This is a genomic window from Citrobacter sp. T1.2D-1 (assembly GCF_950098555.1).
GTDB lineage: Bacteria > Pseudomonadota > Gammaproteobacteria > Enterobacterales > Enterobacteriaceae > Citrobacter_A > Citrobacter_A telavivensis.
Genome location: NZ_CATNHH010000045.1, coordinates 229,716 through 287,128, shown reverse-complemented (window position 1 = coordinate 287,128; position 57,413 = coordinate 229,716). Strand labels below are relative to the sequence as shown.

55 protein-coding genes, 1 other RNA gene, 1 pseudogene and 1 other annotated feature (2 of these 58 cut by a window edge) are annotated in these 57,413 nt (G+C 54.5%); of the genes and pseudogenes, 28 read left to right on the top strand and 29 right to left on the bottom strand.

The genetic code is table 11. The annotated features are described in order from the left end of the window. Positions 1-477, top strand: the 3' end of a protein-coding gene (locus QQZ17_RS21075; protein WP_152406380.1) for a hypothetical protein. The gene continues 1,668 nt to the left of window position 1, outside the view; only the last 477 of its 2,145 coding nucleotides appear in the window; its start codon lies off the left edge, out of view; it ends in the stop codon at positions 475-477. Beyond that, entirely contained in the window at positions 447-1,163 is a 717-nt protein-coding gene (locus tag QQZ17_RS21070; protein ID WP_152405604.1) for a DUF3142 domain-containing protein, read from the top strand. The genes QQZ17_RS21075 and QQZ17_RS21070 overlap by 31 nt, the downstream gene beginning before the upstream one ends. Here the strand turns inward: QQZ17_RS21070 and cueR are convergent. Beyond that, complete coding sequence (gene cueR / locus QQZ17_RS21065) at positions 1,160-1,570, bottom strand: Cu(I)-responsive transcriptional regulator (protein WP_046477086.1); 411 nt, start codon at positions 1,568-1,570, stop codon at positions 1,160-1,162. The genes QQZ17_RS21070 and cueR overlap by 4 nt on opposite strands. Before the next feature lie 377 nt (positions 1,571-1,947). Here cueR and QQZ17_RS21060 point away from each other — a divergent pair, with 377 nt between their 5' ends. The 7 genes from QQZ17_RS21060 (at position 1,948) to ybaK (ending at position 10,501) form a co-directional block, all read left to right on the top strand. Further along, positions 1,948-3,342 (top strand): MFS transporter, encoded by a 1,395-nt coding sequence (locus QQZ17_RS21060; RefSeq protein ID WP_152405605.1) that lies wholly within the window; start codon positions 1,948-1,950, stop codon positions 3,340-3,342. Positions 3,343-3,446: 104 nt separating this feature from the next. After that, positions 3,447-4,478 (top strand): LacI family DNA-binding transcriptional regulator, encoded by a 1,032-nt coding sequence (locus QQZ17_RS21055; RefSeq protein ID WP_152405606.1) that lies wholly within the window; start codon positions 3,447-3,449, stop codon positions 4,476-4,478. A gap of 10 nt (positions 4,479-4,488) precedes the next feature. Then, positions 4,489-5,472, top strand: a complete 984-nt coding sequence (locus QQZ17_RS21050) for a nucleoside hydrolase (RefSeq protein ID WP_235922396.1) — start codon at positions 4,489-4,491, stop codon at positions 5,470-5,472. 63 nt (positions 5,473-5,535) lie between these two features. Next, positions 5,536-6,249 carry an MgtC/SapB family protein gene (locus tag QQZ17_RS21045; RefSeq protein WP_152405607.1) on the top strand — a complete coding sequence of 238 codons (714 nt, stop codon included), beginning with the start codon at positions 5,536-5,538 and terminating at the stop codon, positions 6,247-6,249. A 121-nt stretch (positions 6,250-6,370) separates the two neighbouring features. Then, positions 6,371-8,872, top strand: a complete 2,502-nt coding sequence (gene copA / locus QQZ17_RS21040) for a copper-exporting P-type ATPase CopA (protein ID WP_152405608.1) — start codon at positions 6,371-6,373, stop codon at positions 8,870-8,872. Between the two features lie 153 nt (positions 8,873-9,025). Beyond that, the gene (locus tag QQZ17_RS21035; RefSeq protein WP_152405609.1) at positions 9,026-9,820 is read left to right on the top strand and encodes a TraB/GumN family protein; all 795 of its coding nucleotides are present in this window, start codon (positions 9,026-9,028) and stop codon (positions 9,818-9,820) included. Between the two features lie 201 nt (positions 9,821-10,021). Further along, entirely contained in the window at positions 10,022-10,501 is a 480-nt protein-coding gene (ybaK, locus tag QQZ17_RS21030) for a Cys-tRNA(Pro)/Cys-tRNA(Cys) deacylase YbaK (RefSeq protein WP_152405610.1), read from the top strand. A 108-nt stretch (positions 10,502-10,609) separates the two neighbouring features. Here the strand turns inward: ybaK and ushA are convergent, their stop codons facing one another. Beyond that, complete coding sequence (ushA, locus tag QQZ17_RS21025) at positions 10,610-12,262, bottom strand: bifunctional UDP-sugar hydrolase/5'-nucleotidase UshA (RefSeq protein ID WP_152405611.1); 1,653 nt, start codon at positions 12,260-12,262, stop codon at positions 10,610-10,612. 174 nt (positions 12,263-12,436) lie between these two features. Here ushA and fsr point away from each other — a divergent pair, with 174 nt between their 5' ends. Both fsr and ybaL read left to right on the top strand, forming a co-directional pair. Then, complete coding sequence (gene fsr / locus QQZ17_RS21020) at positions 12,437-13,657, top strand: fosmidomycin MFS transporter (protein ID WP_152405612.1); 1,221 nt, start codon at positions 12,437-12,439, stop codon at positions 13,655-13,657. Between the two features lie 214 nt (positions 13,658-13,871). After that, a complete protein-coding gene (gene ybaL / locus QQZ17_RS21015; protein ID WP_284554161.1) occupies positions 13,872-15,548 on the top strand; it encodes a YbaL family putative K(+) efflux transporter in 1,677 nt (558 codons plus the stop codon). Positions 15,549-15,667: 119 nt separating this feature from the next. Here the strand turns inward: ybaL and gsk are convergent, their stop codons facing one another. Then, positions 15,668-16,972 carry an inosine/guanosine kinase gene (gene gsk, locus QQZ17_RS21010; RefSeq protein ID WP_152405614.1) on the bottom strand — a complete coding sequence of 435 codons (1,305 nt, stop codon included), beginning with the start codon at positions 16,970-16,972 and terminating at the stop codon, positions 15,668-15,670. A gap of 141 nt (positions 16,973-17,113) precedes the next feature. Between gsk and aes the strand changes: the two genes are divergently transcribed. Then, positions 17,114-18,085, top strand: coding sequence for an acetyl esterase (gene aes / locus QQZ17_RS21005; protein ID WP_152405615.1), 972 nt, complete (start codon positions 17,114-17,116; stop codon positions 18,083-18,085). On the opposite strand, the gene hemH is transcribed toward aes, so the two are convergent. Next, positions 18,082-19,044, bottom strand: a complete 963-nt coding sequence (gene hemH, locus QQZ17_RS21000; protein WP_152405616.1) for a ferrochelatase — start codon at positions 19,042-19,044, stop codon at positions 18,082-18,084. The two genes, aes and hemH, sit on opposite strands and share 4 nt — an antisense overlap. Before the next feature lie 335 nt (positions 19,045-19,379). After that, positions 19,380-20,024: an adenylate kinase gene (gene adk / locus QQZ17_RS20995; protein WP_152405617.1), complete on the bottom strand. Its 645-nt coding sequence runs from the start codon at positions 20,022-20,024 to the stop codon at positions 19,380-19,382. Between the two features lie 139 nt (positions 20,025-20,163). Between adk and QQZ17_RS20990 the strand changes: the two genes are divergently transcribed. Beyond that, a complete protein-coding gene (locus QQZ17_RS20990; RefSeq protein WP_284554160.1) occupies positions 20,164-20,355 on the top strand; it encodes a hypothetical protein in 192 nt (63 codons plus the stop codon). A 47-nt stretch (positions 20,356-20,402) separates the two neighbouring features. Here the strand turns inward: QQZ17_RS20990 and htpG are convergent, their stop codons facing one another. From htpG to QQZ17_RS20960, 6 genes are all read right to left on the bottom strand, one after another. Further along, positions 20,403-22,277 (bottom strand): molecular chaperone HtpG, encoded by a 1,875-nt coding sequence (gene htpG, locus QQZ17_RS20985; RefSeq protein ID WP_152405619.1) that lies wholly within the window; start codon positions 22,275-22,277, stop codon positions 20,403-20,405. 111 nt (positions 22,278-22,388) lie between these two features. Beyond that, positions 22,389-22,994 carry a recombination mediator RecR gene (recR, locus tag QQZ17_RS20980; RefSeq protein WP_152405620.1) on the bottom strand — a complete coding sequence of 202 codons (606 nt, stop codon included), beginning with the start codon at positions 22,992-22,994 and terminating at the stop codon, positions 22,389-22,391. After that, positions 22,994-23,323: a YbaB/EbfC family nucleoid-associated protein gene (locus tag QQZ17_RS20975; protein ID WP_040460340.1), complete on the bottom strand. Its 330-nt coding sequence runs from the start codon at positions 23,321-23,323 to the stop codon at positions 22,994-22,996. Before QQZ17_RS20975 ends, recR begins: the two co-directional genes overlap by 1 nt. Before the next feature lie 53 nt (positions 23,324-23,376). Then, positions 23,377-25,305: a DNA polymerase III subunit gamma/tau gene (gene dnaX, locus QQZ17_RS20970; protein WP_152405621.1), complete on the bottom strand. Its 1,929-nt coding sequence runs from the start codon at positions 25,303-25,305 to the stop codon at positions 23,377-23,379. Then, positions 23,980-24,044: a sequence feature (DnaX frameshifting element), on the bottom strand. Its footprint overlaps the gene before it by 65 nt. A gap of 113 nt (positions 25,306-25,418) precedes the next feature. Then, complete coding sequence (gene apt / locus QQZ17_RS20965) at positions 25,419-25,970, bottom strand: adenine phosphoribosyltransferase (RefSeq protein WP_046477047.1); 552 nt, start codon at positions 25,968-25,970, stop codon at positions 25,419-25,421. A 267-nt stretch (positions 25,971-26,237) separates the two neighbouring features. Continuing rightward, positions 26,238-26,615 (bottom strand): DUF454 family protein, encoded by a 378-nt coding sequence (locus tag QQZ17_RS20960; RefSeq protein WP_152405622.1) that lies wholly within the window; start codon positions 26,613-26,615, stop codon positions 26,238-26,240. Between the two features lie 69 nt (positions 26,616-26,684). Between QQZ17_RS20960 and priC the strand changes: the two genes are divergently transcribed. Continuing rightward, positions 26,685-27,212, top strand: a complete 528-nt coding sequence (gene priC / locus QQZ17_RS20955; RefSeq protein ID WP_187696638.1) for a primosomal replication protein N'' — start codon at positions 26,685-26,687, stop codon at positions 27,210-27,212. A 14-nt stretch (positions 27,213-27,226) separates the two neighbouring features. Beyond that, positions 27,227-27,388 carry a pleiotropic regulatory protein RsmS gene (rsmS, locus tag QQZ17_RS20950; RefSeq protein ID WP_152405623.1) on the top strand — a complete coding sequence of 54 codons (162 nt, stop codon included), beginning with the start codon at positions 27,227-27,229 and terminating at the stop codon, positions 27,386-27,388. A gap of 24 nt (positions 27,389-27,412) precedes the next feature. Here rsmS and mscK read toward each other — a convergent pair whose 3' ends face one another. Continuing rightward, complete coding sequence (gene mscK, locus QQZ17_RS20945; protein WP_152405624.1) at positions 27,413-30,775, bottom strand: mechanosensitive channel MscK; 3,363 nt, start codon at positions 30,773-30,775, stop codon at positions 27,413-27,415. A 119-nt stretch (positions 30,776-30,894) separates the two neighbouring features. Beyond that, positions 30,895-31,548, bottom strand: coding sequence for a multidrug efflux transporter transcriptional repressor AcrR (gene acrR, locus QQZ17_RS20940; protein ID WP_178824267.1), 654 nt, complete (start codon positions 31,546-31,548; stop codon positions 30,895-30,897). Positions 31,549-31,689: 141 nt separating this feature from the next. Between acrR and acrA the strand changes: the two genes are divergently transcribed. The 6 genes from acrA (at position 31,690) to QQZ17_RS20910 (ending at position 38,502) form a co-directional block, all read left to right on the top strand. Then, the gene (gene acrA, locus QQZ17_RS20935) at positions 31,690-32,883 is read left to right on the top strand and encodes a multidrug efflux RND transporter periplasmic adaptor subunit AcrA (protein ID WP_152405625.1); all 1,194 of its coding nucleotides are present in this window, start codon (positions 31,690-31,692) and stop codon (positions 32,881-32,883) included. A gap of 22 nt (positions 32,884-32,905) precedes the next feature. Further along, positions 32,906-36,055 carry a multidrug efflux RND transporter permease subunit AcrB gene (gene acrB / locus QQZ17_RS20930; protein ID WP_046477031.1) on the top strand — a complete coding sequence of 1,050 codons (3,150 nt, stop codon included), beginning with the start codon at positions 32,906-32,908 and terminating at the stop codon, positions 36,053-36,055. Between the two features lie 512 nt (positions 36,056-36,567). Beyond that, positions 36,568-36,942: an Hha toxicity modulator TomB gene (tomB, locus tag QQZ17_RS20925; RefSeq protein ID WP_042324455.1), complete on the top strand. Its 375-nt coding sequence runs from the start codon at positions 36,568-36,570 to the stop codon at positions 36,940-36,942. A gap of 27 nt (positions 36,943-36,969) precedes the next feature. After that, positions 36,970-37,188, top strand: a complete 219-nt coding sequence (locus QQZ17_RS20920) for an HHA domain-containing protein (protein ID WP_001280991.1) — start codon at positions 36,970-36,972, stop codon at positions 37,186-37,188. A gap of 177 nt (positions 37,189-37,365) precedes the next feature. After that, complete coding sequence (gene maa / locus QQZ17_RS20915; RefSeq protein WP_152405627.1) at positions 37,366-37,917, top strand: maltose O-acetyltransferase; 552 nt, start codon at positions 37,366-37,368, stop codon at positions 37,915-37,917. Between the two features lie 114 nt (positions 37,918-38,031). Then, a complete protein-coding gene (locus tag QQZ17_RS20910; protein ID WP_152405628.1) occupies positions 38,032-38,502 on the top strand; it encodes a YlaC family protein in 471 nt (156 codons plus the stop codon). A 51-nt stretch (positions 38,503-38,553) separates the two neighbouring features. Here the strand turns inward: QQZ17_RS20910 and ykgO are convergent, their stop codons facing one another. Then, complete coding sequence (ykgO, locus tag QQZ17_RS20905) at positions 38,554-38,694, bottom strand: type B 50S ribosomal protein L36 (protein ID WP_003859006.1); 141 nt, start codon at positions 38,692-38,694, stop codon at positions 38,554-38,556. Between the two features lie 222 nt (positions 38,695-38,916). Here ykgO and QQZ17_RS20900 point away from each other — a divergent pair, with 222 nt between their 5' ends. Further along, positions 38,917-40,467, top strand: coding sequence for an EAL domain-containing protein (locus QQZ17_RS20900; protein ID WP_152405629.1), 1,551 nt, complete (start codon positions 38,917-38,919; stop codon positions 40,465-40,467). Positions 40,468-40,506: 39 nt separating this feature from the next. On the opposite strand, the gene QQZ17_RS20895 is transcribed toward QQZ17_RS20900, so the two are convergent. After that, positions 40,507-40,860 (bottom strand): DUF1428 domain-containing protein, encoded by a 354-nt coding sequence (locus tag QQZ17_RS20895; protein ID WP_152405630.1) that lies wholly within the window; start codon positions 40,858-40,860, stop codon positions 40,507-40,509. Between the two features lie 82 nt (positions 40,861-40,942). Continuing rightward, positions 40,943-41,539: a membrane protein YczE gene (gene yczE / locus QQZ17_RS20890; protein ID WP_152405631.1), complete on the bottom strand. Its 597-nt coding sequence runs from the start codon at positions 41,537-41,539 to the stop codon at positions 40,943-40,945. Positions 41,540-41,623: 84 nt separating this feature from the next. On the opposite strand from yczE, the gene yczR reads away from it, so the two are divergent. Beyond that, on the top strand, positions 41,624-43,051 hold the full coding sequence (gene yczR, locus QQZ17_RS20885; RefSeq protein ID WP_152405632.1) for a MocR-like transcription factor YczR: 1,428 nt from the start codon (positions 41,624-41,626) through the stop codon (positions 43,049-43,051). Here the strand turns inward: yczR and QQZ17_RS20880 are convergent. From QQZ17_RS20880 to ffs, 3 genes are all read right to left on the bottom strand, one after another. Further along, positions 43,048-43,266: a hypothetical protein gene (locus QQZ17_RS20880; RefSeq protein ID WP_042324470.1), complete on the bottom strand. Its 219-nt coding sequence runs from the start codon at positions 43,264-43,266 to the stop codon at positions 43,048-43,050. The two genes, yczR and QQZ17_RS20880, sit on opposite strands and share 4 nt — an antisense overlap. Further along, entirely contained in the window at positions 43,263-43,514 is a 252-nt protein-coding gene (locus QQZ17_RS20875; protein ID WP_152405633.1) for a hypothetical protein, read from the bottom strand. Before QQZ17_RS20875 ends, QQZ17_RS20880 begins: the two co-directional genes overlap by 4 nt. A 198-nt stretch (positions 43,515-43,712) precedes the next feature. Next, positions 43,713-43,809: signal recognition particle sRNA small type (ffs, locus tag QQZ17_RS20870), an RNA gene on the bottom strand. 162 nt (positions 43,810-43,971) lie between these two features. Here ffs and QQZ17_RS20865 point away from each other — a divergent pair. After that, positions 43,972-44,283: an MGMT family protein gene (locus QQZ17_RS20865; RefSeq protein WP_199800596.1), complete on the top strand. Its 312-nt coding sequence runs from the start codon at positions 43,972-43,974 to the stop codon at positions 44,281-44,283. A 31-nt stretch (positions 44,284-44,314) separates the two neighbouring features. Here QQZ17_RS20865 and QQZ17_RS20860 read toward each other — a convergent pair whose 3' ends face one another. Further along, entirely contained in the window at positions 44,315-44,884 is a 570-nt protein-coding gene (locus QQZ17_RS20860) for a YbaY family lipoprotein (protein WP_152405635.1), read from the bottom strand. 212 nt (positions 44,885-45,096) lie between these two features. On the opposite strand from QQZ17_RS20860, the gene tesB reads away from it, so the two are divergent. Further along, a complete protein-coding gene (gene tesB, locus QQZ17_RS20855; RefSeq protein WP_152405636.1) occupies positions 45,097-45,957 on the top strand; it encodes an acyl-CoA thioesterase II in 861 nt (286 codons plus the stop codon). A gap of 78 nt (positions 45,958-46,035) precedes the next feature. Here tesB and amtB read toward each other — a convergent pair whose 3' ends face one another. From amtB to decR, 5 genes are all read right to left on the bottom strand, one after another. After that, complete coding sequence (gene amtB / locus QQZ17_RS20850) at positions 46,036-47,322, bottom strand: ammonium transporter AmtB (RefSeq protein ID WP_042324477.1); 1,287 nt, start codon at positions 47,320-47,322, stop codon at positions 46,036-46,038. 31 nt (positions 47,323-47,353) lie between these two features. Then, positions 47,354-47,692, bottom strand: coding sequence for a P-II family nitrogen regulator (gene glnK / locus QQZ17_RS20845; protein WP_002891893.1), 339 nt, complete (start codon positions 47,690-47,692; stop codon positions 47,354-47,356). 223 nt (positions 47,693-47,915) lie between these two features. After that, entirely contained in the window at positions 47,916-49,694 is a 1,779-nt protein-coding gene (locus QQZ17_RS20840; protein WP_152405637.1) for a SmdB family multidrug efflux ABC transporter permease/ATP-binding protein, read from the bottom strand. Beyond that, positions 49,687-51,459: a SmdA family multidrug ABC transporter permease/ATP-binding protein gene (locus tag QQZ17_RS20835; RefSeq protein WP_152405638.1), complete on the bottom strand. Its 1,773-nt coding sequence runs from the start codon at positions 51,457-51,459 to the stop codon at positions 49,687-49,689. The genes QQZ17_RS20840 and QQZ17_RS20835 overlap by 8 nt, the downstream gene beginning before the upstream one ends. 45 nt (positions 51,460-51,504) lie before the next feature. Then, positions 51,505-51,963, bottom strand: a complete 459-nt coding sequence (decR, locus tag QQZ17_RS20830) for a DNA-binding transcriptional regulator DecR (RefSeq protein ID WP_046476416.1) — start codon at positions 51,961-51,963, stop codon at positions 51,505-51,507. Positions 51,964-52,075: 112 nt separating this feature from the next. On the opposite strand from decR, the gene QQZ17_RS20825 reads away from it, so the two are divergent. Then, on the top strand, positions 52,076-53,131 hold the full coding sequence (locus QQZ17_RS20825; RefSeq protein WP_152405639.1) for a PLP-dependent cysteine synthase family protein: 1,056 nt from the start codon (positions 52,076-52,078) through the stop codon (positions 53,129-53,131). Between the two features lie 46 nt (positions 53,132-53,177). On the opposite strand, the gene cof is transcribed toward QQZ17_RS20825, so the two are convergent. Next, positions 53,178-53,996 (bottom strand): HMP-PP phosphatase, encoded by an 819-nt coding sequence (gene cof, locus QQZ17_RS20820; RefSeq protein WP_152405640.1) that lies wholly within the window; start codon positions 53,994-53,996, stop codon positions 53,178-53,180. A 99-nt stretch (positions 53,997-54,095) separates the two neighbouring features. Here cof and QQZ17_RS20815 point away from each other — a divergent pair, with 99 nt between their 5' ends. Then, a complete protein-coding gene (locus tag QQZ17_RS20815; RefSeq protein ID WP_152405641.1) occupies positions 54,096-55,796 on the top strand; it encodes an SgrR family transcriptional regulator in 1,701 nt (566 codons plus the stop codon). A 64-nt stretch (positions 55,797-55,860) separates the two neighbouring features. Then, a complete protein-coding gene (gene queC / locus QQZ17_RS20810; RefSeq protein ID WP_152405642.1) occupies positions 55,861-56,556 on the top strand; it encodes a 7-cyano-7-deazaguanine synthase QueC in 696 nt (231 codons plus the stop codon). On the opposite strand, the pseudogene QQZ17_RS26505 reads toward queC, so the two are convergent. From QQZ17_RS26505 to QQZ17_RS20800, 3 genes and pseudogenes are all read right to left on the bottom strand, one after another. After that, positions 56,496-56,657, bottom strand: a pseudogene (locus QQZ17_RS26505) (hypothetical protein); the annotation flags it as partial. The gene queC and the pseudogene QQZ17_RS26505 sit on opposite strands and share 61 nt — an antisense overlap. A 4-nt stretch (positions 56,658-56,661) precedes the next feature. Further along, entirely contained in the window at positions 56,662-57,060 is a 399-nt protein-coding gene (gene fadM, locus QQZ17_RS20805) for a long-chain acyl-CoA thioesterase FadM (RefSeq protein WP_043001576.1), read from the bottom strand. 213 nt (positions 57,061-57,273) lie between these two features. Then, on the bottom strand, positions 57,274-57,413 hold the final stretch of the coding sequence (locus QQZ17_RS20800; protein ID WP_152405643.1) for a helix-hairpin-helix domain-containing protein. Its footprint extends 241 nt past the window's final position; the window shows 140 of its 381 coding nt (coding positions 242-381); the start codon falls outside the window, past its right edge — the gene reads right to left on this strand; it ends in the stop codon at positions 57,274-57,276.

The window sequence follows — 57,413 nt, the reverse complement described above, 5'->3', positions numbered from 1 at the left end:
ATCGGTGAGGCATTCGACGATGTCAATCTGAGTACGTTTGACTGGAACGGCGACGCCGCTGAAGCCGGTTACGTGTGCCGCAGCCTCAATGACACCGTCGGCACGCTGAGCAAGACGCCCGACGACGCCCATGCGCTGAACTGTCTGGGCGAGTTTTTCCGTACCTCGCAAACGCATGTCGACTTGTGGAAAGACAACGCAGGCAACGGCGAGCTGGAAACCGCTATCCAGCAGAAAGACCCTGTCGGACAGTTTAACCGCCAGCGTTATTATCAGCAGGTCATCGCCTCGCCGAAGGCCGAGCACGAAGACAGAAGCTATGCGCTGTATCGGGCTATCATGTGTTACGCCCCGTCCGGATCGAATGAGTGTGGCGGAGAAGAGGTGGACAAACAGCAGCGTAAAGGCTGGTTCACACAATTGAAAACGCAGTATCCGGGCAGTCCGTGGGCGCAAAAACTCAAATACTACTGGTAATTGCGCTACTGGCGGGACAGGCGCAGGCGGCTGAGACGGTTATCGCCCGCGAACACCCGGCCTTCTGGCTCTGGTCAGGCGTGAAAGCCAGCGATGAACTGAGCGCTGCTCAGACGGTCTATCTGCATCAGGGTGAAGTGTTAGTGCGGGCAAAGGGCGTGGCCTTTCAGCGTCTGGGACTTCCCGTCAGCCGTCTGACGTTTCCGTCCATCTGGCTTACCGTGCGTTTCACCACGCTCGACGTACCGGACGCGATTCCGGCACGCATCGTGCGACTGATGCAGCGCTGGCAGGCGGCGGGAAATCAGGTTGTGGGACTGCAGGTCGATTTTGATGCTGCGACGCATCAACTGGCCGACTATGCCCGCTTTCTGCGGGCATTGCGCCAACAGTTGCCCCCCGACTTTGCCCTTGGCGTGACCGGACTGCTGGACTGGGCGAAAACGGGCGACGTCGCGACGCTGAACGCGCTGCCGATCGATGAACTGGTGGTACAGAGCTATCAGGGACGACGCACGGTGGCGAATTATCAGGACTACCTGCCCGCTCTCGCCCGATTGCGTATTCCGTTTAAGCTCGGGCTGGTACAGCACGGCAAGCGGGACAGCCAGGCGGAAGCACAGCTACGCGCATCCCCCTGGTATCGCGGCACGGTCGTCTTTATGCTCAACCCCGACGCGCGTTAAGCCTGCGCCTTGTGGTGGCAGCAGCCAGAAAGGTTTTCGATAATCGGGCATTCCGCGCTGTCATCACCCGGGCACGACTCCGCCAGGGCCAGTAACTGCACGCGCATTGACTGTAATTCGCTGATATGGCGCTCAATTTCCGCCACTTTCTCCAGCGTCCGCTTTTTGACGTCCGCGCTGTGACGACCCGGATCGTTGAACAGGTTCACCAGCTCGCCACACTCTTCAAGGTTGAATCCGACCTGGCGTGCCTGGCGCAGCAGCGTCAGCTCATTCAGATGCTGTTGCCCGTACGTGCGATAGCCGTTTTCACCCCGTAATGGCGGCGTGACCAGCCCTTTTTCTTCATAAAAGCGGATCGCTTTACTGGTTAAGCCGGTTTTTTTTGCTACATCGCTGATATTCACAAATCCTCCGCACCTTACGCTGTGGCATGGCGTCATTATAACGTACTTGTTGCTGACACCACACACCCATCCCTGTTGATGCCAATAACCTCTTCTCATTTCATTGCTTATGGGCAATACCACTGCCACTTTCACGTGTTGTCCGTAGCCGCCGCTCGTTCGCAGTTGATAGACAGTGAAGAACATCCTGGCTGGTGACCTTTTTCTGTAACAATTGCCTGTCATAAGTGATCGCTTTCTCAATTTTCACTCTTTCATCTTTCAATTCTACGCGGGTAGATTTATTAATCTGCGGTAAAAATATAATATCTACGCGAGTAGAACATGAAGAGTACAAACCTGCGACTCATGTCGACAGATAACTTCAAGGAGTTCTTATGAACACGCATTCATCCTCTGTTTCCCTGACGGATAACCCACAGGCAGCTCAGGAGCGGCTGGAAACCCCCGAAGGACGCCGCGAGTTTTGGCGAGCTACATTTTCCTGCTGGTTAGGCACCACAATGGAGTATGCCGATTTTGCCCTGTACGGCCTTGCCGCGGGCATTATCTTTGGCGATGTCTTTTTTCCGGAAGCAACACCTGTCATGGCGTTACTTTCCAGCTTTGCCGCCTATTCTGTTGGGTTTATTGCTCGCCCTATCGGTGCATTGCTGTTCGGCTGGATAGGCGATAAACATGGTCGGAAGATTGTCATGGTTATCACCATTGGATTGATGGGCATGTCGACCATGCTAATAGGGTTAATCCCCAGCTACGCCCAGATTGGCGTCTGGGCACCGGTATGTCTGGTTATCCTTCGATTTTCTCAGGGCCTGGGAGCCGGCGCGGAGCTTTCTGGCGGTACTGTAATGCTCGGTGAATATGCTCCCGTTAAACGCCGTGGGCTGGTTTCTTCGATTATCGCTCTGGGCTCGAACAGCGGAACATTACTGGCTTCTCTGGTTTGGCTCATCGTTCTGCAAATGGACAAAGATGACTTACTGAGCTGGGGATGGCGTATTCCTTTTCTTTGCAGCATTCTTATCGCCGCTACCGCATTATTAATTCGTCGCCATATGCGTGAAACGCCCGTCTTTGAACGTCAAAAAGCCCTCCTGCAGGCCGAGCGAGAAAAGGCGCTTCGCGAGGGAAAAGCACAGCAACAGCAAGATACACGCAGCTTCTGGAAACGGACCCGGGCGTTCTGGACCATGGTTGGATTACGCATTGGCGAGAATGGCCCCTCCTACCTGGCTCAGGGATTTATCATTGGCTATGTCGCTAAGGTGCTGATGGTGGATAAATCTGTGCCGACCGTGGCAGTGTTTATCGCATCGGTTCTGGGATTTGCCATTATTCCTCTGGCGGGTTGGCTGTCCGATCGATTCGGCAGACGTATCATCTATCGTTGGTTCTGCTTGCTACTGATCCTGTATGCCTTTCCGGCATTCATGCTGCTGGATTCTCGTGAGCCGTGGATTGTTATCCCGACGATCATTACCGGGATGGGGCTCGCTTCACTGGGTATTTTCGGCGTGCAGGCTGCATGGGGCGTTGAGCTTTTCGGCGTCACGAATCGTTATACCAAAATGGCATTTGCAAAAGAGCTCGGTTCCATTATGTCTGGCGGGACAGCGCCACTTGTCGCCTCTGCGCTACTCTCGTTTTACGGACACTGGTGGCCAATCGCTCTCTATTTCGCCCTTATGGCCGCAATTGGACTGGTGACCACGTTCTTTGCACCGGAGACCCGCGGGCGGGATCTCAACTTACCCGAGGATGCAATTTGAGGTCAAAGAACGTGATATGCGCGTTCTTTACCAAAGATTTTTGGGTCATAACGCCTTATGCTGTCTGGAAAAAATCACTCTGAACGCAATCAGGTAGGTGCCTCGTGACTCAATCACATTCGCAACGCGTAACACGTTCTGACGTGGCAAAAGAAGCGGGAACGTCCGTCGCTGTCGTTAGTTACGTTATTAATAATGGTCCGCGCCCCGTTGCCGAAGCGACCCGGCAACGTGTTCTACAGGCCATTAAGAAAACCGGTTATCGACCCAATGGCATCGCGCGTGCGCTGGCGTCAGGGAGTACACAAACTTATGGGCTTGTCGCGCCGGACATCTCGAACCCGTTCATCGCCTCTATGGCTCATGCTCTGCAACACGAAGCCTTTGCTGATGGCAAAGTACTCCTGCTGGGCGACGCAGGCGACAGTAGCTGCCGTGAACGTGAACTCATTAATAATATGCTGCACCGCCAGGTTGACGGGCTGATCTACACCAGTGTTGATCGTCATCCTTATATCAATTTGATTCAGGAGAGCGGTACCCCCTGCGTCATGCTCGATCGCGTGGATCCTGGACTTAACGTCAGCGTTATCCAGGTTGATGAACAAATGGCGGCGATGCAGGTAACACAACATCTGATTGATCACGGATACCGCGATATCGGCATCATCTGTGGTCCGCGTGAAATGTTGAATACTCAGGATCGTATCCGGGGCTGGCAGCAGGCGCTGGAAGCATCATCGTTAATGGTCAATCCCTCATGGATTATTTCGACCAACTATACCCGCGCCGGAGGTTACGAGGCGACAAAACGCATGCTTCAGCGCCAACTGCCGCGCGCGCTGTTCGCAACGAATGAACAGCAGGCTCTCGGTTGTTTACGCGCCCTGGCAGAACACGGGCTGCGCGTACCTCAGGATGTTGCTCTGGTCTGCTTTAACGCAACACAAGAATCGGCTTACAACGTCCCTTCCTTAACCGCCGTCCGGCAACCTGTCGATAAGATGGCCCGTGCGGCAATAGACATGCTGAAAAATTGGGATGGAGAAGTTCGCCGCGTTGAATTTGAGTTTTACTTACGAACAGGAGAGTCGTGTGGCTGCCAGGGACATGAAGTACACCCCGAGACAAAGTGAAAATGAATCGATGCGTATAATTATTGACTGCGATCCGGGCAATGGCATTCCCGGCGCTAATATCGATGATGGTCTGGCGCTGGCGCTGGCCATTGCCGCGCCGCAAATCGCGCTGGAGATGATCACCACTGTCGCCGGAAATACGCCGGTAGACGTGGGATATGCCGTTGCCAAAGATCTCATTACGCAACTGGACATTCCCGTCGCTGTCTACCGTGGTGCTTCGCGTGCGCTGCGGGAAGATCCGCAGCCTTGGCGTAAAAAACTGGATCATGGTGTCGATCAGTTTGGCTTACGACAACTCTGGTCAGATGTTCCTGCCCCGGCATTGTGCCAGAAGGTAAAACCCCACGCGCCTGAGGCAATGGGTGAACTCATCTGTAATAATCCTGGCGAGATCACGCTGGTTGCTACCGGTCCACTCACCAATGTGGCCATTGCCCTGCAGCTTTACCCGCAGATGGTTCACGCGGTCAAAAATATCGTCGTTATGGGTGGCGTATTCAATGTTCCGGGCTACCTGAAAGATACCAATTTTGGTCTGGACCCTGAGGCGGCTCATGCGGTACTCACCAGCGGTGCGCCAGTCACGCTGGTCCCGATGGATGTGACAACACAAACCCAAATGCTTCACGCCGATTTGGATCGTCTGGCAAAAACAGAAAACGGGCTTAGCCGTTATCTGGCGCAAACCATTCGCCCGTGGATCACATATTCTATGCAAACCCGCAATCTGCCTGGATGTTGGATCCACGATGTTTTAACCGTTGCCTGGTTACTGGATCCCTCTCTTGCAACAACGGCTGAAGATTATCTGGATGTCTCTCTGGAAGGCATTACACGCGGTATGACTTGCCGCTATGGACGTGACACATTACGCCTCAATGTCGGGATCCCTGAACCAAAAGGTGCGCAGGTAAAAATTCTGCAGAGCATCGATAATCCGCGGCTTATTTCGCTGATAGAGCACTATATCCAGACCTACGGCGCATAGCGTTACGGGTCAGAAAAGGAGACCTTCGTATACGGTTCAAGGTGAGTTTTTTCCGGAGGAAATATGAATACGTTATCCTTCCTCTTATTCGGTGAAGGAGAATCTCTCTTAATTACACTGGGCAAAATTTGCGTCGCTTTTATCCTGGGGGGAATCATCGGTCTTGAAAGAGAATCGAAAGGGAAGCCTGTCGGATTTAAAACGTGCGTCATTATTTCAGTCGCCAGCTGCGTTCTGACAATCGTCTCTATTCAGTCAGCAGAATACTACGCTGAAATCTCGATGAATATACGTAGCGACCCGATGCGGCTGGCCGCACAAATTATCAGCGGCGTAGGCTTTCTCGGTGCGGGTGTTATCCTTCATCGCCATGATGACGCCATCTCCGGGCTAACAACCGCAGCCATCGTGTGGGCTTCCGCGGGAGTGGGAATTACCAGTGGAGCCGGTTTTTATATGTATGCTCTGCTTGCCACAGGTTTGTTCCTGCTGGCCATAAAACTCAGCTATTTTGTTATCTTTTTACAAACCAAAAACCAATTGCCTGGCAAAGTAAAAATTCGCGTTATTCTTGATAAAAAAGCAGGGCTGCAAACGCTGATAGAAAGTATTAATCAGCAAAAGAACATTATTGAAGCCATTACTATCCGCGATGTTAAAAAGGGGAAAATAGAGGTCAACCTTAAAGTCGTGATTAGAAAAAAAATGACCTTGCCGGAACTCTACAGCAACCTTTCTACGCTCGAACACGTTTGTGCTATCGCACTGGAACACTGAATACTCAGGAAAAAACAAACTCCTTGACCTTCCCCTTGCGGGAAGGTTTACCCTTAATAACAGTTAGTCAATCAAGGTACAACGGTCAACCCTTATTGACCCGTTATAGAGGAGTGAAGTGATGTCTCAAACCATCGACCTGACCCTGGACGGCCTGTCCTGCGGTCACTGCGTCAAACGCGTAAAAGAGAGTCTTGAGCAACGTCCGGACGTGGAACAGGCGGAGGTCACCGTGACCGAAGCGCACGTTACCGGTACCGCCAGCGCCGAAGCGCTAATCGATACCATCAAACAAGCTGGTTATGGCGCAGAGTTAAGCCACCCAAAGGCTAAACCGCTGACGGAGTCATCAATCCCGTCGGAAGCGCTGGCAGCGGTCCCTCCTGAGCTTCCGGCAGCGACGGTTGAAGATGACAGCCAACAACTGCTGTTAAGCGGCATGAGCTGCGCCAGCTGTGTTTCCCGGGTACAAAATGCGCTGCAAAGCGTTCCTGGGGTCACGCAGGCACGGGTAAACCTTGCGGAACGTACTGCGCTGGTGATGGGCAGTGCGTCCGCTGCCGATTTAGTCCAGGCGGTGGAAAAAGTGGGCTATGGCGCAGAGGCGATTGAAGACGATCTCAAACGCCGCGAACGCCAGCAGGAAACCGCCGTCGCGACGATGAAACGCTTCCGCTGGCAGGCGATTGTCGCCCTGCTGCTAGGTGTGCCAGTGATGGTCTGGGGGATGATGGGCGATAACATGATGGTGACCGCCGACAACCGCAGCCTGTGGCTGGCGATTGGTCTGGCGACGCTCGCTGTAATGGTCTTTGCGGGCGGCCATTTTTATCGCAGCGCGTGGAAGAGCCTGATGAACGGCACCGCCACGATGGATACTCTGGTCGCCCTCGGCACCGGCGTGGCCTGGTTGTACTCGATGAGCGTCAATCTGTGGCCACAGTGGTTCCCGATGGAAGCACGCCATCTCTATTATGAAGCCAGTGCAATGATCATTGGTCTGATCAACCTCGGACACATGCTGGAAGCGCGGGCGCGTCAGCGCTCGTCTAAGGCGCTGGAAAAATTACTCGATCTCACGCCGCCAACGGCGCGGGTGATTACACAAGAGGGTGAGAAGAGCGTGCCGCTGGCAGACGTTCAGCCGGGTATGCTGTTGCGCCTGACCACCGGTGATCGCGTGCCGGTTGACGGTGAAATCACTCAGGGCGAGGCATGGCTGGATGAAGCGATGCTCACCGGCGAACCTATCCCGCAGCAAAAAGGGGAAGGCGACAGCGTGCATGCCGGTACCGTCGTGCAGGATGGCAGCGTGGTGTTCCGCGCCAGTGCGGTAGGCAGTCATACCACCCTGTCGCGCATTATCCGCATGGTGCGCCAGGCGCAGAGCAGTAAACCGGAAATTGGCCAGATGGCCGATAAGATTTCCGCCGTGTTTGTCCCGGTCGTAGTGCTGATCGCGCTGGTGAGCGCGGGTATCTGGTACGTCTTTGGTCCGGCCCCACAAATTGTCTATACCCTGGTTATCGCCACTACGGTACTGATCATCGCCTGTCCGTGTGCGCTGGGTCTGGCGACACCGATGTCGATTATTTCCGGTGTGGGTCGTGCGGCTGAGTTTGGCGTACTGGTGCGTGATGCCGATGCGCTGCAACGCGCCAGCACGCTGGATACGGTAGTCTTCGACAAAACCGGGACGCTGACCGAAGGCAAACCACAGGTGGTTGCAGTTAAAACCGTTGGCGGCATTGACGACGCGCAGGCGCTACGGTTGGCTGCGGCGCTTGAGCAGGGCTCCAGTCACCCGTTGGCGCGGGCGATTCTCGACAAAGCCGGTGATAGCGCACTGCCTCAGGTTAACGGTTTCCGCACCCTGCGTGGATTAGGCGTCAGCGGCGAAGCGGAAGGTCATACGCTGCTGCTGGGCAACCAGGCACTGCTGAACGAGCAGCAGGTTGACACTCACGAACTGGAAGACGAGATTTCTGCCCAGGCTTCTCAGGGCGCCACGCCGGTGCTGCTGGCGATTGACGGCAAAGCGGCGGCGCTGCTGGCCGTACGCGATCCGCTGCGTAGCGACAGCGTGGCGGCCCTTCAGCGACTGCACCGCGCCGGATATCGTCTGGTGATGTTAACCGGCGATAACCCGACGACGGCCAACGCCATCGCCAAAGAGGCGGGGATTGATGACGTGATTGCTGGCGTCCTCCCGGACGGTAAGGCCGATGCCATTAAGCGTCTGCAAAGTCAGGGGCGTCAGGTGGCGATGGTCGGTGACGGCATCAATGACGCACCGGCGCTGGCACAGGCCGATGTCGGGATTGCAATGGGCAGCGGCAGTGACGTGGCAATTGAAACCGCCGCGATCACGCTGATGCGCCACAGCCTGATGGGCGTGGCGGACGCGCTGTCTATCTCCCGAGCCACGTTGCGCAATATGAAGCAGAACCTGCTCGGCGCGTTCATTTATAACAGCATCGGGATCCCCGTGGCGGCCGGTATCCTGTGGCCGTTCACCGGAACGCTGCTGAACCCGGTGGTTGCCGGAGCGGCGATGGCGCTGTCGTCCATTACCGTGGTGAGCAACGCTAACCGACTGCTGCGCTTTAAACCGAAAGAGTAAGCGATGCCGGATGGCGCTGACGCTTATCCGGCCTACTGCGTTAATGTGAAACGACCAGGCCGGATGAGGTGCTTTAGCGCCGCCATCCGGCAATTCACACATTGCACCTTACCTGACCACGCGCTAGCATGGTTGTCTACTTAGGGAGGTCGCATGGATCTGTTTTACCGGGTAAAAACATTTTTCGCTGGGCTAACCGGCAATCGCTATACCTGGCCCGCCATTGACGTTTCGTTGCCCGGCAATCGCCACTTCCACCTGATTGGCAGTATTCATATGGGCAGCCGCGACATGTCTCCCCTCCCTGCCAGACTGCTTAAAAAGCTTCACAACGCCGATGCGTTAATTGTTGAGGCCGATGTCTCCGGCAATGACAGTCCCTTCGCCGACTTACCCGAGTTTACCGCGCTGGAAGAACGCCTCAGCGAGGAACAGTTGCGCAATCTGCATCGCGCGACCGATGAACTGGGGATCTCCCCGGCCCTGTTTTCGACGCAACCGCTGTGGCAAATCGCGATGGTGCTACAGGCCACTCAGGCGCAGCAGTTGGGGTTACGCCCGGAGTACGGCATTGATTATCAACTGTTGCAGGCCGCGAAGAAGGCAGAAAAACCGGTGATTGAACTGGAAGGCGCATCCAGCCAGATTGCGCTGTTATGCGAACTGCCGGATAACGGGCTGGCACTGTTGGACGATACGTTGACGCACTGGCACACCAACGCCCGGCTACTGCAACAGATGATGAGTTGGTGGCTGAAAGCGCCACCGCAGGACAACCACCTGACGCTTCCGAACACCTTCAGTCAGTCGCTGTACGATGTGCTGATGCATCAGCGTAATATCGCCTGGCGGGATCGCTTGTCGGCGCTGCCTGCGGGTCGCTACGTGGTGGCCGTGGGTGCACTACACCTGTATGGAGAAGGGAATCTGCCGGAACTGATGCGATAAAAAAGTGGCCAATATTTCTATTGGCCCGTCAAAGAGGAATTTCATCATTATTATTATGCCGCCGCTTAACGCGTCGGTGTATGTCGATTGTCGCTCAAACTCTGCATCCTGCCAACATAATTGCGCAAGATGGTACTATTTTTTAGACAATCATCAGAGGTACGCTTGACTTGTCATTTGGTTTAGCCAGGAAAAATTACTATGACACCCGCAGTTAAATTACTCGAAAAAAACAAAATTACGTTCAGGATCCATACCTACGATCACGATCCCGCCGAAACCAACTTCGGTGATGAGGTGGTGCGCAAATTAGGGTTAAATGCCGATCGGGTGTACAAAACGCTGCTGGTCGCGGTGAATGGCGATATGAAACATCTGGCGGTTGCGGTTACGCCGGTCGCTGGACAACTGGATTTGAAAAAAGTCGCCAAAGCGCTCGGCGCAAAAAAAGTCGATATGGCCGATCCGCTGGTGGCGCAACGTACAACCGGATATCTGGTCGGCGGCATTAGCCCGCTGGGACAGAAAAAACGCCTGCCGACGCTTATCGATGCACCAGCCCAGACGTTTGACACCATTTTTGTCTCAGGCGGCAAACGCGGACTGGACATTGAACTGGCGGCGGGAGATTTAGCCACTATTCTGGAGGCTAAATTCGCCGATATCGCCCGCCGGGACTAAGCGATTTTAGAATGATGGCCTGATGGCGCTACGCTTATCAGGCCTGGAAACCGCACTGGCCTGTAGGCCGGATAAAGTGCCAGCACCGCCATCCGGCACTCCGCCCTGTTATTGCCAGTTGGCTTCCCCCTTCGGCTCATACGTACTGGCATCCAGCGGTGAATTTTTCTGAATGTATTCCTTCAGCACTTCCGCATCGATAAACCCGGTGTTGACGTACCCCGGTTTGTTATCAATACGCGGATAGCCGTCGCCCCCCGTCGCGTTAAAACTGAGCGTCGCCATACGGTAGGTTTTCGCCGGGTCAACCGGCTCGCCGTTAATTTTCAGATCGTTGAGCTTGCCGTCTTTCGCGACAAAACTGACGTTAGCAAACTGCGGATAAGCACCGGAATCCGGCTTCATCTGCGCCACGGCCGTCAGGTAGTCCGTCACGTCCTTGCCGTTCATATCGGCATACACCACCACGTTGCCGAACGGTTGTACCTTCAGCACGCTTTTATAGGTGATATCCCCGGCTTCGATCGAGTCACGAATCCCACCGCCGCTCATGACGCCGAAATCCGCACCGGTGCGCGCCATTTGTGCAGCCAGAATAAGATGTCCCATGTTGGTCTGCACAAAGCGGACCTTGCTGCGATCGCCTTCCAGTCGGTCATTCACCGCACCGATTTTCACATCCAACTGGGCTTTTCCTTTATTCTGGAACGGTGACAGCAGCGAGAGCATCTGCGCATTCTCAGCGATTTCCGGGGTGTAAAGTACGTGCTCACTTTTCCCGTCTTCCCAGGTCACTTTCTTCTTCAGGTTCACCGGGATCAGCTGATAGTTGACCATTTTCATCTCGCCGTTACGGAACTCAAAGTCCGCACGACCAACATATTTTCCCCACTCGTGAGCCTGCACAATCCAGATCCCGTTCTGTTTGTCCGGCGCGCACGGCGTACCAGGCACATAATCCACCTGTTTCTTGTTTTCTTCTGCCATGCACACCGGGTCCTGTGAGTGACCACCCACAATCATCGCCAGCGCTCCGGCGGGCAGACTACGCGCCATTTCGACGTCGCCAGGCGCGTTCGAGCCGTGGTTGCCGTTGTCATAGTGCCCCATGTGGGTGGTTGCAATAATGACGTCAGGCTTTTCATTCATCTGCAGTTCCTGAATCACCACCTTTGCCTCTTCCGCTGGCTTGCGGAATTCAATGTCGGTGAAAAATTCAGGGTTGCCGATCTTCGCCGTGTCATCGGTGGTCAGACCGATAACCGCGATTTTCAGATCCTGGCGCGTAAAGATGGCCCAGGGTTTAAACAGGCGCTCGCCGGTACTTTTCTGGTAGATGTTGGCCGAGAGGAACGGGAACTTCGCCCACTTCTCCTGCTGACGCAGGACGGTAAGCGGATTATCAAATTCGTGGTTGCCAACCGCCATCGCGTCATAGCCAATCAGGTTCATCCCACGAAAGTCAGGCTCAGCATCCTGTAGATCTGATTCGGGAACGCCGGTGTTGATGTCCCCACCGGACAACAGCAGGACGCTGCCCCCTTCGGAAGCCACCTCGCGACGGATCCCGTCCACCAGCGTTTTTTGCGCCGAGAGACCGTACTCACCGTATTCGCTGCGCCAGAAATGGCCATGGTGATCGTTGGTATGCAGGATGGTGATTTTATAGGTTTTATCTTTTTCATAAGCCTGAGCAGGCTGACTTGCCAGCGTGAATGCGGCGAACAGTGCTAACGCCACACCCCGTTTCAAAAATTTCATGTTTCTCTCCCTGACTCCATTTCAACCGCAGAAATTACAATTATCTGAAATAATAGTCGAATAAGTTTTCAGAATTGAGACTTCCTTCAAACCTCGTCCGCAGGTATGTTAGTCAGGTAATAATCACAATGACGATATTCCCCTACATCGCAAATCAGACAGAAGTGACTTTCTATGGCAATGAGTGAACAAACCCAGCCAGCACCTGGTGCGTCTGCGCCAGTCGCTAAAGCGCGTACGTCGTTCGGCATTTTAGGCGCGATCAGCCTTTCTCACCTGCTTAACGATATGATCCAGTCGTTAATTCTGGCGATCTATCCGCTATTACAGTCCGAATTTTCACTGACCTTTATGCAGATAGGGATGATCACCCTGACCTTCCAGTTGGCCTCTTCGCTACTGCAACCGGTGGTCGGCTACTGGACCGATAAGTACCCGATGCCATGGTCGCTGCCAATTGGCATGTGCTTTACGCTGAGCGGTCTGGTGCTGTTGGCGCTGGCGGGCAGTTTCGGTACCGTGCTGTTGGCCGCGGCGCTGGTCGGGACCGGCTCTTCGGTATTTCATCCGGAATCCTCCCGTGTGGCGCGCATGGCCTCGGGCGGACGTCACGGCCTTGCCCAGTCCATCTTCCAGGTGGGCGGTAACTTCGGCAGTTCCCTCGGCCCCTTGTTGGCGGCGGTGATCATCGCCCCTTACGGCAAAGGTAACGTGGCCTGGTTTGTCCTCGCCGCCCTGCTGGCGATTGTGGTACTGGCGCAAATCAGCCGCTGGTACGCCGCACAGCATCGTATGAGCAAGGGCAAACCCAAAGCGACAGTTATCAATCCACTGCCGCATAATAAGGTCGTCCTCGCTGTCAGCGTCCTGCTAATCCTGATTTTCTCGAAATACTTCTATATGGCGAGTATCAGCAGCTATTACACCTTTTATCTGATGCAAAAATTCGGATTATCGGTACAAAACGCGCAATTTCATCTCTTTGCCTTCCTGTTTGCGGTCGCGGCAGGAACGGTAATTGGCGGGCCTTTAGGCGATAAGATTGGTAGAAAATATGTGATTTGGGGCTCTATCCTCGGTGTCGCGCCGTTTACGCTGATTTTGCCTTATGCCACCCTGCACTGGACCGGTATTTTAACGGTGATCATTGGTTTTATCCTCGCATCCGCATTTTCCGCCATTCTGGTCTATGCTCAGGAGCTGCTACCGGGTCGTATCGGCATGGTTTCTGGTCTATTTTTTGGCTTTGCCTTCGGGATGGGTGGCCTGGGAGCCGCTGTGTTAGGCCTGCTCGCGGACCATACCAGCATCGAATTAGTCTATAAAATCTGTGCTTTCCTACCACTTCTGGGGATACTGACCATATTCTTACCTGATAACCGACATAAAGCCTGAGTTTCCTGCGGCTAAAGCTAAACTTTAGCCGCACGCTACGCCTGTAACCATAAGCCTTTGCTCTGTCTCCTGCCCATTCGTTTTCCGATCCGTGCCTTTTTCGCCTCAAATTGCAGTTTTCTTCAAAATTCAACAATTATTCATAAACATAATAATCAAAATTGTCATAAACTATTACCTGGAATTTTGGAAATCAGCTACCAAAGGAGACGGAATGCATCACGCCACCCCGCTTATCACCACCATTGTTGGCGGCCTTGTGCTCGCTTTTATACTCGGCATGCTTGCCAACAAACTGCGTATTTCTCCTCTGGTGGGATATCTGTTAGCGGGCGTTCTGGCCGGACCTTTTACCCCAGGCTTTGTGGCTGATACGAAACTTGCGCCGGAGCTTGCTGAGCTTGGCGTTATTTTGCTGATGTTCGGCGTCGGTCTGCACTTTTCACTGAAGGATCTGATGGCGGTAAAGTCGATAGCCATTCCCGGCGCGATCGCTCAGATAGCCGTGGCGACGCTGTTGGGTATGGCCCTTTCCGCCATGATGGGCTGGTCACTGATGACCGGTATCGTCTTTGGTTTATGTCTTTCAACCGCCAGTACCGTGGTGCTGCTGCGTGCGCTTGAAGAACGACAGCTGGTCGACAGTCAACGAGGGCAGATTGCCATCGGCTGGCTGATTGTTGAAGATTTGGTGATGGTGCTGACGCTGGTACTGCTGCCCGCCGTGGCCGGGATGGTGGAAAAAGGCAACGTCGGTTTCGCCTCTCTGGCGGTCGACATGGGCATTACCATTGGTAAAGTTGTCGCCTTTATTGCCATTATGATGCTGGTGGGTCGCCGTCTGGTGCCGTGGATTATGGCCCGCAGTGCGGCCACCGGCTCCCGCGAGCTGTTTACCCTTTCCGTGCTGGCACTGGCATTGGGTATCGCTTTCGGCGCCGTGGAACTGTTCGACGTCTCCTTCGCGCTGGGCGCATTCTTTGCCGGGATGGTACTGAATGAATCGGAACTGAGCCACCGCGCGGCCCACGATACCCTGCCGCTACGCGACGCGTTTGCCGTCCTGTTCTTTGTCTCCGTCGGCATGCTGTTTGATCCGCTGATTCTGATCCAACAGCCGCTGGCCGTGCTGGCAACGCTTGCCATCATTATCTTTGGTAAGTCTGTCGCCGCCTTCTTCCTGGTGCGTCTGTTTGGTCACTCGCCGCGTACCGCGCTGACCATCGCCGCCAGCCTGGCGCAGATTGGTGAGTTCGCCTTTATTCTCGCCGGTCTGGGGATGGCGCTGAACCTGCTGCCGCAGGAAGGGCAAAATCTGGTGCTGGCGGGGGCGATTCTGTCAATTATGCTCAACCCGGTGCTGTTTGCCCTGCTGGAAAAATACCTGGCAAAAACCGAAACGCTGGAAGAACAGACGCTGGAAGAGGCCATCGAGGAAGAGAAGCAAATTCCGGTGGATATCTGCAACCATGCGCTGCTGGTCGGCTTTGGTCGCGTTGGCAGTCTGCTCGGCGAAAAACTGATGGCAGCAGGTATGCCGTTAGTGGTTATCGAAACGTCACGCACGCGCGTGGATGAGCTGCGTGAACGTGGGATCCGCGCGGTGCTGGGAAATGCTGCCAATGAAGAAATTATGGCTCTGGCGCACCTGGATTGCGCCCGCTGGCTGATCCTTACCATCCCGAACGGCTATGAGGCCGGCGAAATTGTTGCCTCTGCCCGCGAGAAGTGCCCGAATATTGAGATTATCGCCCGTGCGCATTATGACGATGAGGTGGAGTACATTACCGAACGCGGCGCCAACCAGGTGGTGATGGGCGAGCGCGAAATCGCCCGTACCATGCTGGAACTGCTGGAAACGCCGCCTGCGGGTGAAGTGGTGACGGGGTGACCGTCGTTGCATCGGCTCGTAGGCCTGATGGCGCTTCGCTTATCAGGCCTACGTGATTACACAGATAATGGTAGCAGTAGGCCGGATAAGGCGTTTACGCCGCCATCCGGCATAATGACTTAACGATCCCAGTACGACTCTTCGAGGCTATCCTCACGCTCCGGCAGCCCACGCGTCAGACGCGGGGAGTGCTGGTTCAGTACCTGATAACTCACACGATTGGCATATTTGCACACCTGGGCTAATGACGAATAGGTCAGCCAGGTGAACGTATGCTTGCTGGAATTCGGTACATTCGAACGGTGGTAGCTGTTGGCGGTAATATCGTGCAACAGCGCCGCCAGCGCACCGTCGCCTGCGCCGTTGGTATTCATGATCTTTTCCGGGCCGCCCATATACGGAGCGATATGAGAATAGACGCGCAGCGGATTACGACAATCTTTATGACGCATGGCGCGGCTAAATTCATACTGATTGAATTCGGCAATGGCCCCCGGCAGTAGCGGATGCTGGGTTTTGCGTTTGGCTTCCTCTTCGGTAAAACCCGCCATGTACAGCCCTACCGGTCCGGCAGTACACAAGACCAGATCGACCCAGTCCAGCGCTTTGTCAGACGCCAGCAGCGGATCGTTTTCACCGGTCAACGCTTCGGCTTCTTCTTCATTCATCGCCAGAATTGAGACGTTCTCTTTCAGGAAATCCTGCCACCACTGCGGGTTATCGGCGATAACAAATTTGGTCCCGAGCGTCAGCACGACCGGCACATTGTGCTTTTTGGCATACTCAATGGCCTTCATGGTGGCTTCCGGCATCGGCTCTCCCGGCTTACAGCGCACCAGATAGGACGTCAGCACCAGCGCTGACGCCCCGGCAATCACTGATTCAGGAATGCTTTCTGCACGTAGCTGATTCATGTGCCCAGGGCTGATGGCAAAGGTACGCTCGCCGGACTCGCCAATCAGGGTAAAGCAGCGGCCAATCGGCCCGTCAACGCCCTGCAGATAGTTGAGGTCAGTACGACTGGAGGTGTTGCACAAGTAGCGGTAGGCGTAACTGCCAATTTCAATGTTGCTGCACATTACGCCCAGCAACACCGAGCGGTCATCGGCCAGCACGGAGTAGTTGTGCATGGTGTTACCAATGGTCCCGCCGGCAAACTGATGGGTTACCAGATTGTCACGCACCAGTTCCCGATACAACGCCTCCGCCACATCATCCTCAATCACCAGTGAATGCCCGGCGCTCAGCCCATAACGTTGCACAAACGTATCATCCACTTTCGCTTCAATATCCACCAGCGTTTGGTCAATCCCCACCACCCATGCGGCGCTGGTTTCATTTTCAGTCTGGATTTGTTGCAGCAGCGGATCGCGTGCGTTGACGGGGAAATAGTGTTTGGATTTGCGTTTACCGGGAAATTTCATGACTGTTTTTACGGGTGGCTAACGGAGCGGTGAATGGTAGCACATTCCCCTTGCGACGACAGAGTTTCAATATCGGACGAACGGATCGCAGTTTCCACGGCGGAAGTTTTTACAATGGGCCGATTTCACAAGGAGCGTTTTATGAAACCGGAAAACAAACTTCCCGTACTGGCGCGCATTTCAGACGAGATGAGAGCGGTGCTGAATGTCCGACAGGACGATCTGCCGCCCTGGCCGTCCGCCGATGACGTGGCAGCCATGCGCCAACACTACATTCTTGAGCGCCGCTTCTGGAACGCGGACGCACCGCAGATGCCAACGCGTGAATATGGCATCCCCACGTGCTGGGGAGAGGTGACAACACGCCTGTACAGCCCAGCGCCAGACAGTCAGGCAACGCTGTTCTATCTGCACGGCGGCGGTTTTATTCTCGGCAATCTGGATACCCATGACCGCATCATGCGCCTGCTGGCAAGCTATACCCGGTGCACGGTCATTGGCGTCGACTATTCGCTCTCGCCTGAAGCCCGCTTTCCGCAAGCCATAGAAGAGACCGTTGCCGCCTGTCAGTTTTTTCATCAGCAGGCGGACGACTATCAGTTAAATATGACGCGAATTGGATTTGCTGGTGATTCCGCTGGCGCGATGCTGGCGCTCGCCAGCGCGCTGTGGCTGCGCGATAAGCACATCTCCTGCGGCAACGTAGCCGGGGTGCTGTTGTGGTATGGCCTGTATGGCCTACAGGACTCGGTGAGCCGTCGGCTGATGGGCGGCGACTGGGATGGCCTCAGCCGCCAGGATTTGGAGATGTACGAAAAAGCGTATCTGCGTAATGTCGACGATCGCGAGTCGCCGTACTATTGCCTGTTCAACAACAACCTGACGCACGAGGTGCCGCCCTGCTTTATCGCCAGTGCGGAGTTTGACCCGCTGATCGACGACAGTCGTCTGCTCTTCCAGACGCTGGCGGCGCACCAGCAGCCCTGCGAATACAAAATGTATCCCGGCACGCTGCACGCCTTTCTGCACTATTCGCGCATGATGAACGCCGCCGATGACGCATTACGCGATGGCGCACGTTTCTTTACTCAGCAGATTAACGCAGCACGTTAGCGATACGCAGCCGTCAGTTTCAGCATCATATCGATATGTTCCGGTGCGGCATTCAGCGCCGGAATATATTCATACTTTTTGCCGCCCGCTTCGAGGAAGACTTCTTTATTCTGCACCGCAATTTCTTCCAGCGTCTCCAGGCAATCTGCCGCGAAGCCCGGACACATCACCTGAACATGTCCCGTCCCCTTCTCACCTAACATCTTCAGCGTTTCGTCAGTGTAAGGCGTCAGCCACGGCTCACGACCAAAGCGGGACTGGAAGGTCATCATCACTTTTTCCGGCGGCAGGCCGAGTGCGGAGACCAGTTCACGGGTAGTGTCGCGACAGCGCTGCGGATAGTCGTCGCCTTCGTCAGCAAAACGCTGGGGGATACCGTGATATGACAGCAGCAGTAAATCCGGTTCACCGTGTTCAGCAAACGAGGCACGCGCACTGCTTGCCAGCGCGTCGATATAGGCGCTGTCATCGGCATAATCGCGAATAAACGACAGACCCGGAATACGGCGTTTACGTTCCAGAATCCGCGCCAGTTCATCCCAGACGGCGGCCACGGTTGAGCAGGAATATTGCGGGTACAACGGCAGCACGACAATGTGATCAACGTGGTTCGCCAGCAGCTCGTCCACTGCGCTTTCCAGCGACGGCGAGCCGTAGCTCATGCCCAGCGCAACCGGCGTATCCGGTAAGCGCGCGGCAAGCGCCTGCTGCTGTTGACGGCTGTAGACCATCAGCGGCGAGCCGCCTTCCATCCAGACAGACTGATAAAGCTTTGCCACGCGCGGGGCGCGCAGCGGCAAAATAACGCCGCGCAGCAGCGGCCACCACAACACACGAGGCGTATCGACGACGCGTTTATCGCTCAAGAATTGCCGAAGATAGCGTGTTACCGCCGCCGGAGTGGGGGCATCGGGGGTCCCAAGATTAGCCAGCAGGATACCGGTTTTCGTCTGACGCATTACCGCCTCTTATCGATTCAAATTGTTGATAATTGTAGCGGAAAAGCGAGTAAGAAGAACTAATTGCTGCGAGAGGTAAGACGAGAACTTGCCTGATGGCGCTAACGATGCCGGTAGGTCGAATAAGGTGTTTACGCCGACATCCGGCACCCATTGCCTGATGGCGCTGTGCTTATCAGGCCTACAAAGCAGGAATACAGTTGTAGGCCGGATAAGGTGCTTGCACCGCCATCCGCCACCCATTGCCTGATGGCGCTGCGCTTATCAGGCCTACAAAGCAGGAATACAGTTGTAGGCCGGATAAGGTGCTTGCACCGCCATCCGGCAGAACGGCCTTAGCCGAGGATTTTTTCCAGCGCCGCGCGCACTTCAGCGACGGCCTGAGTCCCGTCAACTTTCGCGTATTGGGTGTTACCCGCGGCCGCTTCTTTCTGGTAGTAACCAATCAGCGGCGCCGTCATCTGATGGTATTCCACCAGACGTTTACGCACGGTCTCTTCCTGGTCGTCTTTACGGGTGGTCAGCTCTTCGCCGGTCACATCGTCTTTACCTTCCACTTTCGGCGGGTTGAATTTGATGTGGTAAACACGGCCAGACGCAGCGTGCACGCGACGACCCACGATACGGTCAACGATCAGCTCATCCGGTACGTCGAATTCGAGAACATAATCCACCACGATGCCCGCTTCTTTCATGGCGTCAGCCTGCGGAATCGTGCGTGGGAAACCATCTAACAGAAAACCGTTACGGCAATCTTCCTGCGCGATACGCTCTTTTACCAGCGCGATCACCAGCTCATCGGTCACCAGCTTGCCGGCGTCCATGATGTCTTTCGCTTGTTTGCCCAGCTCGGAGCCAGATTTCACGGCGGCACGCAGCATATCACCGGTGGAGATTTGCGGAATACCATACTTCTCCATGATGAACTGAGCCTGAGTTCCTTTACCCGCGCCCGGAGCGCCAAGCAGAATGATACGCATTACGAAAATCCCCTTAAAGGTTGTCGATATTTTTAAAAAAGCGCTAAACGATACCACCATCACGCATTTGTCTCAAGGAAGCGGGGTAAGGCTGAAACGGTTAATGAGGGGAAAATGCGCGAAAAAAAGCCGGATGGCGGTGCAAGCACCTTATCCGGCCTACAAAAGCAGCTTTAACCGTAGGCCAGATAAGCGTCAGCGCCATCCGGCCTACAAAAGCAGCTTTAACCGTAGGCCAGATAAGCGTCAGCGCCATCCGGCCTACAAAAGCAGATTTAACCGTAGGCCGGATAAGCGTCAGCGCCATCCGGCCTACAAAAAACAGCTTTAACCGTAGGCCGGATAAGCGTCAGCGCCATCCGGCACTACAAGCCGTTATCAGGAAACCAGCAGCTGGTTCATACGACGGATGAACTGGTTCGGATCTTCCAGCGTGCCGCGCTCGGCAAACAGCGCCTGATCCAGCAGCAGTTCAACCCACTCGTTGAACTTCGCGTCGTCCTCGGTATCTGCGGTGCGTTTCACCAGCACGTGATCCGGGTTGAGTTCAAAGATGTATTTCACTTCCGGCACGTTCTGACCCGCCGCCGCAAACAGTTTCGCCATCTGCGTGCTCATTTCGTCCGCATCGGTGGTGACAATCGCTGGCGTATCGGTCAGACGATGCGTCAGACGCACGTCTTTCACGCGGTCGCCCAGCAGGTTTTTCACGCGCTCAACGAACGGTGTCAGCGCTTTTTCCGCTTCTTTCGCGCTTTCATCTACCTCATCGGCCAGCTTGTCGATAGACTCGTCCGCTTTGGCGACGGACTGGAACGCCTTACCGTCAAACTCGGTCAGGTAGTTCATCATCCACTCGTCAATGCGATCGGAGAGCAGCAGCACTTCGATGCCTTTCTTACGCAGCAGTTCCAGGTGCGGACTGCTCTTCGCCGCCGCATAGCTGTCGGCGGTGATGTAATAAATCTTCTCCTGCCCTTCTTTCATGCGGGAGACGTAGTCTTCCAGAGAGACAGTCTGCGCAGAAGAGTCGGTATGCGTCGACGCGAAACGCATCAGTTTGGCGATGGTTTCCTGGTTAGCGTGGTCTTCCGCCGGACCTTCTTTCATCACCAGACCGAACTGCTGCCAGAAGGTCTGGTATTTTTCCGCATCGTCTTTCGCCAGTTTTTCCAGCATCTGCAGAACACGTTTGGTCAATGCGCTACGCAGATTGCGGGTTACCGTGCTGTCCTGCAGAATTTCACGAGAGACGTTCAGCGGCAGATCGTTAGAATCGATCAGACCGCGCACAAAGCGCAGGTAGTTCGGCATAAACTGCTCGGCGTCGTCCATGATAAAGACGCGCTGAACATACAGCTTCAGGCCGTGCTTGTGATCGCGGTTCCACATGTCCCACGGTGCCTGAGACGGGATATACAGCAGGCTGGTGTACTCCTGCTTCCCTTCCACACGGTTGTGGCTCCAGGTCAGCGGATCGGTAAAATCGTGCGCGATATGCTTGTAAAACTCGTTGTACTCGTCGTCTTTGATTTCCGACTTGTTACGGGTCCACAGCGCCTGCGCTTTGTTGATTTTCTCCCAGGAAACGACGGTTTCGCCGTCTTTCTCTTCCTGTTTTTCAATCTCAACCGGCAGCGCGATATGGTCGGAATATTTGCTGATGATGGAACGTACACGCCAGTCATCGAGGAACTCGTCTTCCCCTTCACGCAAATGCAGCGTGATTTCCGTTCCGCGCTCGTCTTTGGTGATATCGCCAACGGTGTATTCACCTTCACCCGCCGACTCCCAGAACACGCCATTCTCCGGCTTGTCGCCCGCCGCGCGGGTGCGGACGGTCACTTTATCCGCCACGATAAACGCGGAATAGAAGCCCACCCCAAACTGACCGATCAGTTGGCTGTCTTTCGCCTGATCGGAGCCCATAGATTCGAGGAAAGATTTGGTCCCGGACTTCGCAATGGTCCCCAGGTGATCGATAACGTCATCACGGTTCATCCCCACGCCGTTATCGGCAATGGTCAACGTACGCTTATCTTTATCGAAGGAGACGCGCACACGCAGTTCACCGTCACCTTCATAGAGGTCCGGGTTCGACAGCGCGCGAAAACGCAGCTTGTCTGCCGCATCGGAGGCGTTAGAGATAAGCTCACGCAGGAAGATTTCTTTATTGGAATACAGAGAATGGATCATCAGATGCAGAAGCTGTTTTACCTCTGACTGAAACCCACGAGTTTCTTGTCCTTTCATGTAGATCTACCTCAACAATGCCATTTTTAATGGTAAAAAACACGTTGAGAGGGAAATGGGGACAACCGTGGGGGATTTCAAGCGGAGGTCGCGAGTGCAACCTCCGTTTGGTCAGAATTTAATCTTGTGACGTCCTGCCAGAGAATGCGACAGCGTGGTGCCGTCCACCATCTCCAGTTCACCGCCGACCGGCACGCCGTGGGCGATACGGCTGGCATCAACGCCATATTGCGCGCAGAGCTCAGCAATGTAGTTCGCCGTGGCTTCCCCTTCAACCGTCGGGTTAGTCGCGAGGATCACTTCACTGAGCTGCTCTGAAGAGAGGCGCTGCTCGAGTCTGTCGAGACCGATATCATCCGGCCCGATACCGTCGAGCGGTGACAAATGCCCCATCAGCACGAAGTAGCGCCCGGAAAACTGCCCGGTCTGCTCAATCGCGTAGATATCCGCTGGACTCTCGACCACGCAAATCTGGCCGTTTTCCCGACGACGCGGATTCGAACAGATATTGCAGACATCCTGCTCGGTGAAGGTGCGGCAATCGGCACAGTGGCCGATTTCCGACATCGCTCGGGTGAGCGCTTGCGCCAGGCGCATCCCGCCGCTGCGGTCACGCTGAAGCAGCGTAAACGCCATGCGCTGCGCCGACTTCGGGCCAACGCCCGGCAGACAGCGCAGTGCTTCCATAAGCTGAGTTAACAGCGGGCTGGTTTGCATCAGAACGGCATCTTAAAGCCTGGCGGCAGTTGCATACCGGAGGAAACAGAGGCCATCTTCTCTTTCTGGGTCTCTTCAATGCGACGGGCAGCATCGTTGAATGCGGCAGCAACCAGATCTTCCAGCATATCTTTGTCATCTTCGAGCAGGCTTGGGTCGATCTCCACACGACGGCAGTTATGCGCACCGTTGATGGTCACTTTCACCAGACCCGCGCCGGATTCACCGGTCACTTCCAGCTTGGCGATTTCTTCCTGCATCTGCTGCATTTTTTCCTGCATCTGCTGGGCCTGCTTCATCAGGTTACCCAGACCGCCTTTACCAAACATAGGCTTCTCTCTCAATCACGTTAAGGGATGACAATCATAAGCGTCGCTTACGATCAAATGGGGCGGATACTCTCTTCATCCAGATCCGCATCGAAGAATCGACGCAGGGTCTGGATGTTGTTATCCGCAACTATCGACTCGCGCGCCTGCGCAAGTTTCTCTTCATAAATCGCCTGACGCCACTCCAGCGGCGTTCGCACCGCCGGATTATCATCTTCTACGATGGTCAGTTCAACCGCTGATCCCGCAAGCGCACTCAGCGCTTCCGCCAGCTTTTGCTGCGCACCGCTGGAATTCAGGTGCCGCTGACTGGAACGTAAATGCAGACAGACCGCATTACCATTTTCTTCTTTCCAGGCATTGAGCGCGACCTGCTCAACCAGTTTTGGCAGTGAAAGCTGACTCACCTGCGCCGCCCACGGGTCGCGTTCAATCGCTTCCGCCGCCAGCTTGGCTGCAAGTTCCGGCGTTTTCTCATGCTCCAGCGCTTTCTTCAGCGCCTTCGGCGTCGCCACCACCTCTTTCACTTCAACAACGGGCGTCGTCGCCTTCCAGCGATAAGCTTCTTTCTTCGCTGGCGTTTGTTCGAGTGCAGACGGCGCAGGACGAGCCTGCACACGTTCTGATACCGAAGCCAGTCTTTCCAGCGCAGCGTTATTCACCGGCCGCGCGCGGGGTGCGGCTGCCGGTTCACTCTTTTTTGCTTTGGTTGCTCCCTGCGCACGTTGCAGCTGGTTGCGCGCCGCCAGTACCTGACTGGTGGATTCCGGCAGGGGCACTGCCGGGGTTTGCTGCGCGGGTGCTGACTGCTGTGGCACCTGCGTCGGCGTCATCACCGCCGTTGGCGCAACAGGGGCAAACGATTGTCGCGGAACCTCGGGTTCCGCAAGCGGCATACGCGGGTGAAACGCCAGCGCCCGCAATAAGGTCATTTCAACGCCCATGCGCCTGTCCGGCGCGTACGGCAGTTCTTTACGGCCAATCAGCAGCGTCTGGTAATAAAGCTGGACGTCCGCAGGCGGCACGGTGCGCGCCAGTTCACGCATGCGCACTTCAATCGCCGCCATGTCGCTGCCCAGCGCAGCAGGAGAGAGCTGAACCAGCGCGATACGATGCAGCAGGCCAAGCATTTCGACCAGCAGCGCTTCCCACTCAATACCTCGCGCAGCGGCCTCGTTGACCAGCGTCATCACCCTCTCGCCGTCGGCGGCTATCACCGCTTCAACCAGCGACAGAGCCTGATCGTCATCCAGTGTGCCGAGCATCGCACTCACCGCCTGGGTGGAAACCTGACCATCACCGCTGGCAATCGCCTGATCCGTCAGACTCAGCGCATCACGCAGGCTGCCATCCGCCGCACGGGAAAGCAGTTGCAGCGCGCGCGGCTCGTGGGCGATCTGCTCTTCGTTAAGAATGTGCTCAAGCTGATGGCGGATCTGATCAACATCCAGCGCCTTGAGATGGAATTGCAGACAGCGGGACAAAATGGTCACCGGCAGCTTCTGCGGATCGGTCGTCGCCAGCAGGAATTTGACGTGTGAGGGAGGCTCCTCAAGCGTTTTGAGCAGTGCGTTAAAACTGTGGCGAGACAGCATGTGCACTTCGTCGATCAGATAGACTTTGAATCGGCCGCGCGCTGGTGCGTACTGGACGTTATCCAGCAGATCCCGGGTATCTTCAACTTTGGTGCGCGAAGCGGCATCGATCTCAATCAAATCGACAAACCGCCCCTGCTCGATTTCACGGCAGTTATCACACACGCCGCACGGCGTGGCGGTAATGCCGGTTTCGCAATTCAGCCCCTTTGCCAGCAGACGGGCAATAGAGGTTTTACCGACACCCCGGGTACCGGAAAAAAGATATGCGTGGTGAATACGCCCTAACGACAAGCCGTTCGCCAGTGCGGTTAGCACATGTTCCTGGCCGACGACGTCAGCAAAGGTTTGTGGGCGCCATTTTCGGGCTAAAACCTGATAACTCATTGGCTGGCTCTGAAACGCTGGAAGGTGGATTCATAGGGGGGAATGCTAACACAACCTCGCCCATTCAGCGAGGTCATGTCTCTTGCTATTGCTTCAGACGTGGACAGCCTGAATCAGTGTCCCGGGAAGGGAACCAGGCTATAGCAGTTGATGCCCTGTTGCGCCAGGCGCTGTTCGCCACCGAGGTCAAACAGATTGATGATGAACGCCGCGTCGGTCACTTCGCCACCCAGGCGACGGATCAGTTTCACGGTCGCTTCAATCGTGCCGCCGGTCGCCAGCAGATCGTCAACCACCAACACTTTGTCACCCGCCTGGATCGCATCAACGTGGATTTCCAGCTGATCGGTGCCGTATTCCAGTTCGTAGCTTTCAGCGATCGTTTCACGCGGCAGTTTGCGCGGTTTACGCACTGGCACAAAGCCAACGCCCAGACCCAACGCTACCGGCGCGCCAAACAGAAAGCCGCGTGCTTCGGTACCGACAACTTTGGTAATGCCTGCATTTTTGTAACGCTCAACCAGCAATTCGATGCTGAGCGCGTAAGCTTTCGGATCTTCCAGTAAGCTGGTGACATCACGGAAAAGAATGCCCGGTTTCGGGTAGTCCTGAATGCTTTTAATGCTATTTTTGAGAAACTCAAGCTGCTGTGCAGTCGCGGTCATAAGTTTGTGCCTGATTAATACGGTGTTACTTCACGGCGCACTATACACCTCATCCTTCAAGCTGCCTCTTTGTTGGCTGCCTTCATTCATCCCAGTCACTTACTGATGTAAGCTCAGAGATTCATTCAGTTGCCGCCTCGATGTACCTTGAATGACAGTGTGTATATAGAATAGAAGGTCAACATTAATTTGACCCGGCGCGCCTGTGCTCGAAAACGGTCGAATTTACTGGCTACCGCCCGCAATTGCAACCGCGATTATTGCGCTTCAGTGCTTTTGTTGCTTTTCGTCAATCACCGGTATTCGCCACATAAATATCAGCAGACAGACCAGGATCACCAGCAGCAGGATCCGCACCCACCACATCGGCGTCAGCCACAGCGATATGGCGAAGGTAATGAGGATCATCACGATCGCGCGGGGCTTAACGCCAGCCGGCATGGCCTTATATTTCTGCCAGAATCGCAAATAGCTGCCAAACCACGAGCGGTAGAGTAACCAGTCATGGAAACGCGGCGATGAGCGGGCAAAACACCAGGCTGCCAGTAAGATAAACGGTGTCGTCGGCAATACAGGCAACACGACGCCCAGTGTCCCCAATACAACCGCCAGCCAACCCGTGATGATTAAAAGGATTCGTTGCATAATAAAGGCATATCGCAAACCAGAACGCTACTTTAGCATAACAGTTATCATTTTCATCGGAGTGTTAAATTGAAAACCGCCATGCTGCTGCAAAAGCTGGACGATCAGCTCGCTCTCCTGCGCCAACGCTGCGCGCCGATGGCGCAGCATGCCACACTCAGCGCCCGCTTCGATCGTCATCTTTTTCAGACCCGCAGCACCCTTATTCAGGCCTGCCTCGAAGAAGCAGAAGGCCATCTTCAGGCGTTGCGTCAGGCGGTTGAGCAGCAGCAACTACCGCAGGTTGCCTGGCTTGCGGAGCATCTGGCGTCGCAACTGGAAGCTATCTCCCGCGAAACCGCCAGTTGGTCACTCCGGGAGTGGGACAGCGCCTCGCCGGGCCTGGCACGCTGGCAGCGCAGGCGCATCCAGCATCAGGAATTTGAACGACGTTTGCAGGAAATGACCGCGCAACGCAAGGCGAGACTGGCTCAGGCCACCCGCCTGGACGAGCAACAAACGCTGCAACGCGAAGTGGAAATCTATGAAGGTCGTCTGGCGCGCTGTCGTAAGGCGCTCGACAATATTGAACGTGTTCTGGCGCGTTTAACCCGCTAATCCCTGGAGACGCTATGTCACTTGAAAACGCCCCGGACGAGGTCAAACTGGCCGTCGATTTGATTGTCCTGCTGGAAGAAAACCAGGTCGCCCCCGCCACGGTGCTGAAAGCGCTGGAAATCATAAAGCAGGATTATGAAAGGAAAATAGAACAGCTCACTTCAGCACAGAAGTGAGCTGCCTTTTGACGACGTGAGGGGTTAGCCCACCGCAGGCGTCGGATCGTCGCCTTTGATCTCGCGTTTAACTTCCGTCACCTCATCGCCCTTCTCATTGCGCAGATGCACTTCAAGCTGGTTAAAGGCAATATCAATGTTGTTTTCACGGCACAGGCGATCGATAGACCGGTTCAGTTCATCAACCGTATGGCTACGATCGCGCAGTTCGCGCACGTACAGACGCAGCTCGTGATCCAGAGTACTGGCGCCGAAGGTGGTGAAGAAGACCGCCGGCTCGGGATCGTGCATCACTTTCGGATGCTCCAGCGCGGCCTGAAGCAGGACTTTCTTCACTTTATCCAGATCTGAACCGTAAGCCACGCCGAGGCGGATCACCAGACGGGTGGTGGTATCAGACAGCGACCAGTTGATCAGGCGCTCGGTGACAAACGCCTTGTTCGGGATGATCACCTCTTTGCGATCGAAATCGGTAATGGTGGTCGCACGGATACGGATCTTGCTGACGGTACCAGAGAACGTGCCGATCGTTACCGTATCGCCAATCCGCACCGGACGTTCGAACAAAATGATCAGACCCGAGACAAAGTTACCGAAGATCTCCTGCAAGCCGAAACCGAGACCGACCGATAAGGCCGCCGCCAGCCACTGCAGTTTATCCCACGACACGCCGAGCGAACCGAAGACCGTCATCGCCCCTACGGCAATGATGATGTAGTTAAGAATTGTGGTGATGGCGTACGACGCCCCCTGACGCATTTTCAGACGCGACAGCACCAGCACTTCCAGCAGACCCGGCAAGTTGCGGATCAATGCCCAGGCCACCATCGAGGCGATAATGGCAAACAGCAGGCTGCCCATCGTCACGCTTTTCACTACCGCAGCACCCGCTTCGGTGCCGTTGTAGTGCCAGAGCGTGATGCTGTCGAGATAGCTGAACACGGTGATCAGATCGGACCAAATTGCCCAGAACATTACCGCGAACAGTGAAACCATCAGCAGCATCGTGATACGCAGCGTTTGCTGGTTCACCTGCTCCAGCGCGATGGTTGGCTCTTCCTGCGGCTCCGCCCCTTCGGCCCCTTCCTTCACCAGATTCTGACGACGCGCCAGCGCACGACGCCAGGCAATACGCCGCGCCGCGACGCTTAACCCGCGCAGCACCGTCTGGTAGAGCAGGTTCCAGATGATGACCAGATAAACGGTCTCAATCCAGCGGCCCGACAGTCGCAGCGTGGTGTAGAAGTAACCGGTTGCCGTCAGCACCATCAGCGCAATCGGGATGATTGACAGGATAGTGATCGTCACCAGGCGCAGACCATGCGACTCTTTATCCCGCCAGCTTTCGCGGCACATCGGCCACACCAGAAACGCAATCAGCAGCAGGTTGAGGAAAATCATCGCCTGCCCCAGCACATCGTCCATCAGATGCAGTGGAGAAAGTTCAGCCACCACGGACCAGAAGTGCAACGGCAGCAGCGCCAGGCTGATGCGCACAATCTGGCGACGCCAGTGGCTGGTCAGTTGCGCTGGCATACCGAAATGGCGAATCGCCACCCCGTCTTTTTCGAGCACTTTCCAGCACAGGCCGAAGACCAGCCAGAAGATTGCCAGCTTTTTACTGAATGCCCACAGCAGATCGCTGATGTTCAGTTGCATGGTCAGCAAAATCAGGCCGGCGGCCAGGATCAGCAGGCACACCGGCAGCGCGCGGATCAGGTCGATCAGAATCGCTTTCGGCGTGTTCAACTGGCTGTCATTGCGCAAAGACCCCACTGCAGCAGCGAGTTTCTGTTGATACGCTTTCAGCCACTTCAGACGCCAGCGAATCAGCCCGGCAATCAGCAGTAGCGGCAGCCCGGCCAGGAAGGCGATAAACACCGCCGGCCACGCTTTTTCCCAGTTCACCGTAATTTTCATCGACTTGAACTGATCTTTCAGCGACTGCGGGAAGGCTTTGATCCAGTCCCAGTCCATTGGCCGGTTACTGTTCACCCAGAAGATTTGCTGGGTCAGGATCTCTTTCAGGCTTTTCGAGACGCTCATTAACTGCTGCTGATTTATTTGCAGGTTAATGGCCATCATGAGCTGATTACCCAACTGCTTGTTGAGTTGATCCAGCAGTTCGCGGCGCATATCGACAACCTGCAACAGCGCGTCGTGGACTTCGTCATTCACTTCATTACTGTGGCCTTCTTCCAGCTTGGCCACGAATGCATCGTTCTGGAACAGCGCGTCACGCTGTTGGTTGACTTCGAACTGCTCCAGACGCAGGTCCGCAATGCGGTTGGTCATATCTGAGAGTTCATCTGCCGACGGCAGAGTTTGCTGCTGTTGATAGAGAATACGCGACAGCAGCAGGCTGCCTTTCAGCACCGCGATTTGTTCTTTGATGTTGCGTTCGGATTGCAGCGCACGGTCCAGCCAGTTTTTGACCTTGATGTTCTGCTGCATCAGCGAATTGCCATTTTCCGTCGCAGTGATCAGGCGCTGGCTGAGCTGATGGTTGATTTCCAGTTCCTGTTTCACCAGCGGATTGGCCTGGATCCGCGCGGTTTCATCCGGCGAAATGGCCTCCTGCGCCGTCTTTTCCGTTAAGGTCAGACGTTTGTTATTCACCGCCTCCTGCAGTAACTGCAATTGATGCTCAAGCCGGTTGCTGTTTGCGGTGACGTAATCGCGCTGCTTTTGCAGGGTGTCCTGCAACACCGTATTGCCTTCCAGGCTTTTACGTTGTTGATCGATTTGGGCATTCAGTAGCGTCTGCTGCGCCTGTAAAAGCACCTGCTGAGTGGGCCGCAACGCCGCTTCGCCCACATTGGTGCCATCCAGTCGGTTACGGATCTGCTGAAGTTGTTGAGAGGCCGTGTACATCGCATTTTGTACACGCTCGGGCTGCGTTTGCAGAGATACCAACTGGCTGTTATAGGTGGCGAGATCGTTTTGCGCGTTCTGTAAATCATCCAGTACCTGCGCCACGCGCAGTTCTAACTGGCGTAATGAAAGCGTACTGAGCGTCTTACGCGTTTCATCATCATTATCCACATCGCTGAGCGCATTCAGGGCTTCTGTCGCCTGACGCATTTTTTCCGGCGCCTGTGCCACGCGCTGACGTAGCTGAGTCGTCTCGTCTTTCACCCGCTCGATTTTTTCCAGCGTTGCGATGGTCTCGAGAAGATCTTGCTGAACCAGTTTATCCTGCGCGGAAAGGTCTTTCTGCTTATTGAGCGTATCCAGTTGGCTTTGAACGTCCGCCTTCGACGGCAAATCGCTGTTTGACGACGCGCGGGCAAGCGCCAAAGACTGGCAGGACAGCATCAAGATGAAAACAGCCACCGTGATGAAAACAAGGTGCTGTACACGTTTATAGAGCTGCAACATAGTCATGTGAATGAAGGTTTCTGAACCGAAAAGACGACCGAAGATAGTCAACGCGCAAGAATATCACGGCTCTGTCAGACAGAATAGCGGCAGAGAAACCGTCCAGGATAATTCCTGGAGTCGCATCAGGCCGTAGCGTCAGGCCCTGCCGACCGCAGTGTGGGACAAAATGTTAACATTTCCAGTAACACGGCAACGTAATCCCGCGCTTCTTTTTTGAGATCAAAAGATTGCGGGGCGAAGAGCCAGTTTTCCATCAGGCCTGAAACCGTGGCGCGCATCATCACCGCCGCCCGGCGCGTAAGCAAATTTTCAGGCAACATTTTTGAATTAATACAATGCGTTAATGTTTGTTCGATACGATCATAGCTTTCGAGACAGATGTTTCTTTGCGCTTGCTGAACTATAGTCATTTCTCCCACAAATTCACATTTGTGGAATATAATCTCCATCAATAAACGTCGCCGTTCTTCTGTCACGGTAGATTCAAGGAGATGAACGAGTATTTCTCTTAACACTGATAGTGGATCGTCGGGGAATTTTGCCTGATACTCAGTCTCAAGCTCACCAATACTGGATTCTGATAGTTCCCAGATTTCACTAAATAAATCCGACTTGTTTTTGAAATGCCAATAGATTGCACCGCGAGTGACGCCAGCGGCTTTTGCAATCTCCGCCAGCGAGGTGGAAGATACCCCTTGCTGTGAGAACAACCGTAGCGCTACATCCAGGATGTGTTGTCGTGTTTCCTGCGCTTGTTGTTTGGTTTTTCGTGCCATATGTCGGTGAATTTACAGGTGTTAGATTTACATACATTTATGGATGTATGTACCATAGCACGACGATAATATAAACGCAGCAATGGGTTTGTGGACTTTTGACCATTGATCAATTTGAAATCGGACACTCGAGGTTTACATATGAACAAAAACAGAGGGTTTACGCCTCTGGCGGTCGTTCTGATGCTCTCAGGCAGCTTAGCGCTTACAGGATGTGACGACAAACAGGCCCAACAAGGGGGCCAGCAGATGCCAGAAGTTGGGGTTGTGACGCTCAAAACCGAACCTCTACAGATCACAACTGAACTCCCAGGTCGCACCAGTGCTTTCCGTATTGCGGAAGTTCGCCCTCAGGTGAGCGGTATTATCCTGAAGCGTAATTTCGAGGAAGGTAGTGATATCGAAGCAGGAGTGTCTCTCTATCAGATTGATCCTGCGACTTATCAAGCCACTTATGAAAGCGCGAAAGGCGACCTTGCGAAAGCGCAGGCCGCTGCCAACATCGCTCAGGTAACGGTTAACCGTTATAAAAAGCTGCTGGGAACGCAGTACATCAGTCAACAAGATTACGATCAGGCGCTGGCCGATGCGCAACAGGCGAATGCCTCCGTGGTTGCCGCGAAAGCCGCGGTCGAAACGGCGCGCATTAACCTGGCATACACCAAAGTGACCTCTCCGATTAGCGGCCGTATTGGTAAATCTGCCGTGACGGAAGGCGCATTGGTGCAGAACGGTCAGGCGACAGCGCTGGCAACCGTGCAACAGCTCGATCCTATCTATGTTGACGTGACGCAGTCGAGCAACGACTTCTTGCGCCTGAAACAAGAACTGGCTAACGGAACGCTGAAACAGGAAAACGGCAAGGCGAAAGTCGAGCTGGTGACCAGTGACGGTATCAAATTCCCACAGACCGGTACGCTTGAATTTTCAGACGTAACCGTCGACCAGACCACCGGTTCTATCACCATCCGCGCCGTCTTCCCTAACCCGGATCACACCTTACTGCCGGGGATGTTTGTCCGCGCGCGTCTGGAAGAAGGGACCAACCCTACTGCGTTACTGGTACCGCAACAAGGCGTAACCCGTACGCCACGTGGTGATGCGACTGCGCTGGTTGTGGGTGCTGATGACAAAGTGGAAACCCGTCAAATCGTTGCCAGTCAGGCGATTGGCGATAAATGGGTGGTCACTGACGGACTTAAATCTGGCGATCGCGTCATTATCTCTGGTTTGCAAAAAGTTCGCCCTGGCGTGCAGGTAAAAGCGCAGGAAGTAACATCTGACAATCAACAACAAGCCGCGAACGGTGGCAAGTCAGAGCAAACAAAGTCTTAACTTAAACAGGAGCCGTTAAGACATGGCTAAGTTTTTTATCGATCGCCCTATCTTTGCATGGGTTATCGCCATCATCATCATGCTGGCAGGGGGTCTCGCGATCCTCAAATTGCCGGTGGCGCAGTATCCGACGATTGCGCCACCTGCAATCACGATCTCTGCGAGCTATCCTGGTGCTGATGCGAAAACGGTTCAAGATACCGTGACGCAGGTTATCGAACAAAATATGAACGGTATCGATAACCTGCTCTATATGTCCTCAACCAGTGACTCTTCAGGTACCGTTCAGATTACGATTACCTTTGACTCCGGTACGGATGCGGATATCGCCCAGGTTCAGGTGCAGAACAAGCTGCAGTTGGCAATGCCGTTACTTCCGCAAGAAGTACAGCAACAGGGCGTGAGCGTTGAGAAATCCTCCAGTAGCTTCCTGATGGTTATGGGGATGATCAGTACTGACGGCTCAATGACGCAGGAAGATATCGCTGACTATGTCGGTGCAACCGTAAAAGATCCTGTCAGCCGTACCAGCGGCGTGGGTGACGTCCAGTTGTTCGGTGCCCAATATGCTATGCGCATTTGGATGGATCCGACCGAGCTAAACAAATACCAGTTAACGCCAGTAGACGTTATTGCGGCAATCAAAGCGCAAAACGCCCAGGTTGCAGCCGGTCAGCTCGGTGGTACGCCACCGGTAAAAGGTCAGCAACTTAACGCCTCCATTATTGCTCAGACACGTCTGACCTCGACCGAAGAGTTCGGCAAAATCTTGCTGAAAGTGAATCAGGATGGTTCTCGGGTTCGCCTGAGTGATGTCGCGCGTATTGAACTTGGTGGCGAGAGTTATGATGTCATCGCGAAATACAATGGGCAGCCAGCATCCGGTTTGGGGATCAAACTGGCAACAGGTGCAAACGCGCTGGATACGGCAAACGCAGTCCGCGCGACAATCGCGAAACTGGAACCTTTCTTCCCGCACGGTCTGAAAGTCGTTTACCCTTACGATACAACACCTTTCGTTAAAATCTCGATTAACGAAGTAGTGAAGACGCTGGTTGAAGCTATCGTACTGGTATTTATTGTTATGTACCTGTTCCTGCAAAACTTCCGCGCAACGCTGATTCCGACAATCGCCGTTCCGGTCGTTCTGTTAGGCACATTTGCAATACTCGCGGCATTTGGTTTCTCAATAAATACGTTGACCATGTTTGGTATGGTTCTCGCCATAGGTCTGTTGGTGGATGACGCCATCGTGGTGGTCGAGAACGTCGAGCGTGTCATGTCCGAAGAGGGGCTACCACCGAAGGAAGCCACGCGAAAATCGATGGGCCAGATTCAGGGCGCACTGGTCGGTATCGCGATGGTATTGTCAGCGGTATTTATTCCAATGGCCTTCTTTGGTGGTTCAACCGGGGCCATTTATCGCCAATTCTCTATTACCATCGTTTCGGCAATGGTGCTTTCTGTTCTGGTGGCGATGATCCTGACGCCCGCGCTTTGTGCCACCATGCTTAAGCCGGTTGCCAAAGGCGATCATGGAGAAGGCAAAAAAGGCTTCTTCGGCTGGTTTAACCGCATGTTCGATAAGAGCACGCACCACTACACCGACAGCGTAGGCAACATCCTGCGCAGTACGGGTCGTTACTTGCTGCTGTATCTGATCATCGTGGTCGGCATGGCGTTTCTGTTCGTCCGTCTGCCAAGTTCCTTCCTGCCGGATGAAGACCAGGGGGTATTCCTGACCATGGCGCAGCTTCCGGCTGGCGCAACGCAGGAACGTACGCAAAAAGTCCTTGATGAAGTAACGGACTATTATCTGAAGGACGAAAAAGCCAACGTTAATTCTGTGTTTACCGTAAACGGCTTTGGATTCTCAGGTCGTGGTCAAAACACCGGTCTTGCTTTTATTTCTCTCAAAAATTGGGAAGATCGTCCTGGTGAAGAAAACAAAGTGCCCGCCATTGCAGGACGTGCAAGTGCGCACTTTGCCTCCATTAAAGATGCAATGGTGTTTGCCTTTAACTTGCCAGCAATTGTGGAACTGGGGACCGCTACCGGTTTTGACTTCCAGTTAATTGACCAGGCTAACCTGGGGCATGACAAACTCACGCAGGCACGTAACCAGTTGTTTGGCGAGATTGCAAAGCATCCCGATCTGTTAGTCGGTGTTCGCCCTAACGGTCTGGAAGATACCCCGCAGTTTAAGATTGATATCGACCAGGAAAAAGCACAGGCTCTGGGCGTTTCCATTAGCGATATTAATACCACGCTGGGTGCCGCATGGGGCGGAAGCTACGTGAATGACTTTATCGACCGTGGTCGTGTGAAGAAAGTTTACGTGATGTCCGAAGCGAAATACCGCATGCTGCCAGACGATATTGGTAACTGGTATGTGCGCGGCAGTGATGGTCAGATGGTGCCGTTCTCCGCATTTTCATCATCTCGTTGGGAGTACGGTTCACCGCGTCTGGAACGCTATAACGGTCTGCCGTCGATGGAGATCTTAGGTCAGGCGGCGCCGGGTAAGAGTACCGGTGAAGCGATGGCAATGATGGAAGAGTTGGCCAGTAAGCTGCCATCCGGCATCGGCTATGACTGGACGGGGATGTCCTATCAGGAACGCCTGTCCGGTAACCAGGCCCCTGCCCTGTATGCCATCTCGCTGATCGTCGTCTTCCTGTGTCTGGCGGCGCTGTATGAGAGCTGGTCAATCCCGTTCTCGGTTATGCTGGTGGTTCCGCTTGGGGTTATTGGTGCCCTGTTGGCGGCCACTTTCCGCGGACTGACCAACGACGTTTACTTCCAGGTGGGCCTGCTCACAACCATTGGGTTATCGGCGAAGAACGCGATATTGATCGTCGAATTCGCCAAAGATCTGATGGATAAAGAGGGCAAAGGCCTGGTAGAGGCAACACTGGAAGCGGTACGTATGCGTTTACGTCCGATCCTGATGACCTCTCTGGCGTTCATTCTGGGCGTTATGCCGTTGGTTATCAGCTCTGGTGCCGGTTCCGGCGCACAGAACGCCGTAGGTACAGGCGTAATGGGCGGGATGGTCACCGCGACGGTTCTGGCTATCTTCTTCGTTCCGGTCTTCTTTGTGGTGGTGCGCCGCCGCTTCAGCCGGAAAAGTGAAGATATTGAGCACAGCCATTCCGTAGAACATCACTGATACTCACCAGATAAAAGGCCGCGCAAGCGGCCTTTTTTTCGAATGAAATCAGCACAAGGCCTTATTGATACTTTGTTGACTTTTGGTTGCGGGTAATAAAGGTTATAATACACAAGAAGATGAAGGCTATTTCTGGCCATTTGGCTTAGGGCTTATTCCCGGCTTAATAACTCATTATTAAGACAATTCCTGGGGATAAGTCTGTATCTGGTTTCGCGCCTGGGCGAACAAGGTGGATGGAAAGAGAAGATAATCTGATGAATTGCAAAATAATCGCGTAATTATCTCATTCCTGAATGGGCTGGCGACATGCTATAATGGGAAAAATGCACAAACCTTCACATTCTCTCGTATTACGTTAATTGTAATTTTTCGTAATATAACGATGAAATCTTTTTTAGAGTAGATTATAGTTAAATCATCAGGCGTCGAAGGCAAGTTCCAGGTCAGTTTAGTTGTACCCATCCCGAAAGGTGTTCGGTTAGTTCAAGCCACTAAGAAGGGGATGCGTTATGGATGAATACTCACCCAAAAGACATGATATAGCACAACTTAAATTTCTTTGTGAAACGCTCTATCACGACTGTCTTGCAAACCTTGAAGAAAGCAATCATGGCTGGGTTAACGACCCAACCTCGGCAATCAACCTTCAACTCAACGAACTGATAGAGCATATTGCAACCTTCGCACTTAATTATAAAATTAAGTATAATGAGGACAATAAGCTGATTGAGCAGATTGATGAATATCTGGACGACACATTTATGTTGTTCAGCAGTTATGGCATTAATGCGCAGGATCTGCAGAAATGGCGGAAATCCGGTAATCGCTTGTTCCGCTGCTTTGTGAATGCCACCAGGGCTAATCCTGTTAGTTTGTCTTGTTAAAAACTATTACAATCATAGGTAAGATTTATGTCCGATAAACCATTAACTAAAACTGATTATTTGATGCGTTTGCGACGCTGTCAGACAATTGACACGCTTGAGCGCGTGATCGAGAAAAATAAATATGAATTGTCTGACAATGAATTGGCTGTATTTTACTCAGCCGCCGATCACCGTCTTGCAGAATTGACGATGAATAAACTTTACGACAAGATCCCCTCCTCCGTCTGGAAATTCATTCGTTAATTTGATTACTGTCGCATCAGGAAATACGGACGTTTTCCTGGGGAACATTTTTCATCCTCACAATAACAATAGAACGACTATTGTGATTTGCGTCACAATACCAATCAGGGAACGTTCCCTGGCCATCACTGACCTTCTACTGTAGTACCTCACCGGTGAACAGTCAGAGAGCGCAGGATGAGTGACGAGAAACAGAAAATGATAGCGGGTGAGCGATATCGCCCGGCAGATGAAACCCTGCGCCATGACAGGTTGCAGGCGCGTCGATTCGTTCACCGCTACAATCTCACCGCCCCGGATGAAAAAGCCGAACGCCTGGCAATCCTCCACACCCTGTTAGGCCAGTGCGATCAGCCCTACATAGAGCCGCCATTTCGCTGTGACTACGGTTACAATATCTTTCTGGGTAAAGACTTTTACGCCAATTTCGACTGCGTCATGCTCGACGTCTGCCCGATTCATATTGGTGATAACTGTATGCTGGCTCCCGGCGTCCATATCTATACCGCCACACATCCGCTGGATGCGACAGAGCGCAATAGTGGACTGGAATTCGGCAAGCCCGTCACGATTGGTAATAATGTCTGGATTGGTGGGCGTGCGGTCATTAATCCCGGCGTCAGCATTGGTGACAACGTGGTTGTCGCCTCCGGCGCGGTGGTGACCAAAAACGTACCGGCTAACGTGGTGGTGGGCGGTAATCCGGCACGGATTATTAAAACACTGTAAACGGAATTGTAACTGTTATGCTAAATTGTGATTGATCTGTTACTTTCTTCACGCTAATCGCCCACTTAAAATAGGGCGTTCCCCTGTAAGTAGCGAAAATCACGAAGGCAAAAAATGACAGAAATACAACGCCTGCTCACCGAAACCATCGACGATCTGAACGTTCGCGAGAAGCGCGATAACAAGCCCCGCTTTAGCATCAGCTTTATTCGCAAGCATCCTGGTTTGTTTATTGGGATGTACGTCGCCTGGTTTGCCACGCTGGCGGTCATGTTGCAATCAGAAACGCTGGTAGACTCTGTCTGGCTGCTGGTCGTGCTGTTTGTCGTCCTCAACGGCTTTTTCTTTTTTGATGTCGCCCCGCGCTATCGCTATGAAGATATCGACGTGCTGGATTTCAGGGTGTGTTACAACGGCGAGTGGTACAACACCCGGTTTGTACCTTCAGCGCTGATTAGCACCATCCTTCACTCCCCGCGTGTCGATGATGAATGCAAAGCGCAATTACAGAAAATGTTGACGCGTAAGGGCGAACTGTCGTTTTACGATATCTTTACCCTTGCCCGTGCAGAAGCCACGCCATAACCCATTCGTGTTGCCGGATAGTCATTTCTCCTATCCGGCCCTCTCCTTTCTTTAACGCCGTTTTTTTCTTCCCTGTACCGCTTTAAAACGCGGGTTGCTTTTACAAATCACATATAAACGCCCTTTGCGCTTTACTATCTGACAGTCAGGATGGCGCTGCTTTGCGCTACGTAATGAATTCAAGACCTGCATGTTATCCTCATCAACCTCATTATATATGTTATAACATAACATTGCTTTATCGCTGAACGCGCTGCGGTTCAATCCTTTCTGTCTTTATATCGGTTCTTTCGTGGCGAAAACGGTAAAAATCCACGCTTCCATCAAAAACCCGGCAGATTAACGACATCATTTACAGGGCTTTTTTCGCGATCGGATATACTTTCCCTACAATGCGTTATTAAGGATATCTGCGTGAGAACACGACATCTGGTCAGTCTGGTGACGGGAGTGCTTATCCTCTCCGTATTGCTTCCGGTTGGGCTGAGTGTCTGGATCGCTCATCGCCAGGTCGAAAAGAAATTCATTGAAGAGTTGGATACCTACTCAGCGCGCGTCTCTGAACGTTCAGAGCGTGTGGTGACCCAGGCGAAACAAGCATTACAGCAGATTAACGCCGTGAAGAGCGTGCCGTGCTCACGTGAACACTTACTGGCTATGCGGCGGATCTCCTTCAGCTATCGTTATGTCCAGGAAGTGCTGTATCTGCAAAACAACGCGCCACGCTGCTCATCCCTGGAGCAGGAAAGTCAAACCGCCGCATTCCCTCCGCCCATGAAAATCACCAACGACGGCTACCGCGCATGGTTTACCGCGCAAAACGATCTGGGATTCAAGCGCTACATGGCGGCGTTGGGCTATGGCGACTACATTGTGATGATCGATCCCGCCTCCTTTATCGACGTAGTCCCTTTTGGCGCCTGGCAGATTGATGTTGCGATTATCGGCGCAAAACACAATACCGTCATTGCCAGCAGTGGCGCGCTTGCACCGAATATCCTGCAATTTACCCAGGAAACCACGCCTCGCCATCTGGAAAGTCATGGCATTATTTATGAGATTCGCCCCTTCCCGGAAATGGGCATTACCATCGTCAGTTGGGCGTCCACTCTTCCGCTACAGAAAATCTGGTACCAGCAGGCGCTGATCTGGGTTCCCGCCGGTATCCTGATAGGGCTGCTGGCCGCCGCCTTTATTCTGCGCATTCTGCGTCGTCTCCAGTCACCACATCACCGATTGCAGGATGCCATTAACAACCGCGACATTAAGGTTCATTACCAGCCCATCATTTCGTTATCGACAGGAAAAATAGTGGGGGGCGAAGCGCTGGCGCGCTGGCCGCAAACCGACGGCAGCTACTTGTCACCTGACATTTTCATCACTCTGGCCCAACAGACCGGTCTCACCGAACAACTCACCCGCTTAATTATCGAAACGGTATTTGAGGATATGGGGAAATGGCTGAAACAGCATCCCGATCAGCATATTTCCATTAACATTGAGGCTGCGGATCTCGCCTCTGAAAAACTCCCGACGCTGCTCAGTAAACTGCTTAACCGGTATCAGCTTGCCCCTTCGCAGATTGCTCTGGAACTGACGGAGCGGGGATTTGCCGATCCGAAGACCAGCTCACCAATCATTTCCCGTTACCGCAAAGCGGGACATGCTATCTATATTGATGATTTTGGCACCGGCTATTCGAGCCTTAGCTATTTGCAGAATCTGGACGTGGATATCCTGAAAATCGACAAATCATTTGTCGATGCGCTGGAGTACAAAAACGTGACGCCACATATCATTGAAATGGCCAAAACGCTGAAGTTGAAAATGGTCGCAGAAGGGATTGAAACGGCAAATCAGGAGGACTGGCTGCGCCAGCACGGCGTCCATTACGGACAGGGTTGGTTGTACAGCAAAGCGCTGCCCAAAGAGGCGTTTATTCTGTGGGCGGAAAAACGCTTATAACGCAGAGATGGCTGGCGGCACGCCGCACAGCCAGTCACGCTAGTCGTCGATAATAGGAGAGAATCCGCCATAAATCATGCGTTTACCATCAAACGGCATCGACTCGCCGAACGCTTTCATGCGCGGATCGGACATCATCTTCTGATTCGCCGCATCCCGCACTTCTTTCGACGGGTACTCAATCCAACTGAATACCACTTCTTCGTGTTCCTCGGCTTTCACCGCCATGCGAAAATCGGTGACGTTGCCATCGGGCACATCGTCGGCCCAGCATTCCACAATGCGAAGCGCACCAAACTCCTTAAACAATGGTGCTGCTTTTGCCGCCATCGCCTTATAAGCCTCCTTGTTTTCGGCGGGTACGGCAAGGACAAACCCATCCACATACTTCATGAGAAAAACCTCCGAAGTCCACTGCGCGGCAAGCCAATTCCAGCCGCGTCAGTCGTGAGTAAGTGTAGTCGCCCTCTCCTTTCTATGCTGTCTGAATCCGCGCCCGGGGTTTATAGCGAAACCACGGCAGACAGAGTTGGATCAACGGCCCAATCGCCAGCGCATACAGCACGGTGCCAACGCCAAGCGTGCCGCCGAGCAGCCAGCCGCTTAATAAAACAGAGACTTCTATCGCCGTACGGATGGTACGCACCGACCATCCCGTGCGGGCGTGAATGCCGGTCATCAGGCCGTCTCTTGGCCCGGCACCAAAGCCTGCGCCAATGTACATACTCGTCGCCAGGGCATTCACCACCACGGCGGCCACCAGCATGAGGCTGCGCACGAGGAGGGAGGAGAAATCCGGCATCACCGCCAGCGCGGCATCGGCGGCAAGTCCGATCACAATCACATTGCTGAGGGTGCCCAGCCCAGGACGTTGACGCAGGGGGATCCACAGCAAAAGTACCAGCGCCCCGACGATAATCATCACCACGCCAATTTTCATCGACAACAGGTTTGCCAGCCCAAGATGGAACACGTTCCACGGATCGGCACCTAAATCCGCGCGCACAAACATCGCGGTTGATACCCCATACAGAGCCAGCCCAAAGTAAAGTTGAACCAGACGACGCCCCATTTTCACCCTCCCCGTTCAGATAGCATTCATCTTCTCTATAATTGGCATTATGATTAATGACCAGTTTTGAAAAAGTGGACTGCAATGTCATCACGTCGTTATGGAAGTCAATCTCTCCAGCGTCTGCTCGGGCACTGGCAGGACAGCACATCAAGAACCCCGCTCTGGCGGCAACTGGCAGAAGCGCTGCGTCTGCTGATCCTCGACGGACGTCTGGCGCTCGACAGCCGTTTGCCCGGAGAACGTGAACTGGCAGCGGTCCTCGACGTCAGCCGGACCACCGTGGCCAGCGCACTGGCGCAACTGCGGGAAGAGGGATATCTGGAAAGTCGGCACGGCAGTGGCTCGCGCGTGATTCTGCCGGGTCATATTCGCGAAGTGCCGACGCGAGCCGGTACGACGATGGCGCTGGATCTCTCCACCGCCGCCCTCAGTGCCGGACCCGAAATCCATCAGGCTTATCAGCAGGCGCTGTTTGCGATGCCGCCGCATTTACTGACGTCGGGATATCAGCCGCAGGGATTGCCCTGCTTACGTGAATCGCTCGCCCGTCATTACTGTGCGCGAGGTCTTCCGACAACGGCGGATGAAATCATGGTGGTTAACGGCGCGGTCAGCGGTCTGGCACTGATTCTGCGCTTACTGACCGGTCCCGGCGATCGTGTGGTGGTCGATCACCCGACGTACCCATTGGCCATTGCCGCCATTCAGGGAGCCTCCTGTCGACCGGTAGGCGTTTCCTTACCCGCAGAGGGTTGGGATACGGATGGACTGGCCGCAACGATCGCCCAAACGTCACCGAGAATGGCCTATCTGATGCCGGATTTTCACAATCCCACCGGGCGGTGTATGAATGATGAGACGCGACAAGTCATCGCAGATATCGCTGCCCGTACGCGTACGACGCTGGTGATCGACGAAACGATGGTGAATCTTTGGTACGACGCCCCGCCGCCTCCGCCTTTGGCGGCGTATCATCGCGATGCCCCGGTGATCATGCTGGGTTCGGCGGGCAAAAGTTTCTGGGGCGGACTGCGTCTGGGCTGGGTTCGCGCGCCATCACGGACCATCGCCGCGCTGGTGCAAACGCGGGATACGGTTGATCTGGGCTCGCCGGTCATCGAACAGCTTGCCACTACGTGGTTGCTGGATAATGCCGATTCATTTTTGCCGCAGCGCAGACAACAGTTAGCCGCACGGCGCGCGCTCTGCGATACGCTGATGCACAGGCACTTTCCCGAGTGGCGCTATCAGCAACCGCAGGGCGGATTATCTTTTTGGGTGGAATTACCGGATACGCTGGCGACGCTCTTCGCCACACGGGCGGAAAGCGTCGGGATTCAACTGGGTACGGGCACTCGCTTTGGGCTCGCGGGGGCGTTTGATCGTTTCTTACGCATGCCGTTTGCCTTGCCGGAAGCCACCCTGCGCGAGGCCTTTAACACCCTGGAACCGCTCTGGAAAACACTGCGTCTACAGTCCAGTAGCGGTAAGGTGCGTAAGATTATTTAATGCTGGCGGGGAACCGGGAAACCTTTAAGGGAAATAATAAAGTTATCACCCTCTTTCTTTATTTTGGCGCCAGCATCGCACCAGTCTGAGGCAATGCGGAAAAATTCATCGCTGCCGACGTTCCAGCTCAGGCAAACATGCTTAACATAACCCGAGCGGAGCAATTCACAGGCTTCGCCATAGTTACTGGCGATGGAGAGCGTTTGCTGTTTCATTTTTTCTTCTTCAGTAGTCTGCGCAATGCTTTGATTTCTTTAGGAGTCAGTGGCTCAACAAAAGACTCTTCCGTATGTTGGCTATCGATATCGCCAGCCGAGACCCCCGCCTCTGCCGCCGCGTCGAAGGCTATCAGCAGCAGTTTTTCTGTCGTGATGCTTAAATTCTCATTATTCACTTCAGCGTAATGACGAAGTTTTTCTTTTAACGTTTCATCAATTTTGACATTCAGTACTGCAGTAGCCATCGTAAAAATCCTTGTGGACAGGCAAAACACGGCTCCGGCGACGACAGGATCGCCACGGCGTGATAAGAGAATGGAGCGCCAGGATTTAACATCCCAAAGACACTCTGCCAGCATTTGATGACAAAAAAATGACAAAACCATGACAACAACAAGAAGAGAAACGAAGATGTGATGCCGGACGGCAGAAATGGGTGGGGGCCCTGCCAGCTACATCCCGGCACACGCGTCATCTGCCTTGGCTGCTTCCTTCCGGACCTGACCTGGTAAACAGAGTAGCGTTGCGGGAGAACCAACAGAGCCCCCATTGAGAGCGTTGTTAACCAACGCGCAGGCGCATTATCACTGCTGCCCCCTGTAATTGCAAGCCATCGGCAGTCAGATGCTGGTTTCTTGCGCAATGGAACTTCCCGCGCCCGCCATTCCAGATTATGCTGAAGGATTACCGCAGGAAGAAACCATGGATAGACAAGACACTTTCCCTCAACGCGTCTGGCAAATTGTTGCCTCCATTCCCGAAGGCAGCGTCACCACTTATGGCGACGTCGCGATGCTCGCGGGCTCTCCGCGCGCGGCCAGGCAGGTTGGCGGCGTGCTCAAACGTTTACCCGAAGGCAGCACTCTGCCCTGGCATCGGGTGGTGAATCGGCACGGCGCAATTTCGCTGACCGGTCCCGATCTACAGCGGCAACGGCAGGCATTACTGGCGGAAGGTATTATAGTGTCCGGGAGCGGGCAGATCGATTTGCAGCGGTATCGCTGGAATTATTGACCCTCTCCAGATGGAGAGGGTCAGACAGGCCTTAGTACTGCGTCGGGGCAGGCACTGCGGAAGACGGGTTCACCTGCGTCGGCGAGGTTGAAGGCACAGTGGTCGCTGCCCCATCGCTTGCCTGAACAGGCACTGCCGTCTGCTGGACCGGCACCAGGGTCAGATCGGCTTTCGTGCCGCCCTGGTTGATGACCGGCTGAACGGTATCGGTAATAAACACCAGTTTGTCATTCACCGTAATCGCCGCACTCAGCAGAATACGAGCGTTCGGCTGCACGTCAGCCGGATTAAACGGCAAGACGAAGCTGAATGGCGCCTGTTTCCCTTCGGTACGAACCGCTTTCTGGGACAGCACTTTCGACGGTGCATCGGCCAGCGACGCATCCGACAGAGTCACGGTCAGTACGGCGTCTGGTGGCAAGGCCACTTTCTGACGGATCCATACGGTACCCGAGACATTAGGTTGCGCAATCGCAGGCTGCGCGGCCGTTGCTGAAGTGTTTGGGTTCGGCGCTGGCGTCTGGATATCAGCGCTTTTATCCGCGCAGGCGGCCAGAGCAACTGCTACCGCTAAACCACTTACCATGTGCATGAGCTTCATTAAATTCTCCTTATCATCTCTGCACCAGCGGGTTTTCCTCCCGCCGGAAGAGTGGTTAACAAAAACGTAACGTAGCTAAGTGTGGCACACATCACTTATTTTTGCCTGGAATTGGTCTGTTTTTCAGACTATTGCACCCATCGGACCACTTCTAAAATTGCGTTATACTCTGCCTATCTCGCTTCGGCGTCGTTGTTACCTGGAGAGCATGTATGAGTCAGGCACTGAATAATTTGCTGACATTGTTGAATCTGGAAAAAATTGAGGAAGGACTCTTTCGGGGCCAAAGTGAAGACTTAGGGTTGCGTCAGGTATTTGGTGGACAGGTCGTTGGTCAGGCGCTGTATGCGGCGAAAGAAACGGTACCAGAAGAACGCCAGGTCCACTCGTTTCACAGTTATTTTTTACGCCCCGGCGACAGCCAGCAACCCATTATTTACGATGTGGAAGTTCTGCGCGACGGTAACAGCTTCAGCGCCCGCCGCGTTGCCGCCATCCAGAACGGAAAACCCATCTTTTATATGACCGCCTCGTTCCAGGCGCCAGAAGCCGGTTTCGAACATCAGAAAACCATGCCGCACGCTCCCGCGCCGGAGGGGTTAACATCAGAAACCGACATTGCCCGGACGGTAGCACACCTCCTGCCGCCGATTTTAAAGGATAAATTTCTCTGCGATCGCCCGCTGGAAGTGCGCCCCGTTGAATTTCATAACCCGCTAAAAGGCCATGTGGCAGAACCTACGCGCCAGGTATGGATCCGCGCGAACGGTGCGTTACCCAACGACATCCGCGTCCATCAGTATCTGTTAGGCTACGCCTCCGATCTCAATTTCCTGCCCGTGGCCCTGCAACCTCACGGTATTGGTTTCCTGGAAAAAGGGATTCAGATTGCCACGATCGACCATTCCATGTGGTTCCACCGCCCGTTTGATTTGAACGAATGGCTGCTTTACAGCGTGGAAAGCACGTCGGCCTCCAGCGCGCGTGGATTTGTTCGCGGCGAGTTCTACACGCAGGACGGTAAACTGGTGGCGTCGACCGTTCAGGAAGGGGTGATGCGCAATCGCAACTAAGAAAAAGCCGGATGGCGTGGGCTTCGCATCCGGCGGTATCCGATGGTTGCCCGGTTAACCTCACCGGGCATTTTTCTGTTATGCGTTGTAGGCATTCTCGCCGTGGCTGTTCACATCCAGCCCTTCGCGCTCTTGTTCTTCCGGTACGCGCAGACCTACCGTCAAATCCGCCAGCTTGTAACCGATGAAGGCCACAACGCCAGACCAGACGATGGTGATGGCGATGCTCTCAAGCTGCACCAGCAACTGATGTCCCATCGTTACCCCTTCAGCGAAGCCCACGCCGCCCAGCGCGCTTGAGGCAAAGACCCCGGTCAGAATACAGCCGACAATCCCGCAGACGCCGTGGACACCAAACACATCGCACGGGTCATCAACACGCAGCAGACGTTTGAGCATGGTCACGCCCCACAGTCCGGCCACTCCTGCCACCACGCCGATGATTAACGCACCGCCGACGCCAATGTAACCACAGGCAGGCGTGACGCCAACCAGACCAGCAATCGCCCCTGAGCACGCGCCCAACAAAGACGGTTTACCGCGCAGCGCCCACTCGCCGAAGATCCAGCCGAGAATCGCGGCGGCCGTCGCCACAACGGTGTTCACAAAGGCCAGCGCGGCAATCTCGTTCGCCGTCCCCGCCGAACCGGCATTAAAGCCAAACCAGCCAATATAGAGGATCGCCGTACCGGTAAAGACCATCGGCAGGTTATGCGGTTTGAACGCCTCTTTGCCAAAGCCTACACGTTTGCCAATAAGGTAGGCGCCGACCAGGCCGGCAATCGCGGCGTTGATATGCACCACCGTACCGCCCGCAAAGTCCAGCGCACCGTGCGATCCCAGCAGGCCGCCGCCCCATACCATATGGGCAATCGGAATGTAGGAAAGCGTCAACCAGACCACCACGAAGATAAGAACCGCGGAGAAACGGATACGTTCAGCCAACGAACCGACAATCAGGCCGACGGTAATGCAGGCAAACGATCCCTGGAAAGCAACATGAATATACTGGTAAATGCTGCCCATCACGGCGGTCAGCTCAATGTTTTTCAGCATCACCCAGTTGAAGTTACCGAAGAAGCTGTTCCCTTCGCCGAACGCTAGTGAATAGCCGAACACCACCCACATGATGCACACCAGCGCAAAGGTGACGGTAACCTGCGTCAGCATCGACAGGACGTTCTTCCCGCGGATCAAACCGCCGTAGAACAGGGCGATACCCGGTATGGTCATAAACAGCACCAGCGCGGTACAAATCATCATAAAGGCGTTATCGGCTTTATCTGCCACTGCCGGAGCAGCCATCGCGAGACCTGGCAGCAGCGCCAGCGAAGCAAGGCCCGTTTTCATCGTTGCTATCTTCATTTTGTCGTTTCCCGTTACTGTGTGCCAGGCTTTACAGCGCCGCTTCGTCGGCTTCGCCGGTGCGAATACGAATGACGCGTTGCAGCTCCGCGACGAAAATTTTGCCGTCGCCAATTTTTCCGGTATAGGCCGCCTTGCTGATGACATCGATCACTTCATCCAGTTGGTCGTCGGCAATGGCCACATCAATCTTCACTTTAGGCAGGAAGTTGACGCTGTACTCTGCACCCCGATATAACTCGGCATGACCCTTCTGACGTCCGAACCCTTTTACTTCGGTGACGGTCAGCCCTTGAATACCAATAGAAGAGAGCGCTTCGCGAACGTCTTCCAGTTTGAACGGTTTGATTACCACGGTAACCAGCTTCATAGATCCCCTCCAGTCAGAATTCGGCATGTGGTGCGACTACACGACAGAGGTATTGCAAGGGGTATGCCAGAATTGAAAAAGCGGAGTCAGTGTCTGTTCTACAGGCCGTCTGGCGGGCGATTCAGAAAGGGAAATGGAGCGGGAAAAGAAAAACGCACCATGACAGTGCATGATGCGTTACATTTTTGCACCACCGCCGAAGCGGCCCGGCAACGCCGGTGCATCAGGCGGGAAGCGATTCCTCACGCACGCTTGCCGCCAGCTCTTCGCCGGCAAGCTGGAGCTGATACATCTGCCAGTAGCGCCCCTGCGCCGCAAGCAGCTGTTGATGGGTACCGCGTTCTACGGCCTGTCCACGATGAAGCACCAGAATGGTGTCTGCCTCCACAATGGTCGACAGCCGGTGCGCAATCACCACCAGCGTGGTGTGTTCACGCACGGCCGCCAGCGCGTGCTGAATGGCCTGCTCGGTGCCCGAATCGATGCTGGCGGTCGCTTCGTCGAGGATCAGGATCTGCGGCGTTGCCACCAGCACTCGCGCCAGCGCCAGCAGCTGTTTCTGCCCGACAGAGAGATTATTCCCCTGCTCACCAAGTTGCGTATGAATACCTTCACTCATCCCGCGCGCCAGTTCCGCCAGTTGCACCGTCTCCAGCGCCTGCCACACCTGCTCTTCGGAGATATCTCGCCCCAGCGTCACGTTCGCCAGGAAGGAATCCGCCATTACCACCGGATCCTGCTGCACCATTGCTACACTCTGACGCAGTGCGCTGTGGCTCAGCGAACGTAATGGACGCCCATCAAGGCGAATTTCCCCCTGACTCAGCGGGTAATAGCCCATCAACAGGCTGGCGAGAGTACTTTTACCGCTGCCGGTATGCCCCACCAGCGCGACAAAACTGCGGGACGGCACGGAAAGGCTGACATTTTGCAGCACCAGATTATCGTCGCGATAGGCAAACGACACATCCTCGACGTCAATCTGCCCGGACGCCAGCGGACGCGAGTCCTGCCCATAACGCTGGCGCGGCCCGTCCATCAGTTCAAACACGCGCTCCCCTGCTACCACCGCCTGTTGCAGCATCGACTGTTGAGTGGTCAGTTCGATCAGCGGTTCATTCAGGCGTCCCAGGTAACTGATAAAGGCGTAGAGCACCCCGACTTCAATTGTCCCTGCCGACGTAAAACTGAACAGCATCAACAGGCCACAGAGAATGAGCGCGGAAAACAGGCTCAGCAGAGGCCGCAATAAAAAACCGTCTAAACGCAGCGTCTGCATGCGCGCCAGATAATGTGAGCGGCTGGCTTCTCCCATACGTTCACCAAATCGCGCCTGCTGGCGAAACTGCTGGATCACGCTCATACCGTTGATGACTTCGTTGAAGCCGTCGTTAATATCGGCGAGATAAGCCCGCACGCGGCGGACAATCGGCGTGCTGTAACGCTGATAGATAATCATCACCACCAGCACCGCCGGGAAGATAAGAATTGCCACCAGCGCCATGCGCCAGTCGAGACTGAACATCGCCACCAGCATCGCGCCAATCAGCGCTGCGCTGCGCAGAACCGTCGCCACCACCGTGACATACAAATCGCGGATCACTTCGGTATCGTTCGTCACGCGCGAAATAAGCTGCCCGACGGGCTGAATGTCAAATTCACTCAACGGCTGGCGCAGCGCGGCATCCATCACGTCGGTACGCAATTGCTGCACCACACCGACCGCCGCGCGGTTAAACAGCAGCGACTGAGCATAGTGCAGACTGGCAGCGAGAACCTGCAGCCCAAGATAGGCGGCAATCAGCCCGACCACCATCCCCAGCGGCAGGTTATTTTTTGCCACCATATTGTCGATAAAGTAGCTGATCAGCAGCGGACCACTGACTTCCGCAGCCGCCGCGACCCACAGCATAATCACCGCAATGCCTAACGGTTTTCGCCACACAGAACCATAGGCCAGCAGGCGTTTGAGGGTCGGCCATAACTGCCCAAAACTACGCATTTGCCGCCTCCTCGTCTTTTTCCGGCACATCATCGAGCGCCGCTTCCAGTTGCTGATAGCGGTACATATCGCGATACCAGCCCGTCTGCTGCACCAGCGCTTCGTGATCGCCGCGCTGAGCGATATGCCCATGCTGCATCACGATAATTTCGCTCGCTTCGGTCAGCGCCGAAAGGCGATGCGCGCTGATGATCACCGTTCGCCCTTCTCCCCACTGGCGCAGATTGTGCAGGATCTGGTGCTCCGTTCGCCCGTCCACCGCCGACAGTGCGTCATCCAGGATCAGGATTTCGGCATTCAACAGTAGCGCCCGCGCAATCGAGATACGCTGTTTCTGACCGCCGGAGAGCATCACGCCGCGCTCGCCAACTTCGGTGTCGTATCCCTGCGGCAGGCGGAGAATATCCTCATGCACGCTGGCTAAGCGCGCCACGTGTTCAATATCCTGCTGTGTGGCGCTGGGGCAGCCCAGCGCAATGTTGTTGGCCACGGTATCCGAAAACAGAAATGGCGTTTGACTAACTACCGCCAGCCGGCTGCGCCAGCTGTCCAGTTGCAGGCGTGACAGGGGGATATCATGAAAGCGGATCTCCCCCTGGGTGATATCGAAATGGCGCTGAATCAACGACAACACGGTACTTTTACCCGCGCCGGTTGGCCCGCAGATACCCAGCATCTGTCCGGCTTCAAGTCGAAAGTTGACGTTTTCCAGCGTCGGATGTGTGGTTTGCGGGTAGCTAAACTCACGGATCGCCACCGCCAGTTCCCCCCGCCCTTCCGGCACCGGTTCGCTACCATCGTCCACCACCGGCGCTTCGGCCAGCATCGCGCGAATACGACCGTAAGCCGCACTGCCGCGCTCCACGATGTTAAACATCCACGCCAGCGCCAGCATCGGCCAAATCATCAACCCGAGGTACATCATAAAACTGGTCAACTGTCCCAGCGTCAGCGAACCTTGCACCACCATCCAGCTGCCGCCGCCGATAGCCAGCAGGTTCGCCGTCCCGATGGCGATATAAATCGTCGGATCAAAGCGGGCATCGATGCGCGCCACGCGCATGTTTTTCTTCCCCGTATCTTCCGCGTCAGCGGCAAACAGCGCGGACTGCCGATCCTCCAGACCAAACGCTTTGATCATGCGAATGCTGGTCAGGCTCTCCTGAGTACGATCGTTGAGACTGGAGAATGCCGCCTGCGCTAATCTGAAACGGTCATGCAGACGATCGCCGTAGCGCTTGATCATCAGCGCCATCACCGGCATCGGCAGCAGTGCAAACAGCGTGAGCTGCCAGCTGATCTGCGTGGACATCACGATCAGCACCGCGCAGCCCATCACCAGCGAATCCACCAGCGTTAAAACCCCTTCCCCTGCGGCAAAGACCACGCGGTCGACGTCATTGGTGGCGCGGGCCATTAAATCACCGGTGCGGTGGCGCAGATAAAATTCAGGATGCTGACGACTGAGCTGGCGGTAGTAATCTTCGCGCAACTCTACCGCCAGTTGGTAAGAGGCGCCAAACAGCAGCACGCGCCAGACGTAGCGCAGCAGATAGACCACGACGGCAATCAGAGCGATGGTGCCAATCCACATCATTATCTGTTGCGGCGTAAAGTGTTGCGTGGACACGCCATCCACCACAATACCGACGACTTTTGGCGGAATGAGTTGCAAAATAGCGATGATGATAAGCAAGGCAACCGCCCCGAGGTAGCGACGCCACTCCCGGCGAAAATACCAGCTTAATTGAGCAAATAATCGCACGTAATATGTCCTGACCTGATTTTCCGGCAAATCGTGCCGGGAGAGTTATTCGATTGGCAGTGCAGTTGTGTATTTAATCTGTTCCATGGCAAAGCTCGATGTGACGTCCGACAGACCGGGAACGCTGTTTACCAGACGTTTGTAGAAGTCGTCATAGCGCTTCATGTCGGCAACCTGAACCCGCATCAGGTAGTCGTACTCCCCAGCCATACGCCAGAAGCCCAGCACCTCCGGCATCTCACTGACCACCGTCACGAAGCGGCAATACCAGTCACTGCTATGATGCTGGGTTTTGATGAGCACAAAGGCCGTTAACCCCAGGCCCAGTTTTTCCGGGTCCAGCAGCGCGACTTTGCCAACCAGAATGCCATCATCCTCCAGCCGTTTGAGGCGCTTCCAGCAGGGGGTGGTGGTCAGATTAACGGCATCCGCCAGCGCCTGCAAAGAGAGGGTGCAGTCCTGCTGCAACAAGGAGAGCAGCTTACGGTCAATTTTATCTAGCATACCGGCACCTCAGAGAAGAATTTTCTCCTTCTATTCTATTTTAAAGGCTAAATGGCAACAATTTTTTCCGTGCTTTTCGTTACTCTTGGCACAAAATGACAAATGGATATTAATGATGAACAGCACCTGGGTAAAAAATGCCATCAATGAGATTAACGCGGATTATCAGCGCTCGGCTGACACACATCTCATCCGCCTGCCGTTACCCGCATTTCCGGGTATCCAACTCTATCTGAAAGATGAAAGCACCCACCCGACCGGTAGCCTGAAGCACCGGCTGGCGCGTTCGCTGTTCCTCTATGGGCTGTGCAACGGCTGGATTAAAGAAGGAACAACCATTATCGAATCCTCTTCCGGGTCAACGGCCGTGTCCGAAGCCTATTTTGCCCGCCTGCTGGGACTGCCGTTTATTGCCGTCATGCCCGCCTGCACGGCAAAACGGAAAATCGAACAGATTGAATTTTACGGCGGTCGTTGCCATTTCGTGGACAGCGCCTGCGAGATTTATGCCGCCTCAGAACAGCTGGCGCGCGAGTTGAATGGTCATTATATGGATCAGTTCACCTATGCCGAACGCGCCACCGACTGGCGGGGTAATAACAATATCGCCGACAGCATCTTCCGCCAGATGCAGTGCGAGCCGCATCCCGTCCCGAAACACATTGTCATGAGCGCCGGAACCGGCGGGACCTCTGCGACCATTGGTCGCTACATTCGCTGCCAGGGTTACGATACGCAACTGATGGTGGTGGACCCGGAAAACTCGGTTTTCCTGTCTTTCTGGCAGTCGCGTGACGCCACGCTGCGTAGCCCTGTCGGCAGTAAAATTGAGGGGATTGGGCGTCCGCGTGTTGAACCGTCATTTATTGCCGACGTGGTCGATGAGATGCTGCGCGTACCTGATGCCGCCAGCGTGGCGACCGCGCACTGGCTGGAAACGCAACTGGGCCGCAAAGTGGGGGCCTCAACGGGCACCAACATGTGGGGCATGCTGCAACTCGCCGCCCGTATGCGTGAAGCCGGGCAAACCGGTTCGCTGGTGACGCTGCTGTGCGACAGCGGCGAGCGCTATCTGGACACCTACTACCATGCCGAATGGGTGAGCGCCCATATTGGCGATCTCACAGCGTGGAAAGCGGAGCTGGCCCGGTTGTTGAATGTGAATTAAATCAAATAAAAAAAACCGGGCATACGCCCGGTGCTGGTAGGGTCTCTCATTCGGGGGAATAAGGTAGATTTGGATAGTCCAGCCAATGTGTCAAAAAGTGTGATACCGCCTGATTGCGACAATGACCAATCACCGGTAAATGGGGAAGTTCAGCAATAAGTTGCGGCATGGCATTGCCCATGATCAGGCCACGGCCGACGCTACCGAGCATTTCGCGATCGTTCATGGCGTCGCCAAACGCCATACATTCGGCCAGCGACAGGCCCAGATGTCCGCTCAGTACCTCCAGCGCAGAACCTTTGTTACAGCCTACCGGCAGCACTTCCAGGCAATCGACCGCCGAGAAGCAAAGATGGGCTCGCGCGCCTAACACCTCTTCAAGCTGAATTTTCAACCGCGTCAGATCGTCGTGATCGCCACAGAAGCAGACTTTGGTCACCCGATCAGCCGGGATGCGCGCGACATCCACGATCTGATAGCGAAATCCGCTGTAAACGTGAGCATGTAGCATCTCGGGGATCTCTTGCCCGGTAAACCAGCCATTATCGTTAAAGACATGCATGCTCGCCCGCGTGTCCCAGCGCTGATGCAAGACTATCTCCGCAACCGCTGGATCCAGATCCTGACGATGCAGTACCTCGCCTTCCAGCGAGTGGATGCGCGTCCCGTTACCGGTAATCAGAAAAGCATCGAGTGAAAAGGTGCCGAGAATATGGCGCATTTCCAGCACATGACGCCCGGTGGCAAACGTCAGGGTAATATCGCGTTCGCGTAAACGCGCCAGAGTCGAAAGCGTTTCATCACCCAAAAGGTGATTCGGCATCAGCAGGGTGCCATCCATATCAAATGCAGCCAGGCGTGCCATCTCTTTCTCCACTCTGTGACGGATTAACTTGTGATTGAGTATCACCTGATATATACGGAAGTAATAGTGAATAGATAAAAGGAATTGTTCCGGGTTTATATGCGACTTCTCAATCGGCTTAATCAATACCAGCGACTCTGGCAGCCGTCTAACGGCGAACCGCAGAACGTGACCGTCGGAGAACTGGCTGAACGCTGCTTCTGTAGCGAGCGGCACGTCCGCACGTTGTTACGCCAGGCGCAGGAGTCTGGCTGGCTGATCTGGGAAGCGCAGTCCGGACGCGGAAAGCGCGGACACCTGCGATTTCTGGTGACCCCGGAATCATTGCGCACCGCGATGATGGAACAGGCGCTGGAAAAGGGTCAACAGCTTAGCGTACTGGAACTGGCGCAACTGGCGCCCGGTGAACTGCGGGCGATGCTGCAGCCCTTTATGGGCGGTCAATGGCAAAACGATACGCCAACGCTGCGTATTCCCTATTACCGCCAGCTTGATCCGCTACATCCCGGTTTTCTTCCAGGGCGTGCCGAGCAGCATTTGGCGGGGCAGATTTTCTCCGGTCTGACGCGCTTTGACAGCCAGACGCAGCTTCCCTGCGGGGATTTAGCCCACCATTGGGACATCTCCGCCGACGGCTTGCGCTGGGACTTCTATATTCGCTCGACGCTGTTCTGGCACAATGGCGACGCGGTAGAGACCGCACAATTGCATCAGCGGCTGCTGATGTTGCGCGAACTCCCGGCGTTGAACCGGCTGTTTATCAGCGTAAAGCATATTGAGGTGACGCATCCTCAGTGTCTGACGTTTATCCTGCACCGCCCGGATTTCTGGCTGGCGCATCGGCTGGCAAGCTACGGCAGCCTGCTGGCGCATCCAGAGCACCCCATCATAGGAACAGGTCCTTTTCGCCTGACTCTATTCACGCCTGAGCTGGTACGTCTGGAAAGCCACGACCATTACCATCTCGCACATCCGTTGTTGAAAGCCATTGAGTACTGGATAACCCCCCAGCTTTTTGCGCAGGATCTGGGTACCAGCTGTCGCCATCCGGTGCAGATAACCATTGGCAAACCCGAAGAGCTCGCGACGGTAAGCCCGGTGAGCACCGGCATCAGCCTCGGTTTTTGCTATCTCACGCTGAAAAAGAGCCCTCGTCTGACGCCACTACAGGCTCGTCGGCTGGTAAGCCTCATCCATCGTTCTTCGCTGCTGCAAACGCTGGATGTGAGGGAAAACCTGATTACGCCCTGTAATGAACTGTTGCCTGGTTGGGCCATCCCGCAGTGGGAGGGGCTGGAAGAGGTTGAGCTGCCGAAAAAAATGACGCTGGTTTATCACCTGCCGGTGGAACTGCATACCATGGCAGAACGTCTGCGCCATACGCTGGCAACCCTCGGTTGCGAACTGACGCTGGTTTTTCATAACGCGAAAACCTGGGATGGCTGTCAACAGCTTGCCGAAGCGGATCTGATGATGGGAGACCGACTGATTGGCGAAGCGCCCGAATATACTCTCGAACAGTGGTTGCGTTGCGATTCGCTCTGGCCGCACGTGCTTGATGCACCGACGTTCTCGCATCTTCAGGCCACGCTGGATGCGTTGCAAAACAGACCAGAAGAGGAACATCGTTTTGCCGCACTACAACAAGTTTTCGCCAGCCTGATGAATGACGCCACGCTGACGCCGCTGTTTAACTATCACTATCGCATCAGCGCGCCGCCGGGCGTGAACGGAGTGCGCCTGAACCCGCGTGGCTGGTTTGAGTTCACTGAAGCCTGGCTGCCGCCACCGGCATCGTGAAGAAGCTGGTCGAGGCGCAACTCTGGCGCTACCATAACGTTTTTGTGAATGATCAGGACAAACCATGAAACGTGCCGTCGTAGTATTTAGTGGAGGTCAGGACTCCACCACCTGTCTGGTGCAGGCGCTGCATCAGTATGATGAAGTGCATTGCGTGACCTTTGATTATGGTCAACGCCATCGCGCAGAGATTGATGTTGCACGTGATCTGGCTCTGAATCTGGGCGCGCGCGCGCGCAAAGTACTGGATGTGACGCTGCTGAGTGAACTGGCCGTCAGCAGTCTGACCCGTGACAACATCCCGGTTCCGGATTACGAACCGGATGCCGATGGGATCCCTAACACCTTTGTCCCTGGACGCAATATTCTGTTTCTGACTCTGGCGGCGATTTATGCTTATCAGGTGAAAGCGGAAGCGGTGATTACCGGCGTCTGTGAGACCGACTTTTCTGGTTACCCTGACTGCCGTAATGATTTTGTCGAAGCGCTGAATCATGCGATCAAACTAGGGATGGCGAAGGATATCCGCTTTGAAACGCCGCTGATGTGGCTTGATAAAGCTGAAACCTGGGCGCTGGCAGACTATTGGGGCAAGCTGGATCTGGTGCGTGAACAAACGCTGACCTGCTACAACGGCATTAAGGGTGACGGTTGCGGCCACTGTGCGGCCTGTAATCTGCGTGCAAATGGCCTGAATCATTATCTGGCGGATAAACCGGCCGTGATGGCCGCAATGAAGCAAAAAACCGGGCTGAAGTAGGTGTGGGTTTCGCCGGATGGCGGTGCTGGCACCTTATCCGGCCTACTCGCAACACGCGATGAACATGTCGGCCTGATAAGCGCAGTGCCATCAGGCAATAAGACGTTACTTCACCATCTGTTCCAGTTTTTCGCGTAACTCCCCTTCCAGCGGCAGCGCTTTTTGCGATTTCAGATCGATACAGACGAACGTAATGAGCGCATCGGCCACCACCTGCCCTTCAGGCTCCAGCGTAATCACCTGACTCAAAATACCGCTTTTCCCGTTTAGCTGTTGTACCTGACTGGTGACGGTCAGCAGGTCACTCAGCACCGCCGGGCGACGATAGTTGATATTAATATTGACCACCACGAAGGCGATATTGTGGGCAGTCATCCATTGAAAGCTATCGCTGCTCTCCAGGCCATCCCAGCGCGCTTCCTCCAGGAACTCAAGGTAGCGGGCATTATTCACGTGCTGATAGACATCAAGATGATAACCACGAACTTTAATCTGTGTTTGCATAGCGCAGAAACCTTACGTTTTTTATAAGAATGTACTCTATGGATTTCCAGTTGCAAAAAGGCGGCAAGTCAGTGAGTCCCGATGAGCTTACTAAAGTAAGTGACTCGCGAACGAACGTAGCCAACGCATCTGTAGCTTGAAAGACATGAGTAGAGAGGCCATAACTGGTATGACCTCTCTTATCCTGGCAAATTTTTGCCACTGCGCAAGTTATTAAAGTGTTAAAATTGACAGATTACGTTCTACCAGCGAATTTCCCATCCCCGGCACCTGCTTGAGATCCTCCACCGTTTTAAACGGGCCGTATTCCTCACGGTAGCTGACTATCGCCTGCGCTTTCTTCAGACCAACGC

Bases quoted from the DNA above. Each gene is read 5' to 3' on its own strand.
- gsk (WP_152405614.1), bottom strand. From the start codon at position 16,972: ATGAAATTTCCCGGTAAACGCAAATCCAAACACTATTTCCCCGTCAAC.
- dnaX (WP_152405621.1), bottom strand. From the start codon at position 25,305: ATGAGTTATCAGGTTTTAGCCCGAAAATGGCGCCCACAAACCTTTGCT.
- decR (WP_046476416.1), bottom strand. From the start codon at position 51,963: ATGCTAGATAAAATTGACCGTAAGCTGCTCTCCTTGTTGCAGCAGGAC.
- hemH (WP_152405616.1), bottom strand. From the start codon at position 19,044: ATGCGTCAGACGAAAACCGGTATCCTGCTGGCTAATCTTGGGACCCCC.
- queC (WP_152405642.1), top strand. From the start codon at position 55,861: ATGAAACGTGCCGTCGTAGTATTTAGTGGAGGTCAGGACTCCACCACC.
- acrB (WP_046477031.1), top strand. From the start codon at position 32,906: ATGGCTAAGTTTTTTATCGATCGCCCTATCTTTGCATGGGTTATCGCC.
- mscK (WP_152405624.1), bottom strand. From the start codon at position 30,775: ATGACTATGTTGCAGCTCTATAAACGTGTACAGCACCTTGTTTTCATC.
- yczR (WP_152405632.1), top strand. From the start codon at position 41,624: ATGTCATCACGTCGTTATGGAAGTCAATCTCTCCAGCGTCTGCTCGGG.
- adk (WP_152405617.1), bottom strand. From the start codon at position 20,024: ATGCGTATCATTCTGCTTGGCGCTCCGGGCGCGGGTAAAGGAACTCAG.
- QQZ17_RS20880 (WP_042324470.1), bottom strand. From the start codon at position 43,266: ATGAAACAGCAAACGCTCTCCATCGCCAGTAACTATGGCGAAGCCTGT.
- ybaK (WP_152405610.1), top strand. From the start codon at position 10,022: ATGACACCCGCAGTTAAATTACTCGAAAAAAACAAAATTACGTTCAGG.
- maa (WP_152405627.1), top strand. From the start codon at position 37,366: ATGAGTGACGAGAAACAGAAAATGATAGCGGGTGAGCGATATCGCCCG.
- aes (WP_152405615.1), top strand. From the start codon at position 17,114: ATGAAACCGGAAAACAAACTTCCCGTACTGGCGCGCATTTCAGACGAG.
- acrA (WP_152405625.1), top strand. From the start codon at position 31,690: ATGAACAAAAACAGAGGGTTTACGCCTCTGGCGGTCGTTCTGATGCTC.
- ushA (WP_152405611.1), bottom strand. From the start codon at position 12,262: ATGAAATTTTTGAAACGGGGTGTGGCGTTAGCACTGTTCGCCGCATTC.
- fsr (WP_152405612.1), top strand. From the start codon at position 12,437: ATGGCAATGAGTGAACAAACCCAGCCAGCACCTGGTGCGTCTGCGCCA.
- fadM (WP_043001576.1), bottom strand. From the start codon at position 57,060: ATGCAAACACAGATTAAAGTTCGTGGTTATCATCTTGATGTCTATCAG.
- ybaL (WP_284554161.1), top strand. From the start codon at position 13,872: ATGCATCACGCCACCCCGCTTATCACCACCATTGTTGGCGGCCTTGTG.
- QQZ17_RS21050 (WP_235922396.1), top strand. From the start codon at position 4,489: ATGCGTATAATTATTGACTGCGATCCGGGCAATGGCATTCCCGGCGCT.
- yczE (WP_152405631.1), bottom strand. From the start codon at position 41,539: ATGGGGCGTCGTCTGGTTCAACTTTACTTTGGGCTGGCTCTGTATGGG.
- copA (WP_152405608.1), top strand. From the start codon at position 6,371: ATGTCTCAAACCATCGACCTGACCCTGGACGGCCTGTCCTGCGGTCAC.
- recR (WP_152405620.1), bottom strand. From the start codon at position 22,994: ATGCAAACCAGCCCGCTGTTAACTCAGCTTATGGAAGCACTGCGCTGT.
- QQZ17_RS20825 (WP_152405639.1), top strand. From the start codon at position 52,076: ATGATGAACAGCACCTGGGTAAAAAATGCCATCAATGAGATTAACGCG.
- QQZ17_RS21045 (WP_152405607.1), top strand. From the start codon at position 5,536: ATGAATACGTTATCCTTCCTCTTATTCGGTGAAGGAGAATCTCTCTTA.
- QQZ17_RS20895 (WP_152405630.1), bottom strand. From the start codon at position 40,860: ATGAAGTATGTGGATGGGTTTGTCCTTGCCGTACCCGCCGAAAACAAG.
- QQZ17_RS20975 (WP_040460340.1), bottom strand. From the start codon at position 23,323: ATGTTTGGTAAAGGCGGTCTGGGTAACCTGATGAAGCAGGCCCAGCAG.
- htpG (WP_152405619.1), bottom strand. From the start codon at position 22,277: ATGAAAGGACAAGAAACTCGTGGGTTTCAGTCAGAGGTAAAACAGCTT.
- tomB (WP_042324455.1), top strand. From the start codon at position 36,568: ATGGATGAATACTCACCCAAAAGACATGATATAGCACAACTTAAATTT.
- cof (WP_152405640.1), bottom strand. From the start codon at position 53,996: ATGGCACGCCTGGCTGCATTTGATATGGATGGCACCCTGCTGATGCCG.
- rsmS (WP_152405623.1), top strand. From the start codon at position 27,227: ATGTCACTTGAAAACGCCCCGGACGAGGTCAAACTGGCCGTCGATTTG.
- tesB (WP_152405636.1), top strand. From the start codon at position 45,097: ATGAGTCAGGCACTGAATAATTTGCTGACATTGTTGAATCTGGAAAAA.
- QQZ17_RS20910 (WP_152405628.1), top strand. From the start codon at position 38,032: ATGACAGAAATACAACGCCTGCTCACCGAAACCATCGACGATCTGAAC.
- amtB (WP_042324477.1), bottom strand. From the start codon at position 47,322: ATGAAGATAGCAACGATGAAAACGGGCCTTGCTTCGCTGGCGCTGCTG.
- QQZ17_RS20815 (WP_152405641.1), top strand. From the start codon at position 54,096: ATGCGACTTCTCAATCGGCTTAATCAATACCAGCGACTCTGGCAGCCG.
- acrR (WP_178824267.1), bottom strand. From the start codon at position 31,548: ATGGCACGAAAAACCAAACAACAAGCGCAGGAAACACGACAACACATC.
- QQZ17_RS20920 (WP_001280991.1), top strand. From the start codon at position 36,970: ATGTCCGATAAACCATTAACTAAAACTGATTATTTGATGCGTTTGCGA.
- apt (WP_046477047.1), bottom strand. From the start codon at position 25,970: ATGACCGCGACTGCACAGCAGCTTGAGTTTCTCAAAAATAGCATTAAA.
- QQZ17_RS20840 (WP_152405637.1), bottom strand. From the start codon at position 49,694: ATGCGTAGTTTTGGGCAGTTATGGCCGACCCTCAAACGCCTGCTGGCC.
- QQZ17_RS20875 (WP_152405633.1), bottom strand. From the start codon at position 43,514: ATGGCTACTGCAGTACTGAATGTCAAAATTGATGAAACGTTAAAAGAA.
- QQZ17_RS21060 (WP_152405605.1), top strand. From the start codon at position 1,948: ATGAACACGCATTCATCCTCTGTTTCCCTGACGGATAACCCACAGGCA.
- QQZ17_RS20865 (WP_199800596.1), top strand. From the start codon at position 43,972: ATGGATAGACAAGACACTTTCCCTCAACGCGTCTGGCAAATTGTTGCC.
- glnK (WP_002891893.1), bottom strand. From the start codon at position 47,692: ATGAAGCTGGTTACCGTGGTAATCAAACCGTTCAAACTGGAAGACGTT.
- ykgO (WP_003859006.1), bottom strand. From the start codon at position 38,694: ATGCAGGTCTTGAATTCATTACGTAGCGCAAAGCAGCGCCATCCTGAC.
- QQZ17_RS21035 (WP_152405609.1), top strand. From the start codon at position 9,026: ATGGATCTGTTTTACCGGGTAAAAACATTTTTCGCTGGGCTAACCGGC.
- QQZ17_RS20960 (WP_152405622.1), bottom strand. From the start codon at position 26,615: ATGCAACGAATCCTTTTAATCATCACGGGTTGGCTGGCGGTTGTATTG.
- QQZ17_RS20860 (WP_152405635.1), bottom strand. From the start codon at position 44,884: ATGAAGCTCATGCACATGGTAAGTGGTTTAGCGGTAGCAGTTGCTCTG.